The organism is uncultured Methylovirgula sp., from assembly GCF_947646745.1.
In the GTDB taxonomy this organism is placed as follows: domain Bacteria; phylum Pseudomonadota; class Alphaproteobacteria; order Rhizobiales; family Beijerinckiaceae; genus Methylovirgula.
Genome location: NZ_CANSHK010000014.1, coordinates 1 through 56,585, shown reverse-complemented (window position 1 = coordinate 56,585; position 56,585 = coordinate 1). Strand labels below are relative to the sequence as shown.

Sequence of the window (56,585 nt, the reverse complement as noted above, 5' to 3'; positions counted from 1 at the left end):
GCGGTCGGCGCGCGCTAGCGCGCAGCGCCGCCGCGCACGGCGTATCGGCCGCGCGCGGTTTTTCGACATCGAACTTTTTCTGCAAGGCGCCGGCGGGATTGGTCGCAATCTTGCCGGATTACCGGGGCCTAAAGGTCCCAGGGCGGATGCGAAAAGGACTCCCGCGTTTTCGCGCATCCGCTTCCAGTGATAGAAGCGATCACGTGCCGATGTTGGAGCGGTTCGGTCCAAGATCACCGTGATCTGGCGCATCGTCTGATCGTGCCGTTTCCGAGCGCCCGTGTGTGGCAGGAACGGACGGATCGGGGACCTGAATTCGATGATATTGATTCGACGCCCCTCCGCGCTGACGACGCTTTTGCTGGCGACACTTTTGCTGGCGACACTTGGCCTTGCTGCCTGCGAAAATGGCAGTTCGCTGGGGCCGACAGGGGCAGGCGTTGCCGAGGTCTCGCAGGAATCGCCGCAGGATTCGCAGACCAACATCGCCTCGCTGACCGATGTCATCCAGCGCAATCCGAGCAGCCCGGAAGCTTATAATACGCGCGGCGTCGCTTATGCGCGGACCGGCCAGTATGATGCGGCGATCGCCGATTTTACCCAGGCGATCAAGCTGAACCCCAATGATGCGGCGGCGCTGACCAATCGCGCACTCGCCTACCGGCAGACGCAGCACGACGATCTCGCCTTGGCCGATTTCAATCAGGCGATCATCGCCAATCCGAACCATGCGCCGGCCTATATCGGCCGCGCCAATCTGTTGCGCGTCCAGGGCAAGCTCGACCAGGCGCGCGCCGATCTCGACACCGCGATCCGGCTCAATCCCGAGAACGCGCAAGCCTATCACGCCCGCGGCCTGATCTTTCAGCGCCAGGGCAATTATCAGGCGGCGATCACCGATTTCGACAATGCGATCGATCGCGACCCGTTTGTCGGCGCCCCCTATGAGGCGCGCGGCGAGAGCCTGATTGCCATCGGCCAGCCGGCCAAGGCGGTCGAAGACTTCAATGCTGCGCTGAACGTCAACAACAAGGATGCCAATGCCTGGGCGGGCCTCGGCCTCGCCTATGAAAAGCTCGGCAATCGCGCCAAAGCGGCAGAATCCTACGACCACGCGCTCGCCTTCGATCCCAACAATAAGATCGCCCGCGACGGCCAGGCGCGGGTCGGACGCGCTTAAAATTATCCCGACAGATTATTGCGACATATGCCGTGCGCGCCACCGGCGCGGCGTTTCGCCCGTCCAGCGGCGAAAGGCGCGCGAAAAATGCGCCGGATCGGAATAACCCAATTCCAATGCAATCGCGGTGAAGGGCCGGCCCGCGCCGATTTTGTCGCGGGCCTGGGCAAGCCGCACCCCGTCCGCCAATTGCTCGAACGTAACGTCGCGCGCGGCGAGCCGGCGCTGAAACGTGCGCCGCGAGAGGCCAAGCCGGGCGGCGATCTGATCGATCCCTAGGCCGCCGTCCAACAGGCCGAGCCGGATCATATGCTCGGCGATGCCGACAAATTCGCCCTCGCCCGGGATTTCCGCATCGGGCGTCCGTGGCTGGACCCGGCGCGACGGATTGGGCGCATCGAGAAGATCGGCGGGGAAGACGACGGTCGCGCGCTCGCCGCGCGTCACATGACCGACGAAAATGTCTTCGATCGTCGCGCGCCCTTGCAAGAGACCCGGCACGAGGATGGCCTCCGGCGTCCAGCGCGGCCCCAGAAACTGGCGCAGCAGATTGAGCATATAGCCGAGGGCGAGGATTTCGTTGCGCTGCCGCCCGACGGCAATCGGCGCGGTGATGCGATAGCTCCAGCGCGCCCAGCCGTCGCGAACGACAAGATCCATCTGTGTCGCGGCCTGAAGCAGGCTGGCGAACTTCCGATATCCGGCCTCAATCGCGCCCCCGAGGGTATCGAACGACAAGATCAATTGGCCGTAGGGACCGAGACTGGCGATGCCGCCTGCAGTCGATAGCCGCGCGGCCAGCGCATCATCGCCGATTTCGCGCGCCGCATTTTCGACGAGTCGAAGCTGATCGCTCAAAAGGATGAGGCTGTCCGGCCGTGCGACAAGCTCGAACGGCAATTCGCTGATCCGGAAGACGCGCGATGCCGAGCCGCCGGCGGCCTCGATCACATCGGCCAGCGGGCCGATCGTACTCGCACGCGTGAGGGCAAGCGTCTCCATGAGAAGCTCCGCAGGCTGGCAAATTTACGCCAGCCAACCCGCGAGTCCAGCGGCTGGCACCAAATGGCAAGTCCAGCTTCCGCCGCCGCGCTAGACCGCCGGCATCAGCCCGCAGAGGCTGCAGCAGGGAGAGAGCCCATGACAAGCTATGCGTTCGACGATCGCAACATCACTTGGCGCAAGCTCGAAGGCTTCGACCAGATTTCCTATTACATCTACGAAGTCGATGAGAAAAACGGCAGCGTCGATGTGCTCGTCAAGTTCGTCCCCAACGAGAAGATCATGCTGCACCAGCATAAGGCCTCTTACCGCACCTTCGTCGTGCAAGGCGAATTGCGGATTTTCCGGCCGGACGGCACATTGAAAGAAGTGCGCCCCGTCGGCAGCTATGTCATCAGCGGCGCCAATGGCGAGCCGCATACCGAGAGCGCCGGCGACGAAGAGGCCATCGTCCTCTTCAGCAATCGCCATATCGACAGCGGCATCTACGAATTCCTCGACGAGGCGCGCAACCCCGTCACAAAGCTCGGCATCGCCGACATCCGGGCGCTGTTCGAGGCGCAGAAGGAAGACGCACGGAAAGAATGACGCGAGGGCTCTCTAAATGATGAGGAATCGATCACGCTTATGATTTCGGATCGATCCGATCCGAAATCATCGTGATCTAGCCGAGCGATTTTAAAATGCTTTCGACCATTTTCTTGGCGTCGCCGAACAGCATCATCGTATTCGGCTTGAAGAAGAGCTCGTTCTCGACGCCGGCATAGCCAGAGCCCATGCCGCGCTTGATGAAGAGCACAGTCTTCGCCTTTTCGACATCGAGGATCGGCATGCCGTAGATCGGCGATTTCGGGTCGGTCTTGGCCGCCGGGTTCGTCACGTCATTGGCGCCGATGACGAAGGCGACATCGGCCTGGGCGAATTCGGCGTTGATGTCCTCGAGTTCGAAAACTTCGTCGTAGGGCACATTGGCTTCGGCGAGCAGCACGTTCATATGGCCGGGCATGCGGCCGGCGACCGGGTGGATCGCATATTTGACGTCGACGCCTTCTTTTTTCAGCCGGTCGGCCATTTCGCGCAAGGCGTGCTGCGCCTGGGCAACCGCCATGCCATAGCCTGGTACGATGATTACCTTGCCGGCGTTTTCGAGGATGAAGGCCGCGTCCTCGGCCGAGCCCTGCTTGACCGGCCGCGTCTCGACCTGGCCACCAGCGGGCCCCGCCGTCTCGCCGCCGAAGCCGCCGAGGATGACCGAAATGAACGAGCGGTTCATGCCCTTGCACATGATGTAGGACAGGATCGCGCCTGAGGAGCCGACCAGCGCGCCGGTGATGATGAGCGCCAAGTTGCCGAGGGTGAAGCCGATGCCCGCCGCTGCCCAGCCAGAATAGGAGTTGAGCATCGAGACGACGACCGGCATGTCGGCGCCGCCGATCGGAACGATGATCAAGAGCCCGATCACGAACGAGACAATGGCGATCAGCCAGAACAGAAGCGGATTTTGGCTGATGACGAAGAACACGATCAGCGCAACGAGCAGAACCGCGAGGAGGATGTTGATCGCATGGCGCTGCGGCAAAAGGATCGGCGCGCCGGACATCCGCCCGTCGAGCTTCAGAAAGGCGATGACCGAACCGGTGAAGGTGATGGCGCCGATGGCGACGCCGATCGACATTTCGATCAGGCTTTGCGCATGGATGTCGCCCGGCGTACCGATGCCGAAGGCCTGCGGCGCATAGAGCGCGCCGGCCGCAACGAAAACGGCAGCAAGGCCGACCAACGCGTGAAACGAGGCGACGAGCTGCGGCATTGCGGTCATCGCGACGGTGCGCGCCCGCCAGGCGCCGATGCCGCCGCCGACCGCGACGCCGATGATGACGAAAATCCAGGCGGAAAAGCCGGCCGGCAGACGATAGAGCAGCGTCGTGACGATGGCGATGGCCATGCCGATGATGCCGAAGAGATTGCCGCGCCGCGAGGTCGACGGCGACGACAGGCCGCGCAAGGCCAGAATGAAGAGAACGCCGGAGGCGAGATAAAGCAGGGCTGCGAGATTGCCGGACATGGCCTCAGCCCTTCTTCTTGTACATGGACAGCATCCGCTCGGTAACGAGGAAGCCGCCGAATATGTTGACGCAGGCGAGAGTCAGCGCGATGAAGCCGAAGATTCGCGCCAAGATCGACCCGTCATCGCCGGGCGTCGAGACATCGACGCCGACCGAGAGCAGCGCGCCGACGACGATCACCGACGAGATGGCGTTGGTCACCGACATCAGCGGCGTGTGCAGCGCCGGCGTCACCGACCAGACGACATAATAGCCGACGAAGACGGCGATCACGAAGATCGCGAAGCGAAAGACGAAGGGATCGACCGCGCCGCCCGTCGCCGCGTGTGCGGTCGCGCCGGCGAGATGAGCCAATTGATCGGCATAGGCTTGCGCGCTGTCCGCGGCATGCTGCGCGGCGGCCGCCGCGGCTTGAGCCTTATCGGCGAGTTGCTGAGGCGTATCACTGGCCATGTCTTAACTCCCGAGCGGATCAGACGGGCTTCTGGAAATTCGGATGGACGAGCGCGCCGTCCTTGGTCAACAAGGTCGCTTTGACGATCTCATCGTCCCAATTGACGGCGAGCGTCTTGTTCGCCTTGTCGACGAAGCTCTCGACCAGCGCGAGCAGGTTGCGCGCATAAAGCGATGAAGCCGTCGCGGCGAGCCGGCCGGCGACATTGAGATAGCCGAGAATGGTGACGCCGTTGCCGGTCATGACCTTTTCGCCCGGCTTAGTGAGCGCCGTATTGCCGCCGCGCTCGGCCGCGAGGTCGACGATCACCGCGCCTGGCCGCATCGAGGCGATCATCTCCTCGGTAATCAGTTTGGGCGCCGGACGTCCGGGGATCAGCGCCGTCGTTATGACAATATCCTGCTTGGCAATATGCGAGGCCGTCAGCGCCTTCTGTTTTTCCTGATAGGCGGCCGACATTTCCTTGGCATAGCCGCCGGCGGTTTCGGCCTGTTTGAATTCCTCGTCCTCGACCGCGATGAATTTGGCGCCCAGCGATTCGACCTGTTCCTTGGTCGCCGGCCGCACGTCGGTCGCGGTGACGATGGCGCCGAGCCGGCGCGCCGTGGCGATCGCCTGCAATCCGGCGACGCCGACCCCCATGATGAAGGCCTTGGCTGCCGGCACGGTGCCGGCCGCGGTCATCATCATCGGCAAGGCGCGGCCATATTCGGCAGCGGCATCGATGACGGCGCGATAGCCCGCGAGATTGGCCTGGCTCGACAGCACGTCCATCACCTGGGCGCGGGTGATGCGCGGCATCAGCTCCATGGCGATAGCGCTGACACCGGCATCCGCCAGGTGCTGCAGCGCGTCGACATGGCCGTAAGGGTCGAGGATGGCGAGCAACAGCGCGCCCTTTTTGGCGCCGGCAAGCTCGGCGCCGCCGGGACGCCGCACCCTGAGAATAATATCGGCGTCGGCCATGGCGGCCGCGGCGTCGGGCGCGATCGTCGCCCCTGCGGCGGCATAATCGCTGTCGGGAATCGACGATTTGCGGCCGGCGCCGGTCTCGACTGCGACACTGGCGCCGAGGGCGATCAGCTTTTTGACCGTCTCGGGGGTTGCCGCCACTCTGGCTTCGGCGGCATCGGTTTCAGCAGGCACGGCTATGCGCATGGATAAGCTTCCCATCGAATAACCAAAGCATCCTGCCTTCGCAGGATGGCCCGGCACAATCCGGGCGAATCTGGAAGACCAAAGCCGTCCGCGACGTCAAAACGGCGGCGCCCAAGCCAAGCTGGCCTTGACCAAACTGCGCGGGCGCCGGTTCCGGCGCTGCTCTAGAGGGTGGTGATGGCGAGGAGGATGAGGATGGCGATGACGGCGACGGCGCCGTATTTCATCCCGTTGGTGAACAGGCGGTAGGTCTGCACGTGTTCGGCAAAATCGACTTCTGCAGTTTCCGCACCGGCAAGATGGCTGGCCATGAGACCTCCCTGTTATTGGCTTTTCATATCATTCATTCACTGCGATCGGGGGGCGCCGTCAAGTGGCTTCGCGGCCGGGACCGGTTCAAAATGGCCAAAATCCGTGCGCGGGGGCCGGGGTTTGACCTTTGTCAGAGGTCAAAGCACTTTGTTTGCCGTAGAATGACGGGCGTCCGCCGCATCATGTCCATTCCAGGAGATCAACCATGAGCCTTAACCCAACGCTTGACGGAGTTGAGCAGCGGGTCGTCACGGCGCTCAAGCGCCATACGACTTATTTCCTGATCGAAGGAATCGTTCTGATCATTCTGGGGGCTGCGGCGATCGCCGTGCCGCTGATCGCGACCCTCGCGTTCACCATATTCTTCGGCTGGCTGCTGCTCATCAGCGGCGGCGTCGGCCTCGTCTCGACCTTCTCGCTGCGCCCGGCGCCCGGTTTCTGGTGGTCGCTGCTCTCGGCCATTCTCGCCATCGCCGTCGGCTTTTTGCTGATCGCCAAGCCCGGCAACGGCGCGGTCTCCCTCACCCTGCTGCTGATCGTGTTCTTCATCATCGAGGGCTTTTCGTCGATCGTCTTCGCCAGCGAATATCGCCAGAACCTGCCCGGCCGCTGGGGCTGGATGGTGGCGAGCGGCGTCGTCGATTTGATCCTTGCCGTGCTGATCTTCCTGCAATTGCCGAGCTCGGCCTTCTGGGCGATCGGCCTGCTGCTCGGCATCAATATGGTTTTCGGCGGCGCGACCCTCGTCGTCCTCGCCCTCGACGCCAAGAAAGCCCTGCCGCCGACCTGAAGCATGGTCCGAAAAAGTTTCAGACTTTTCGATCGGACGCGCGGAAGCACTCGTTAAAGAACGAAGGCAGGCATGGAATTTTTGACGCGCGCCCGAACCTGGCTATTGGCGCGCCTGGCGGAGCGGCGGGCCCAATTGCGCCTATCTTTGCGCATGACGGTCGCCGCCGCTCTGACTTTTGGCATTTCGCAATGGCTGCATCTGCCCTGGGCGCTCTGGGCCGTGCTGACTGCGGTGATCCTGACGCAGATGAGTGTCGGCAAATCGCTGATTGCGACGATCGACTATATGGCCGGCACGCTCGGCGGCGCCGTCTATAGCGGCCTTGTCGGCTTGATCTTCCCGCACGACACCAACCTCGAGATCGCTGTCACTTTGGCTGTCGCCGTCGGGCCGCTGTCGTTGCTTGCGAGTTCCAATTCGCGCTTTGCCGCGGCGCCCTTCACCGCCGTGATGGTCTTGCTGCTGCCGACCGTCACCCATGCGAGCCCGCTGCAATCGGCAACTTACCGCGTTATCGAGGTCGCCGTCGGCTGCGCGACGGCACTCGCGGTTTCCTTCTTCGTTCTGCCGCAGCGCGCCCACGGGCTCGTCTACGAGGCCACCGCGAAAATATTGACCCGCATGGCCGATCTTTTGCCCGTCCTCGTCGCCGATCTGAAGATCAGCCGGCCGGATACGCCGGCGCAGAGACTGCAAGGCCGCGTCGGCGAGGCGTTCCGCAAACTCGCCGCGATCAATATCGAGGCGGCGCGGGAGCGTTCGGCCTATCTCAATTCGGACCCGGATCCGCAGCCCTTGATCGACGTGACGCTCAGACTGCGCCACGATATCGTCTTGATGGGGCGGGCGGCGATCGAGCCGCTGCCGCCTCCGGTGCTCGAGCGCCTCGAGGCGCCGATCGAACACTTCAGTCTCGCGGCGCGGGAATTTCTCATCTCTTGCGCCGCGGCCCTGACCGCGCGCAGCGAGCCGGCGCGGCTCGATGCGATCGATAAGGCGCTCGCGGATTTTGCCGCGGCCTTCACCGGCATCCGTCGCAATCATTTGCTGCAAAATGTAGCAACCGACACCGTGGAACGCGTCTTTGCTCTCGGCTTCTGCTTCGAGCAAATGCACGCTGATCTTGCCGTGCTGGCAACGACCGCCGACAAAATCAAGCGCGGACCTAGACCAACAGATACAAAAAAAGCCGACGCGCAATTGGGGGAAATCGCATAGAACTTTCCCGCCGGCCTCGCCCCCGCGAGTCCGCGCCCCAGATATGACGGCGGTCCGACATCGCGCGGGCGCCGTATCGTGCCGAAGAGGAGTATAGAATGTCCAGCAAATCGAGCTCGCAGGCGAAGAACCATGCGGAAGGCGTACCCCCGGCTTTGGCGACGCCGACCGGCTTCGGCGCCAATGCGGTGCGCGACATTGCCGCCGCGCTGAACCTCGCCCTCGCCGACGTCTTCGCGCTCTATCTCAAGACCAAGAATTTCCATTGGCACATGAGCGGTCCGCATTTCCGCGATTATCACCTGCTGCTCGACGAACAATCCGATCAGATCTTCGCCATGACCGATGTGCTCGCCGAACGCGTCCGCAAGATCGGCGGTGTCACCCTCCATTCGATCGGCGAGATCGCCCGCACCCAGCGCATCCTCGACAACGACGCGCCTTTCGTCGAGCCGCAGGACATGCTGGCCGAGTTGCGCGAAGACAATGGCGAGCTCGCCAAGCATTTGCGCGCCGCCCATGAAGTCGCCGAGGAGCACGGCGACGTGGCGACGACGAGTCAGCTCGAAGTCTATATCGATGAGACCGAGCGGCGGACGTGGTTCCTCGCCGAAGCAAGCCGCATCGCGCCGCATTCGGCCTGAGCGCTGCCGCTACAGAAAAATGAGCGTTTCCCGCACGCGGGAAACGCCCAAGGCTTGGGGGCATCCGGATCGCGACCCGGGCTTTCACAGCGGCGTCCGCCGGCCGCCATGAGAGTTCGCGCGGCTGACCTTAACCCGGCGCAGAGCGCAGAAAAGCTCCGTTTTTGCCGGCCGATCCGGGAAACTTTGCCAGAGATTCGCACCCGTTGCGGCTCGGCGCGCCAGGGAACCGAATCCTGTGCGCGGCATTGGGCAAGCGCGCAGCCGGCGTTGCGGCGGCCTCGGCCGTCCGCGCCATGACCTGCGGCAATTCGATCAATTTCAACATATCCGCCTCGAATCCCAGGGCAAAACCCGGTCCGGCCCGAAACCTGCTTCTTGATACGGCGTCTGGTTTCGCCCATGTTGTCTAGTCTGTGTCAGTTTTGCGACGCAGCACAGACGCGTGCAGCGGCGGCGCGAAAGCGGGTCCGCATGATCAATTGGCTGAACATCACACGCCATGGAGGCCGGGGCCATGTCAGCCCCGCTTATGCCAGCCCGGCACGGATGCGCGCCGGGGGGATGGCGAGTCTTGTCCTCTGTCTTTTGCTCGCAAGCCCGGCGGCGGCGCAGTCCTGGTCGCCCAGCAAATCGGCACAGGTCGACCAGATCGTCGCGCATTTCCGTGAACTCAATGGCGCCGACGACGCGACTTTACCGAGCCTTAGCCTGTCGATCGGCGTTGGCGGCCGGATGGTTGCGTCGAAAGGCTATGGCGCAAGCGACGGCAAGCCGGTCACCGGCCGCACGCTTTATGAGATCGGCTCGATCACCAAGCAATTCACCGCCGCCGCTGCCCTCGAATTGATCAAGAGCGGCGCAATCGCGGCGCATTCCCACGCCCGTTTGGCGCTGACCACCCCGCTATCGGCCGTCTTCGGCAATGATCCTTTCTGGAAAGCGCAACCCTGGCTCACGGTTGGGCGGTTGCTGACGATGCGGTCGAACCTGCCGAATTTCACCCGCCGGCCGCCGGACGGGGCCGACCCTTGGCAACCAATCAGCGCCGATGTCTTGTTCCGCGATATCGAAAAAGAGCCGCCTTCGGTCGCCTCGGACGATTTCGATTACAGCAATACCAACTACTTCCTGCTCGCCGAGCTGATGGAGCAGTCGGTCCTGCCCGGCAAGGCGCAGCCCGAGAGCTATCACGCGCTTCTGCGCAAGCGGATCTTCGAGCCTGCCGGCATGGATGAGACGCGCTTCATCGACGACAAGCCGGCCTCCTTCGACCCCGATGCTTCGGTCTGGCCGGCAAAACCCGTGTCCGCGGCGCTCAGCGACCAGACGGCAACTTGGGCCTTGCCCGATTATGGCCGCCGGCGGCGCCCCGCCTTCATCCATCCGGACTGGCTGAAAGGCAGCGCCGACGCGGTCAGCAGCGCGGTCGATCTTTTCGCCTGGGACAAGGCGCTGATGGATCCCAAAATCGTCCCGCCGGACATCCGCGACACCCTGCTCTCCGGCCAGGCTCGGGTCTCGCCGACGACCTATTACGGCATGGGCTGGTTCTACGAGCAGAAGGACGACGCGGCGGTCTACAGCCATTCCGGCGCCGTCCCCGGCTATACCTCCTACAACGAGATCGTCCGCCAGAAGGACGGCCGCTGGTTTTCCGTCTCGATCCTCAGCAACAGCGACCAGCTCGATGGGCTCAGCGACCTTGCCGACAGTATTGCCTATGTCATCACCGAGTAGCGCGCGGCCCTCTTTACCCCTCCGGCGAATAGGGGAAGACCGGCGGCCCGTTAACCTGCTATAAGGCGGCAGATAAATGTCGCCCCTGCCGGGTCATGTCCGGAAAGTGCGGGTCGCTCGTGAGGATTCGTCGTTGCCGTTGCGTCTTCTGCTCGTCCGCTCGATTGCGTTGATTTTTCTGGCGACGTTGGCGCTGAGTAGCCTGCTGGTCTTCTGGCGCACCTACGAGAAGGTGGAAACCGACATGACCGCGGCGCTCGCCGCCGGGCAGCGCGCCGTCGCCAATGCCACCGATGAATCTGACGGCATTACCCAGCCAAGCTGGCGGCTCGAGCATATCGTCGCCAATTTCAACGGCGACCGGAATGTCCGCGCGACCTTGCAGAGGGCCGACAACAGCCAGGTGCGTTCGCTGCTGCCGCCGCCGCGGCATCCGGTGCCGCCGTTCCTGTTCAAGCTTCTGGCCGGGCCGCCGCAGACCGCGACCGTCGATCTGCCGCCTGCCCTCAAGAGTGCCGGCACGCTGCGGCTCGAAACCGATGCGCGCAATGATCTCGCCGGGCTTTGGGACGATGCGAAGAACCTGCTGTTCCTGCTGGCGATCTTTGCCGGCACCTGCCTCCTCGTGCTTTATTTCATGCTCGGCCGCGCCCTGCGGCCGCTGGAAGAATTGACCCATGCCTTCGCCCGGATCGGCAACGGCGACTATCGCGCCCGCGTGCCGATCTTCGCGCCGCTCGAACTCGCCAAGCTCAGCGCCGGGTTCAACGAGATGGCGGTGCGGCTTTCCGAAATGGAGCATCGCAACCATCGCCTGCACGAACAGCTCGAGACGGTGCAGGAGGAAGAGCGCATCGAGCTCGCCCGCAACCTGCACGACGATGTCAGCCCATTGCTGTTTTCCGTCGATGTCGATGCCATGACGATCCGCGAACTCGCGCAGAGCAAGGATTATTCGGCGATCGTCGAGCGCTCGCATGCCATCCGCGGCGCCGTCGCCGAGATGAAGCGCAATGTCAAAGCGATTCTCGGCCAGTTGCGTCCCTCGGGCCTGCATGCGCTCGGCCTCGCCAGCGCCGTCGACAATCTGATCTCCTATTGGAAGACGCGGCGGCCGGAGATCACCTTCCGCATCCATATGCCGGACAAGAGCTGGGGACCGCGCATCGACGGCGCGCTTTACAGCATCATTCGCGAAAGCCTGAACAATGCCGTCAAGCATTCGCAGCCGTCGCTTATTGAGGTTTCGATCGAAGAGGCCTACGAAAGCGGCTTTATCGTCGCGCGGATCGCGGACGACGGCTGCGGCTTCGATGCCAATAATGCCTCGGGGGGATTTGGCTTGATCGGAATGAAGGAGCGCGCCGCCCTGCTCGGCGGCGCTTTGACCATTCAGAACCGCCGCGACAAATCCGGCGTCGCCGTCGCCGTCCGCTTGCCCTTGCCAAGCGAGGACGAGATCGAATTCGTTCCGGAGATCGCGGCGCAATGAAGATCCTGGTGATCGACGATCACGGCATCGTGCGCGAGGGCGTGCGCCGGCTGCTCGGCACCATTCCAGGCTCCGAAGTCGTCGAAGCCGGCACCGCCCAGCAGGGCCTCTCCAAACTGCGCAGCGAAGTGCCGGATGTGGTCGTGCTCGACATCAATCTCAACGGCAGCAGCGGGCTTGAGCTGCTGCAGCGATTGAAGAACGAGAACAAGACGACCCGCATCGTCATGTTCACCATGTATTCGGAGGCCGGCTATGTCTCGCGCGCCTTGCGCGGCGGCGCCTCCGGCTATGTCAGCAAAAGCGCCCCGGCCGACGAACTCATCACCGCGGTCAAACGCGTCGCGGCGGGGCAGCGCTACGTCGATCGCGAGGCGGCCAACGAACTCGTTTTCTCCGCTTCGAACGAAGAAGACCCGCTGCAGAAGTTGAGCAATCGCGAGATGGAAATCTTGCGTCTGCTCGGCGAGGGCAAGAGCTTGCTCGAAATCGCCAATACGTTCGGCATCGCCTATAAGACGGTGGCGAACTCCTGCTCGCGGCTCAAGGAAAAGCTCGGCCTCGAACGCACGACCGATCTGATCCGCTTTTCGCTGCAGAACCGTCAGGCGTGAATCAGCGCCAGCGGCGTTGGGCGACGGGCGCGGGCGCTTTGACGAGCGGCCGGCAGACGTCGAAGAAAAGCGCGCCGCTCAAATAGCCCGCCTGCAGACAGAGGGCGAAGAGAAGCGCGCTCAGAACCCCGTTCATGAGCGTCAAATGCGCCGTATGGGCATAAAGGGCGACGACGGCGAGACCCAAGAAGGTCGCAACGCTCAGGATCAGAAACTGATAGCGCCCCGCAAGCGCGACGCCAAAAGCAAAGGAGATCAGCCCAATTTGGATCATCAGAGCCTCCATCCCCAGGATGCTCTGCGCCGCGATAACAAAAAGTTAACGCCTGGTTTCACCTCGGGAAGACGCGTGCGGCGCGGCACTGGCGTTCCATCGCGGTCCCATCCTGGGCCGCGAGCCTGATGCAGGCCTGATCGGCGGGCGCGCTTGCCCGCACGCCTCGCGCCGGCTGCGGGCCGCAGCGCTTTTCGGCCAAGGCGCTTTTCCGCCAACGCGCTTTTCGGCCAAGTGTGCTTTTCGGCCAAGTGTGCTTTTCGGCAGAGTGTTGCAGTTCGGCAGCGCCGAACTAGGATATGGGAGAGCTTTGCGGCTGGAGTGTCCGACCTTGCGCTTATTCGCTCTTCTTCTGCCTGCGTTTTCCCTGCTTGCTGGCGCGGTGCTGGTGAGCGCCCCCGCCGCCGCTTCGCTCGACCGGGTTCCGGTTCTCGATGTCGAAAAATCCTGCCGCGCGGCGCAGAACTACGGGACGACGGACCCCAAGGAAACCTTCCGCAATTGCATGCTGGACGAAAAGGAAGCGCGCCAGCAGCTCAGCCAGAAATGGTCGAAGTTCAAAGCCTCGAGCCGGCGCAGCTGCGTCCCGCCGCATCCGATCCCGAGCTATGTCGAAATGCTGACCTGCCTGGAAATGGATCAGGACAGCCTGCTTCCCTACCAGGGCGGCGGCGGGGGCGCCGCACCGGCCGGCGGCCTGCCGAGCGGATATATGCACGATTCCGCCCCGCCACGCCCGGCCTTATCCCCAGGGCCGCGCCCCGCCGGCAGCTTCCGCTGAGTCGTTCTGCCGCAGCGAAATGATCGCTGCGGCCCGCCGGCGGCGAATGAAATTTATCCTTTTTTAAACTTGGGTTTTGGCGATTCGCAAAGCGTGCGTGCGCTGCGGGATATCGAGCTTTGCCATGGCGCATATCTGTCGCCCAATTGCCACATGGCTTGGCGAAATGCGCTCGAAGGTCGCAGAGCCTATCGACCGTTTCGGGAAAATCTCTAGGATCGAGCACCGGAATACTCGACTCATAAAAGTGATAACAGGGGGACATATTAATGGTGAAATCTCCATCCGAGTCTCGCCGCAGCGGCCGCCTTGCGCGGATGGTCGTTTTTGCGGCGGCGGCGGCGATGAGCATGACTGTGGTCAGCCAGGCTCGCGCGGACGTGACCGATCAGCTTCTTGATCAATTGCGCGCCAAGGGCGTTCTGACCCGTGGCGAATACTCCAAGCTGAAGTCCCGCCATGCGGCGGAAAAGGCGGACATGGCCCGCCCCTATGGCCGTCATTATTCGAAAGACGGCGTCGTCGTCGTTCCGGACGACCGTTACCTGACCCGCCTCGACAAGGGCATCGGCTTCCACATCCCCGGCCTCGTCACCAAGGAAGGTGAAGTCGGCGCGATCGATGTGAAAATCTCCGGCGACCTCGTGTTCGGCGCGGACGAAACTTTTGACCGTCATGGGTCGGCGACGGCTCCGATTGCGGGCGGCCTCGTTACCGCCAGCCCGAACCAGCCGTATAATTCGATCCAGGCCGGCCTGCTGCCGAGCGCGGTCGTGCTGAGCATCGCCACCAACCAGATGGGTTACGATCTCGGCTTCACCATCGGCGCCTATACGGGCGGCAACAACGTGTCCCCGGTCGGCGGCTCCAACGCCAATGGTCCTGGCGCACCGGCTGCGCTCGGCACCCCCGGCATCGACCTTCGTCAGGTCTTCGGCACGATCGGCACGCCGACCTTCGGCACGGTCAAGATCGGCCGCGATCTCGGCCTGTTCGGTTCGGACGCCATCTTGAACGACGCGACGCTGCTCGGCCTCGGCTCGCCGCTGACGACGCAGTCGCCCGCCAACACGTCGCTCGGCCGCATCGGCATCGGCTATGTGTATGCGGACTGGATCCCGCAGATCACCTATACGACGCCGGACTTCAACGGCTTCACCGCGTCGATCAGCGCCATGACGCCTTTGAACGCGGTTAACGTCGGGGGCTTGGTCGGCCCGTTGCAGCCTTATTCTGCGACCCTCACCGGCCAGGAACTGCCGATGGTTCAGGGCCAGATCAAGTGGAAGGGCAATATTGCGCCGGGCGCGGCTTTGACCGTGTCGGGTGATGCCCTCTGGCAGCAGCACAAGAACGATACGGCGACGGGGTCGCTGGCCGCTATGCCGCTGGAAGCGACGACCAATAGCTGGGGCGTCGACGGCTTCGGCAAGTTGGACATCGACGGCTTCAGCTTCGTGGCCTACGGCTACTATGGCCAGGGCCTCGGCACGACGGGCTTCTTCTTCAATGGCTTCGATCTGGCCGGCAATGCCCGCAAGTCCTACGGCGGTTATGCCCAGGCGTCCTACACCTGGGATAAGTTCACCTTCGGCGCGAGCTGGGGCGTGAGCGCCTTGCAGGCGACGGGCTTCGATTGGACCGTTGGCGCTGCGCCGACCTTGGTGCACGACAACGAAAGCATCATCGGCTTCCTGCGCTATCAGCTGACGCCTTGGATGGCGCTGCAGGCGGAATTCGGCCACACCTGGACGATCAACCAGCTTGGTCAGAACCTGCAGGAAGACGACCTCTGGCTCGGCACGGCTTGGTTCTTCTAAGCCTCTCTTGAAAGCCTGAATTCAGCGCCGGACGGGCAACCGTCCGGCGCTTTTCTTTTGCCCTGATCCCCTCTCCCCGCTTGCGGGGAGAGGGCTAGGGTGAGGGGCAGGGAGGAGCCAATGCGCGGTTTGCGAATCCCTGAGGTCAGACGAGCCCGTCAACTGCGCCGATCGCAAACATCGGCAGAAGCAAAACTTTGGGCGAAGCTCAGATCGCGCCGGCTAAGCGGCTTCAAATTTGTTCGCCAAGCGCCAATCGGACCTTATTTCGCCGATTTCCTTTGCCGGGAGGAAAACTTGGTCGTCGAGGTGGATGGCGCGACACACGGCACCCCGGAAGAGATTGCGGCGGACGCTCGGCGCTCTGCCCATCTGGCGAAGGCCGATTATCGCGTCCTAAGAGTCACAAACACCGACGTCTTCGAGAATACCGAAGCTGTCCTGGAGACGATTCTCGCCGTGCTCGAGCGGCGGAAGGCGTTATAGCCAATCCCCAGCCCCTCACCCTAGCCCTCTCCCCGCGGGCGGGGAGAGGGGACCACATCCCTGTCATCAAAGTGCCACCCGACTCGGCCAAGGACATGATGTCTCATCGGGAGTCGGAACCGTGGCGAAAAAGCATCTCGACAGCATCGCCGTCCGGACACTTTTCCTGTCCGATCTGCATTTGGGAACAAAGGGTTGCCAGGCAGGCCTCCTGCTCGACTTCCTCAAGCATTGCGACGTGGACCATATCTATCTTGTCGGTGACGTGATCGACGGCTGGCGGCTGAAATCTGGCTGGTATTGGCCGGAATCGCACAATAACGTCGTCCGCAAGCTGTTGAAACGCGTCCACAAAGGCGTCAAGATCACCTATATTCCTGGTAACCACGACGAATTCATGCGTGATTACGTCGGGCATAATTTCGGCGGTATCGACGTCATGGATACCGCGATCCACGAGGCGGCGGACGGCAAGCGCTTCCTCGTCATGCACGGCGACCAGTTCGATCTCGTCGTCCGGCATGCGCCGTGGCTTGCCGTGCTCGGCGATGGAGCCTACGAATTGGCGCTGTGGATCAACACCTATCTCAATATGGTCCGCCGCCGGCTCGGCCTCGATTATTGGTCGCTGTCGTCCTGGGCGAAATTGAAGGTGAAGAGCGCCGTCAACCATATCGGCCGGTTCGAATCGGCGCTTTCGGGCGAGGCCCGGCGGCGCGACGCCTATGGCGTCATTTGCGGCCATATTCACCACGCCATCATCCATGACGACTTCGGCGTGCGCTACATGAACACCGGCGATTGGGTCGAGAGCTGCACCGCGCTGGTTGAACATTTCGACGGCCGGTTCGAGATTATCCATTGGGCCGACAAAGTGCGCGAAGCCAAGGAAGCGCTCGCCGCGGCGGCCCAGCAGCCTGAGATCGAGGCGACGGCGGCGTGACCAAACTTCTGATTGCCACCGATGCCTGGGGGCCGCAGATCAATGGCGTGGTCCGCTCGCTCGAGAATATCGCCGCGCATGCGGCGAGCTTCGGTGTCAATGTCCGGTTTCTGACGCCGACGGATTTTTGGACGCTGCCCCTGCCCGGCTATCGCGAGATCCGGCTGGCGCTCGCCTATCCGCGCAAGGTTGCGGGCTTCATTGCCGACTTCAATCCGGATTTCATCCACATCGCGACGGAAGGGCCGATCGGCCTCGCGACGCGGCGCGCCTGCCTGCATGGCCGGCGCACCTTCACGACGAGCTATCACACGCGCTTCCCGGAATATGTCGCGGCGCGGCTGCCTATCCCGATGCGGGTGAGCTATGCGGCGCTGCGCCGCTTTCACAGCGCCGCCGCCGGCACGATGGTGAGTTCTCCCAGCCTCGAAAACATTCTTGCGGGGCACGGTTTCCGCAACCTGATGCGCTGGTCGCGCGGGGTTGACGGCACTTTGTTCCGGCCGCGGCCGGAGAACGCATTGGCCGGCCTGCCGGGGCCGATCTTTCTCTTCGTCGGCCGCTTGGCGGTCGAGAAGAATATCGAGGCGTTCCTGAAGCTCGATCTGCCCGGCTCGAAAGTCATCGTCGGCGACGGGCCCCTGCAGGCGCGCCTTGCCGCCGCCTATCCGGCGGCGCATTTCCTCGGCGCCCGCAGCGGCGAGGCCCTGGCGCAGGTCTATTCCGCGGCCGATGTCTTCGTCTTTCCGAGCCGCACCGACACGTTCGGCATCGTCCTGCTCGAAGCTTTGGCCTCGGGCGTTCCGGTCGCGGCCTTCCCGGTCACCGGGCCGCTCGATGTGATCGGCGATTCCGGCACCGGCGTCCTGAGCCACGACCTGCGCGAGGCAGCGCTGCGGGCGCTCGACATTTCGCGCGAACATTGCCGCAAATATGCGGCCAAGTTCACCTGGAAGGAAAGCGCCCGCCAGTTCTTCGACAATATCCGCGTGGCGCAGAACCAGGGCGCGTCGATCGAACTCGCCAATCTCGCCGAGCCGGCCTGAATCGCGCGGCCGCCGCCTAATTCCCCGACAGATCGAGCGCGCCGGTCAGATCGCCGAGTTTCGGCTCGCCCGCCTTCGCCATAGCCGCGTCGCGCGCCTTCAACCCAGCCAATTCCGGCAATCCGAAACGCCGCGTAATCAGCCGTAGGATCGAGGTCGTGTCGTAGAGCGTGTGATCGACGCGGCCGCGTCCAGCGAAGGGCGAGACGATCAGAGTCGGCACTCGCGTACCGGGGCCGAAGCGGTCGCCCTTCGGCGGCGCGACATGGTCCCAGAAGCCGCCATTCTCATCATAGGTGATGATCACCACCATATGCGGCCATTGCGGGCTTTTCTGCAGATGCCCCACGATGTCGAAGAGGTGCTTGTCGCCGGCGAGCACATCGGCATAGCCCGGATGTTCGTCGAGATTGGCGGGCGGCTTGTAGAACGTCACCGGCGGCAGCGCGCCCGCATCGATATCTTTGATGAAGAGTTCCCCGGCAAGCCCCGCGTCGCGCAGATGCGCGGCCCGCGCCGGCGTGCCCGGAGCGAGGAATTTGAAGTAATTGAACGGCTGATGATGAAAGACGAGCGCCTCCGAATCCTTCGTGTCCTTGCCTGAGAGCGCCGCGCCCCAGCCGCCGGCATACCAGGCCCAGGCGATGTTCTTATCATCGAGAAGATCGCCGATCGTGGTCTCGGTCTGCGGCGGCAAGGTCGTCGCGGCGTGCCGATCGGCGAGCGCCGGGTCGCCGCCCGGTTGCGGCGGATTGGCGCTCGGCTGATAGGGCGGCTGCATGGTATTGACCGCGTAGAAATCCGGCGTCAGCGCGCGGTCTTTGGCGAATTTCGGCGGTCCGTCGAGGGCCGAGGCGGGCGAATCGGCCGCGAGCTTAAGGCTGACGCCGTCCGGGTTGATGGCTGAAATCTGATCCTTCGCCGGGCTCTCGTTGGCATGCGGATAGATCGGCGCGCAGGCGCAGATCAGTTCGAAATGGTTGAGGAACGAGCCGCCGAACGCGCCCATGAAGAAATTGTCGGCCAGCACATAGTCCTTGGCGATCGGCCAAAGCGGCAGTTTCGACCCGTCGTAATGGCCCATGACGAGGCCGCCGGCATCGCTATAGGCGGCGAAGCGGTCGTTCTTGCCGCCGTCGATCTGCATCTGATTCTGATAGAAGCGGTGCACGAGGTCGCGCGTCTCGATGCTGAGCGGCAGGTTGAAGCCCTTCGGATCGTCGATGGCGAACGGCGCATTGGGCAGCCCTTTCGTCTTCTCCTGCGGAATCGGCGGCACCACGTGCTTGCCGGTCAGGCCGCGCCAAATCGGCGGCAGGGTCGGCAACAATTTGCCATCGCGGTCGCGCTGCTCAAACTGCGCCGGCGCAAGATCGGCGAGGCCGCGGGCGCCGGGAAAATCGCCGTAGAGCGCATCGAAGCTGCGGTTCTCGGCATAGAGGATGACAATCGTCTTGATCTGATCGAGACCGCCGGCGGCGGGCGCCGGGGCAGCCGTCAGCGCCAAAGCGCCAAACGCCGCGCCCAGCAAACCGATCGCACGGATTGCCCTCATCGCCTTCTCTCCCGGGCCGCAGCCGCATTTAACACCGGGACGCTGTGACGCGCGTTTGACGTTGTCGTCATTTGATCTTTCCGCCCGCTTCTGGTTCGAGAGAAGAAAACGACGATCGAGAGGAAGGACGCCGCCCGCCGCAAGGTAAAGCCCGTTCATGATTTCGACCCTTTCGGTCGTCCTGCCGATCTTTGCGGTGATTTTCGCCGGTTGGCTGGTACGGCGCCTCGACCTCCTGGGGCCATCCGCCACCGGCGAGATCAACCGCTACGTCGTCTATCTGGCCTTGCCGGCGCTGCTCTTCGACGTCATCGCGCATGCCAGCGGCGGCGAAATCTGGCAGCCGGGCTTCATCGCCGCCTTCGGGCTCGCCGCCTTTGTCTGTTTCGCGCTGACGGTCGCCGTCCGCCTGCGTCAGCAAAGCCCGCTCGCCGATGCCGCCGTCGACGGGCTGAACGGCGCCTATGCCAATACCGGCTATATGGGCTTTCCGCTGGCTCTCGCGGCCTTCGGCAAGGCAGCGCTGGCGCCGGTGCTCATCGCCACGATCCTCACCGTCTGTCTCATTTTCGCTGTGGCGATCGTCCTGATCGAAATCGGCCTGCAAAAGGAAAAAGACCGCCTGACGCTCGTATTGCGCGTCGCCGCCGCATTGGCGCGCAACCCGCTTCTTGTTGTCCCTGCCCTTGCCGCCATGCTGCGCCTCGCCGGCTTCAGCCTGCCGCTGCCGGTCGATTCGTTCGTGAAATTGCTCGGCCAATCGGCGCCGCCCTGTGCCCTCGTCGCCCTGGGGCTGTTTTTGGCCGAAAGCCGCACGCCGGGCGAGAGCCGCGTTACGATGACCGCCGTGCTCGTCGGCATCAAGCTCCTGCTCCAGCCTTTGCTGACGTGGATGCTGGCGGTTTTCGTCTTCCATTTGCCGGCGTTCCAGGCGCAGGTCGCGACCCTCATCGCGGCGCTGCCGACCGGCACGGGCTCGTTCATGCTGGCGGAATTTTACAAGCGCGAAGCCGCGACGACCTCGCGCGTCATCCTCGTCTCGACCCTGCTGTCGATTGCGACATTGTCGCTCTATTTGGCGCGGCACTGACGGTCGGCATCGAATCCCTTCGATCCGCTAGTTCTCGCCGAGCCATTCCTCGCCGGCGAGGTCGCGCCGCACGCGTTCGAGTTCTTCCGTATAGCGGCGCAGCACATGCGCTTCGGTCAGCAGGCCGATCGGCCTGCGGCTCGCATCGACCACGGCCAGCGCCTCGCTCTGCGTGCGGTCGAAAATGTCCGCCGCCTCCTTGATGTTCAAGTCGGGCCGCAGCACCGTCTCCGGCTCGCGCAGAAGGCCCGCAAGCTCGGGCGGGCGCGACTCGGCCGCGGCGAGATGCGCATCGATCACCGAGATCAGGCCAAGATAGCGCCCGCCGGCATCGACGGCGGCGACCCAATTCGTTGCGCCCAGCGGAAACTGGTTTTTGAAATCGCCGAGGCTCTGGTCCGCGGATGTGAGCTGGAGATCGCTGCGCATCATGCGCGCGACCGTCAGGGCGCGCATCCAGCCGACATCCTGGGCGCTGCGGATCGATTCGCCGCGCAAATGCAGCCGCCACGTGGCGAAGGAATAGCCAAACGCGCGGCGCACGATGACCGAGACCAATGTCGCGGCCATCAGGATCACCAGCGACAGCGGAAAATCGCCCGTCGTCTCGAGCGCGAGGAAAGACATGGTCAGCGGCGCGCCGACGATGGCGACGGCCAGCGCGGCCATGCCGACGACAGTATAGGCCGCAGCATCCGGAACCGCGCCCGGCACGACGAGCGGCAGCATGGCGCTGGCGATCTTGCCCATCAGGCCGCCGATATAGAGCGACGCGAAGAACAGGCCGCCGCGAAAGCCCGAGCCGATCGAAATCGCGGAGGCGAGCGATTTCAGCGTGACGATGACGAGCAGCAGCGTCAACCCGGGCCCGGCGTTTTGAAAGAGCGTGCGCAAGGCGCCGTGGCCGGAGGCGAGAACATGCGGCGTGACCAGCGCCAGAGAGCCGACGAAAAGGCCGCCGGTGATCGGCTGCAGGGCGGCTGGCAAATGGCTGCGCTTGAACAGGCTTTCGACGAAGGTCACGCCGCGCATCACGCCGATGCCGACCGCGGCGCAGGCTAAAGCAAGGAAGACGAAGGCAACGAAATCGACCGGCGAGATCTGTGCGGTCGGGACGAAATGGCCGACGAAATTGGCATCGATCCCCAGCGCCCGCGAGGCAAGGACGGCGCTGATCGACGCGGCGATGACCGGCGCCAGGCCGAACGACGTATAGGTGCCGATGATGAGTTCGAATCCATAGAAGGCGCCCGTCAACGGCGCCTGGAAAGCGGCGGCAATGGCGCCGGCGGCGCCGCAGCCGACGAGCGTGCGCATGTCGCTGCGGCGCATCCGGAACAGCGTTCCCAAGACCGAGCCGAAGCCCGCGCCGATCTGCGTATAGCCGGCCTCAAGCCCGACGGAAGCGCCGAAACCGGAGGAGACGACGGTCTGCAAGGCGATGAGGATGCTGTCGGTCAGCGACATGCGGCCGCCGTGCAGGGCATTGGCCTCGATCGGATCGACCGGCCGGCGCGGCCGCCAGCGCTTGATGAAAAGACCGGTGATGCCGAGGATCGCGCCGCCGAATGCCGGGACGAAGGCCAGATAGGGCGAACGCAAGGCCTCGCTGCCGCTGAGGCGCGCGTTGCCGGCCATGCCGAAACAAATCTGATGGATCAACTGGACCGCGCCGGAGGTCAGCGCGACGAGGCCCGCGGCAAGCGCGCCGACCGCGATGGCCAGAATGATGAGCGCCGGCTCGCTTCGCCTGACGAGGCCGCGCCAGCGCGCGACCGGACCGGCGGGGGCGGATTTTTCATCTGGTTTTTCAATTGGTGCCGAAGCGGCAAGGTTCATCGCCGGCCTCGCCGGAGCGGGATGCGAAGGGGTTTTTCAGCGCAGACAAGCTCGCGCGGACCGCGTCCTTATCTGCCGATCCCGCTCTAACGGTATTGGTCTCGATTGGCCATATGGCGCAGCCGCCGGGTCAAGACAACCGCGGCTTGATCAGGCCGCTTCGCTCGTCGCTGGCGGCAGGACGTGTTCGAGCGCGATCCAGCTGATCATTCGCCCGTCGATCGCCAGCACGCCGCGGGTGAACAATTTCGCCATCTCCGAGGCGACATCGGGCGTCGGCTGAATGTCCGTATCGGCGACGGTGAGGATGTCGAGCACGGCATCGACAAGGAGGCCGACGACCTGGCGATCGACCTGCACCACCATGATAACGTGGCGCACCGTCGGATCGGTGGCCGGAAAGCCGAGCCGCGCCGCGAGATCGACGATCGGCAGCACGGCCCCGCGCAGGTTGATGACGCCGCGGACGAAGCTTGGCGCCCGCGGCAGTGCCGTCGCCGGCGTAAACCCGCGGATTTCGCGGACCGACATGATGTCCACGCAGAATTCCTGCGCGCCGATGCGGAAAGCGATCAGTTCGCGCCTTTGGGTTTTGTCAGCCTGCGTCTCGTCCATGAAATCACCGTTCGGGAATCCGCCGCCGCTCCCCCGCGCGGCGTCTGCATCGCTTTGAAAACTATGCCGGAAAGAAGTGAACAAAATCGTAGCGCTTGGTGCCCGCCGCGAGGCCCGGCCGAGGTCCAGATTAGGCTGGCGCCGCAATGCCTTTTGGCGCAAAGTCGATGCCTTGTTTCAGTCTGTTTATTCTGGGCTTTCCGTGTCCGCAACGGTCGGCATTTTCGTCTGTGTGGTGGGTCCGAGCGGCGCCGGCAAGGACACTTTGCTGCGGCAGGCAAAAGCAAAACTCGCCGGCGAACCCGGCTTCAGCTTTCCCCGCCGCTATGTCACGCGACCGCCGTCGGCGCATGAGGATCACCGCGCCATCAGCGAAGCGGATTATGCGGCAGGCCTCAGCGCTGGCCTTTTCGCCTTGGCCTGGCGCGCGCACGGCCTTGGCTATGCCATCGGTCAGGAGGTTCGGCCGGCGCTGGCCGCCGGGCATATCGTCGCCTGCAACGTGTCGCGCGAAGCCATCGTTGCGGCGAAGGCCCATTTTCCGCGCACCGCCACGATTCTCGTCACTGCTCCCGCAGAGGTTCTCGCCGCGCGACTCAGCGCACGCGGGCGCGACACCTCAATCGACATCGACGAACGGCTCGCCCGCAACCAGGCGTTTGCGGACGCCTTCCCCGCCGATTTCGTCATCGATAATTCCGGCCCTGCTGCGGCCGCTGCAGAAAACCTTATCGGCCTGCTCGGCGCGCTTGCCGCAACGGCGCGGTCGATAATTTCCGAAGCTTAGCGGCCGATCATCGGACCGAAGGCCCCGCAGCAGCCGGCGCCCGCGGCCAATTCACGACCAAGTCTTGTATTTACATATAAATTCTATCGAAATAATGTATTATGATGACGGCAGGGGAGCTTGGGTTTCATCATGACTGACACGACAGCCTCGCAGGTTGAGCGCGCGGCGGTGCATCTCAACGAAGATTGGGTCGCCGCCATCCTTGGAATCATTGTTTTCGTTCTGGCTTTGCTCGGATTGGGCGGCGTCGATCTGCTCGGCTGGGCGGTGAAGTCCAGACTTTGGACCGATCCGGCGCAATCGCTGGCGCCTTTCGGCAAGAGCTATGCCTGGCTCGGCGGCCTGGCGTCGCTCGCCTTGACCTATCTGGCGCTGCTTGCGGTCCTCAGTGCAGCGGCATCCGCCATCAGGGCGAATGTCGGCCGTTTCGCGGTGACGTTCTCAGCCGTCTTCTGGCTCGCCTATCTCGCCTGGGACATTGGCGGCTACGCGCATTTCGCCGCCGAGACGCCGGCCGAGCTCGCCAAATATGGAGTGACCTGGTCGCTGCACCTGACGGCCGAAGGTGGCTATATCGTCGCGCTCATCGTCGGGCTGCTGATCGCCAACTTCTTTCCGGGCGTCGCGGCCTGGCTCGACGAGGCGATTCGGCCGGATCTTTATGTCAAGATCGCCATCGTCCTGCTCGGCGGCGCCATCGGCATCACCGTCGCGGGCAAGCTCAATCTTGCCTCCGCCGTCTTCGTGCGATCGCTTGCCGCCATCGTCGAAGCCTATCTCATCTATTGGCCGGTCGTTTATTTCATCGCCCGCAGATATTTCGGCTTTTCGCGCGAGGCGGCGGCGCCGCTCGCCTCGGGCATCTCGATTTGCGGGGTCGCTGCAGCGATCGCTACGGGGGGCGCCATCCGGGCGCGCTCGCAAGTCGCGGTCCTCGTCGCGTCGCTGGTCGTCGTCTTTGCGGTGATCGAGCTGTTCCTGTTGCCGTTCCTCGCCAGCACCTTCCTGGCGCACGAGCCGCTTGTCGCGGCGAGTTGGATCGGCTTGGCAGTGAAAACCGACGGTGCCGCCGTTGCCGCCGGCGGCATCACCGAGGCCTTGATCGACGCCAAGAATGTCGCCGCCGGCGTCCATTATCAGCCGGGTTGGATTCTGGGCACGACGACGACGATCAAGGTCTTCATCGACGTCTTCATCGGCGTTTGGGCCTTCGTCCTCGCCCATGTTTGGACAAGCTACATCAATCCCAACGCCCCGGGCGGCAAAGCCAAGGCCAGCGAAATCTGGGAGCGGTTTCCGAAGTTCATTCTGGGCTTCGTGCTGACCTTCGCGCTCGGCCTCGCCGCGGCCCTTATCTTGAAGGGCCAGGCGCCGGCGCTGAAAGCCGTCGCCGACGAGACGACGATCTTCCGCGTCGTCTTTTTCGTCCTGACCTTCTTCTCGATCGGCGTCCTGTCCAATTTCCGCCGCCTTTGGGCGGACGGCCTCGGCAAGCTCGCCGCCGTTTATGTCGTCAGCCTGTTCGGCTTCGTCATCTGGGTCGGCCTCTTCATCTCTTGGCTTTTCTTCCATGGCGTGAAGCCGCCGCTCGCCGGCTGATCCCGGCCGCAACGTTCAGGAGAGCAAAATGGCACAGATCGATCTCAAAGCCGAAGTGCAAGGCGCAGAAGCCGAGCCGCTTCTGCCGATCGAAAAGAAACTGATCGGAATAAGCCTCGGACTTGGTGTAGCCCTATTGGCAATTCTGATCGTCGTTAACGCGCTCGGCCTTTTATAGCCGGCGTCACAACAACGCAGCCTCGTGCGGCCGGAACGCGCCATCCGAACATTTCCGGCCGCACTGTCATCGCCACGACACGCAGGCATAAAAATCGTCGTTCCGCGGCCTTCGTCGCCGCGTCGTGCCGATTGCGAAAACCGGCGGTGCGACGGCGCAAAATCAAGCAAATTCACAAGCAAATTCATTTGCATTTTCCCGTCCACAGATCGGCACCCGCTGCAGGCCAGTGCCAAGAAGAAGTTCTTGCAGGCGGAGGCGAAGCGGGCCTAACATTGCTTTATGGCCGAGACGCTCATCACGATCCGCGATGCACGGGAAATGGATGCAGAGGCAATTGCCGAAGTGCATGATGCGGCGTGGCGGCACGCTTATCGGGGCATCATTCCCGGCCGGGAATTGGAGCGGATGATCGCCCGGCGTGGGCCAAGCTGGTGGCGCTCTGCCATTCAGCGGCGGTCGCGCCTTATGGTCCTCGACTTCGATGATGCGATCGGAGGCTATGCGAGCTATGGCCGCAATCGCGTCCCGGCGATGAATTTCGGCGGCGAGATTTTCGAGCTTTACATCGCGCCGGAGTTCCAGGGCCTCGGCTTCGGCAAGCGGCTGTTCAATGCGGCGCGGAAAGACCTCGCCGAACATGGCTATCTGTCTTTCCTCGTCTGGGCGCTCGCCGATAATGAGCCGGCGCTCAATTTCTATGGCCGCCTCGGCGGCAAGGTCGTGCGCCGCGCCTATGAGCGCTTCGGCAGCGAACAGCGCGAGCGGGTGGCCTTCGCTTTCCAATAACGGCGCGATCGGCTATTGAGCGGCGCTTCCTGGGCGGGACGCGAAAAAGCGAATCCGGTTTTTCGCCTAAATCCCTCTCGAAGTTTTTAGAATCGATCACGTTTCCGATTTTGGCTCGATTCGAGCCAAAATCATCGTGATTTCGTGCGGACGCTCATTTCCGAAGAATAGGATCGATCCATGAATCTCGATGCCGTCCCCGCCGGCAAGAACCCGCCTGACGATATCAATGTCGTCATCGAAGTGCCGATCGGCGGCGAGCCCATTAAATACGAGATGGACAAAGCCTCCGGTGCGCTTTTCGTCGACCGCTTTCTCTATACGGCGATGCGCTACCCCGGCAATTACGGCTTTGTCCCGCATACTTTATCGGAAGACGGCGACCCCTGCGATGTGGTGGTGGTCAATACGCGCGCCATCGCGCCCGGCGCGGTGATGAATTGCCGGATCGTCGGCGTATTGCTGATGCAGGACGAGCATGGCGGCGACGAGAAGATCATCGCCGTGCCGTCGCAGAAGCTGACGACGCGCTACGAGAAGATTCACAATTATACCGATCTGCCGCAAATCACGCTGGAACAGGTCGAGCATTTCTTCAGCCATTATAAGGATCTCGAGCCCGGCAAATGGGTGAAGATCCTGCGCTGGGGCGACGCAGCCGAGGGCCGCGCACTGATCCTCGAAGGGCTGAAACGCGCCAAGGCGGCCAAATAAACGGCCGGATGGCGGCGGCGTTTCATTGGCCGCGTCTTGCGGCCGTTTCGGGCATCGCGATCAGAAAGACCGCGAACGCGATGCCCGCCAGCGCGCCGAGGGTAAGAAATCCCCAACGATAGCCGAGATGATCGACGATTACGCCGGCGGCAAGCCCGCTGAGCGCCGCACCGATTCCCTGCATCGTCGCGATCGCGCCCTGCGCCAGATTGTAGCGGCCGGTTCCACGCATGATATCGGCGATCACCAACGGCGTGAGGGCACCGAAAATGCCGGCGCCGACTCCATCGAGCAATTGCACCCCGATCAGCCAGACGCTGTTGTCGGAAAGTGTATAGAGCACGGCACGCAGGGGCAGCACGGCAAAACCGGCAAGAAAAAGCGGCTTACGGCCCCAAGAATCGGCCTTGCGGCCGACGAGCAAGGCGATCGGCAGCATGACGCCTTGCGCGGCGATGATGCAGGTCGAGACCATGGCTGTCGCTTCGCGCGGATGTTGCAAAGCCAGTTCCTGGCCGACAAGCGGCAGCAGCGCCGCGTTGGCGAGATGAAACAGCAGCGCGCAAAATCCGAAAACGACAAGCGGGCGTGATTGAATGAGAATCGAATAACCGGCGACATGGGACGCCTCGCCTGCGCCAACCTCGGCGTCGCGCGCGCGCTCGAAATCGATCGCATCGGCCGGGATCGCCAGAACCGACGCGGCCGCCCATGCAGCAAAGACGGGGGCAAGAACAAAGACCGCCCGCTGTGAAAAATAATAGCAAATGACCGCCGCAACCAGAGCGAACGCGATGTTGCCGGCATGATCGAAAGCCGAATTGCGCCCCAGGCGCCGCGCCAGATCCTGGCGCCGATAAAGGCCCAAGGTCAGCGCCGCGACCGCGGGGAGAAAGACATCGCCGACGGTCATCACGAACGCATTGGCGATCATGACCGGGCGGAACTGCGGCCAGAGAAAAACCGCAAGCGAACCCAGCGCCATGAGAACAAGCGCGCCGACGATCAACGCGCGTTTTGCCCGCGTTGCATCGATCATCGCGCCGACCGGCGTCTGGACAAGAATCGAAAGCAGCCCCCCGATCGTCGTCACAAGCCCGACGTCCGACTGGCTCCAATGCCGTTCCGTAACGAGGAAAACGTTGAGATAGGGACCAAAGCCCGTGCGCACATCGGCGAGGAAGAAATTGAGCGCATCGAGCGACGCCGGGTTGAAGCGCCGCGATTGGGCCGGAGCGGATTTGTCCAAGACCGCCTCGCGCTAGACCTGCACAATCACCTCTAACGCGGCCGTTGCCGGTTGGTTTCAGGTGAAGCGCGTCCGTCAGTTCCGCCGCGACAATTCGAATACCGCCTGGTCGCCGATCAGGTTCAGGACCCACCAGGGCGCCCCGACGCGCAGCGGCCGGCCTTGATGGTCGAGCGCGATCGAGCGCTCGGTCTTGGCGCCGATCTCGTCGACGAGGCCGATGAAATCGCGGATGGTGCAAAAGTGGATGTTGGGCGTCTCGTACCATGAAGCCGACAGGCTTTTCGTAACCGGCATCCGGCCGGCGAGCGCGATCTGCGCGCGGATGCGCCAATGGCCGAAATTCGGGAACGAGACGATCGCGTGACGGCCGATGCGCAGCATATGTTCGAGCACCGCGCGCGGCCGGCGCGTCGCCTGCAAGGTCTGCGACAAGATCACATAATCGAAGGCATCGTCGGGATAATCGGCGAGGTCCGTATCGGCGTCGCCCTGAATGACGGAAAGCCCTTTGGCGACGCAATCGTTGACGCCGCTTTGCGACAGCTCGATGCCGCGCGCATCGACGCCGCGCTCTTCCGCGAGAAGCCGCAGCAAGGTGCCGTCGCCGCAGCCGACATCGAGCACGCGGCTCTTCGGCGCGACCATATCGGCAACGACGAGAAGGTCGATGCGGGCCGTCTGCGAGAGCATGACGGCGGTGCGTGCTCCGTTATCCGCCACGCGCTACCCCTTGGCCGCCGGTGCGATGCCGCGCGCACGCGCCGCAGCGTCGAGAAAGCCGCGCGTCGTGGCGAAGAATTCCGGAACGTTGAGGAGGAAGGCGTCGTGGCCGCGGTCGGTGTTGATCTCGACGAAAGACACCGACGCGGCAGCGGCGTTCAAGGCATGGACGATCGCCCGCGAGGCCGAGGTCGGATAAAGCCAGTCCGAATCGAAGGAGACGACGCAGAAGCGCGTCTTCGTCCCCTTGAAGGCCGCCGCGAGCGAGCCGCCGTAGTCTTCGGCGAGATCGAAATAATCGCAGGCACGCGTGACATAGAGATAGGAGTTGGCGTCGAAACGATCGACGAAGCTCGTGCCCTGATAGCGCAGATAATTTTCGATCTGGAAATCCGCGTCGAAGGAAAAGGTCGGCGCGGCGCGATCCTGAAACTTGCGGCCGAATTTTCGCTGCAGCGCTTCCTGCGACAAATAGGTGATATGCGCGGCCATGCGCGCGACGGCGAGGCCCTTGGTCGGGCTGACACCGGCGTCGAGATAGCGGCCCTGGCGCCATTCGGGATCGGCCATCACCGCTTGGCGGCCGACTTCGTGGAAGGCGATGTTTTGCGACGAATGTTTCGCCGCGGTCGCGATCGGCATGGCGGCGAAGACGCGCGCCGGATAGCTCGCCGCCCATTGCAGCACCTGCATGCCGCCCATCGAGCCGCCGATGACCGCGAACAGGCTCTCGATGCCGAGATGATCGATCAGCATGGCCTGGGCGCGAACCATGTCGCGGATCGTGACGAGCGGCAGATCGAGGCCGAAGGCGCGGCCGGTCGCGGGATTGGTCGAAGCCGGGCCCGTCGTGCCCATGCAGCCGCCGACGACATTCGAGGCGATGACGAAATAGCGGTCCGTATCGATCGGTTTGCCCGGCCCGATCATGACTTCCCACCAGCCGGGCTTGCCGGTGATCGGGTGCGTGCTCGCGACATGTTGATCGCCGGTCAGCGCATGGCAAATCAGGATGGCGTTCGATTTTGCCGGGTTGAGCGTCCCGTAGGTCTGGTAGGCGATCTGCAGCGGGCCGAGATCGACGCCGGCGTCCATCTTCAGCGGCCGATCGGCGCCGAAGCGTACGACGAGGCTATGCGGCGCATCCGCTTCGAGCTGGCTCAGGGCCTTCTGGGTGGGGACGATTGTCACAATGAACCTTTGTTCGCTTTGACGAACACTACGTCCGATTTATAGAAGTGCCGCAAAGCCGGTGTCAAGCGGCGCCGGCGCGGCGGGCAAGCGCCTCACGCGTTGGATTTAGGTATGTCGATGCACAGTCGCCAGCTTGGAGCGGTGGGCCTTGCCGCGCGCCGGACGCAACCGGAAAAGCGTTTCGCCCCGGCGCGATTCTCTTTAAGAGAAGTCCGCAAAGATGCGATGCCATGATGCTTGAAAGACGCCCTACCCCCGAAACCTTGGCCGATCTGCGCAACGAGATCGACCGGATCGACGCCTGCCTGCATGAAATGCTCATGCAGCGCGGCGAGATCATCGACCGACTGATTGCGGTGAAGGCCCGGACCGGTGGCGGCAGCGCCTTCCGGCCCGGCCGCGAAGCCGAAATGATGCGCCGGCTCGTCGAACGCCATAAAGGCATTCTACCGCTCGACACGGTGGAAAGCATCTGGCGGATCATCATTTCGACCTTCACCTTCGTGCAGGCGAATTACAGCGTCCATGCCGACATTTCCGGCGGCGACGCGCAGATGCGCGACGGCTGCCGCTTCCACTTCGGCTTCACCGTTCCCTATATCGCGCATCAAGGCGTTGCCGCGGTCGTCGGAGCCGTTGCCGAGGCGTCGGGCGACCTTGGCCTCGTCCCGGTTGAAGCGGGTCCGGCGGCGGGCGCTTGGTGGCAGCACCTGACAGCGCCGACGGCGCCGAAGATCATTGCCCGGCTGCCCTTCGTCGAGCGCCATGACCATCCCGCCGGCACGCCGCTCTTCGTCATCGCCAAGCCGGTCGAGGACGGCGCCGCCCGCGATGTCGTGCTTTATGCCGCGACGCTCGGCGATTGGCGCGGCCATTGGTATGACATCGACCCGTCTTTGCACGGGACTGGTGTGGAAATCATCGCCAGAGCGCCGCAGCAAAGCGCCCTGCTCCTCGCCGCGCCGGGCACGCTTTCAGCCGCGGCGCTGCGTGAAACTTTGGCCGGGCGTGGCATGACGCCATCGGATTTGACGGAAATCGGCAGCCATGCCGCGCGTTTTGATTTTGTCAGAGCCAGCTAGCGCAACGTTTCGTCTCCGCGCCGCCGGTGCGCGAGCATGAACGCGATCATTTGGAGCGCGACCATTTGGAGCCCGCAAAGATGACGTCTTCCGATATCGCCGCAGCGCCGCAGCCCCGCGCGAGCGTGCTGGCGATCGAGCCTTATGTTCCGGGCAAGGCCGCCGCCGCGACCACGGCCAAGATCTTCAAGCTGTCGTCGAACGAATCGGCGCTGGGGCCGAGCCCGCGTGCAATCGATGCCGCGAAATCGGCCGCCGACGCGCTCGCCATCTACCCGGACGGCTCGGTGCATGCGCTGCGCGAGGCCATCGCCGCACGGCACGGCGTCGATGCGGCGCAGATCACCTGCGGGGCCGGCTCGGACGAACTGATCTTCCTTTTGACCTATGCCTTTTTGAGCCCCGGCGACGAGGGCATCTATACGAAGCACGGCTTTTCGATCTACCGCATCGCCATTCTCGCGGCGGGCGGCACGCCGGTCGTCGCCCACGAGGTCGGTCTCACCGCCGATGTCGATGCGATCCTCGCCAAGGTGACGCCGAAGACCAAGATCGTCTTCCTCGCCAATCCCAACAATCCGACCGGCACCTATCTGCCAGCCCGCGAGATCACGCGCCTCGCCGAGTCCTTGCCGCCGCATGTGCTGTTGATTCTCGACGCGGCCTATGCGGAATTCGTGACCCGCGCGGATTATGAGCCGGGCCTCGAACTCGCCCGCACGCGCAATAATGTCGTGATGACGCGGACCTTTTCGAAGATCTACGGCCTCGCGGCGCTGCGGCTCGGCTGGTGCTATGCGCCGCCGGCAATCACCGATGCGATCAACCGGCTGCGCGGCCCGTTCAACATCAACACGCCGGCGATGCGCGCCGGCATCGCCGCTCTCGCTGACGAGCCGCATATCGCGCGATCGATCGCGCACAACACGCAATGGCTCGCCTGGCTGCGCGACCAAATCACTGCGCTCGGCATTCCGGTGACGCCAAGCGTCGCCAATTTTCTGCTGCTGCATTTCAACGATGCGGACGAAGCCCGCGCCGCGGACGCCTTCTTGTCGAAGCGCGGGCTGATCTTGCGGGCGGTCGAGACCTATTCTCTGCCGCAATGCCTGCGACTGACCGTCGGCACGGAGGAAGCCAATCGCCTTGTCGTCGCCGCGCTCGCCGGTTTCGTGCAGGCAAAAACCGCAAAGGATTCCCAGCGTGGTTGACGGCTTGGGCGCCCCGCTCGCGGCGCCGCTCTTCGACCGCGTCGCCTTGATCGGCATCGGCCTCATTGGCTCGTCGCTGGCGCGCGTCATCAGGCGGAAGAAACTCGCGCGCGTGCTCGTCGCAGGCGATGCCTCGGCCACGGTCCGCGCCAAGGTCACCGAGCTTGGCCTCGCCGATACGGTCGCCGAAACAGCGGCGCAGGCGGTAGCCGATGCCGACCTTGTCATCCTCTGCGTGCCCGTCGGCGCCATGGCCGCGGTCGCGCAGGAGATTGCGCCGCATCTCAAGCCCGGCGCCATCGTCTCCGATGTCGGCTCGGTCAAAAGCGCCGTGCTTGCAGCTCTGACGAAGCACCTGCCGCCGCATGTTGCGATCATCCCGGCGCATCCCGTCGCCGGGACGGAAGAATCGGGCCCCGCCGCCGGCTTTGCGACCCTGTTCGTCAATCGTTGGTGCATTCTGACGCCGCCTGACGGCGCCGACGCGAAGGCGGTGAAGCGGCTTGCCGAATTCTGGGCCGCGGCCGGAGCGAATATCGAGATCATGACGCCGCAGCACCATGATCTGGTGCTCTCGATCACCAGTCATCTGCCGCATTTGATCGCCTATAACATCGTCGGCACGGCCGCCGATCTTGAGGCCATCACCCAATCCGAGGTGATCAAGTTCTCCGCCGGCGGATTCCGCGACTTCACCCGCATCGCCGCGTCTGACCCGACCATGTGGCGCGATGTCTTCCTCAACAACAAGGAGGCGGTGCTCGAAACGCTCGGCCGCTTCACCGAGGATTTGACGGCGCTGCAACGAATGATCCGCAACGGCGACGGCGAAGGGTTGTTCAACCTCTTCACCCGCACCCGCGCGATCCGCCGCGGCATTATCGAGGAAGGCCAGGAGATCGCCGCGCCCGACTTTGGCCGCCACCGCGACGACGAGGCCTGAGCTAATAAGCCGGCGGCAGCTTGAGGCTGGTGCGGATCGGCCCGACGGCAATGCGGCCATCGTCGATATCGACCGGCAGATGCAGCACCGTCGGCTGCTGCGGCTCGTTCGAATGGCCGCTGAGCAAATTGCCGAGCAGCGCGCCGAAACTCAGCAAGCCCGGATCGATGCCATAGTGCTGCATGACCGGTTCGAGGCCGCTGCTCTTGGTATCGAAATGGCCGTCGACCCGATGCGCGGCATTGAGGGCGAAGCTGCCGCGCGCCACGAATTTCGTATCGCCGCGCGTCAAGCTGACCGAGGCGAGAGTGACGCGCCCACCGGCGGCTTGCCAGCGGTCGAGATTTTGCCCTGGCGTCAGACCCGTCTCGAAATCGGCCTTGGTGACGCTGCCTTGCGCGGCGACGTCGGCCGGCGTGCCCGGCCCAAGAATCTGATCGATCGCCGGCAATGTCGCGCCGTTCAAGATGACGTTGAAATCGAGGGTCTGGCCATCTTGGCCTGCGCGTTGCGCGGCGGTGATTACGGCATCGTTCACTTTGCCGCCGAAGGCGAGCGCACCGGCGCCGCCATGAAGCACAAAATCCCGGCCATCGACAGCCGCCTGCCAGAGGTCCTGCGGCAGGCCGTTGAGGCGCACGTTCAGATGGCTCCAGGCGAGCTGGAAATTGACCTTGTCGTCCTTGGAAACGGCGGCGAAAGGCGAGTCCGCCGAAACGCTGATGTCGCGCGGCTGCATGAGCGGCGCCGTCACGTAAAAACCTTGCAACGTGCCGCTATAGGTGTGGCCGAAGATCAGCCCGTCGAAGCGCGGCGACGGGCAGGTGATCGCTATGGCTGTCGGATAGCCGCCGATCTTCGGATTGGGGCAAGACCAGATACGGCCGAAAGTTTTTTCGCGCGCCACCCAGGCTTCGAGCGCCTGACCCGTCTGGCTGGCGGCAAAAGCCCAGAAACCCGACCAGCCGAGCCCGGCGACGATCAAAAGGCCCAAAAGCCAGAGCAACGGCGACACCCGCTTGCGGGCCGGCACGGCGGCGATGGTCGGACGGCTCTCCAATGCGGCTTCTCCTGGTTCTGGCCAAACGCGAGATCTAGCGGAAAAGCACAAATCCGGAGGAATTTTGTTGGTCTGGCGTCGCGCCACCGTTACAGCGCCAAATATCTCGCCTAAATTTCAATGATATGGATGATCTATGGGTCTTCGGCTACGGCTCCTTGATGTGGCGGCCGGGCTTCCCTTACCTGGCACGCAAAATGGCGCGCGTCCGCGGCTATCACCGCGCGCTCTGCGTCTACTCGCATGTCCACCGCGGCACACCGGAGCGTCCGGGCCTCGTGCTGGGGCTTGACCGCGGCGGCTCCTGCCGCGGCATCGCTTTCCGCGTCGCCGCGGACCATCGCGACGAAACGATCGCCTATCTGCGGGCGCGCGAGCAGGTCACGTCCGTCTATCGCGAAGTGAATTTGGATGCCGAACTCGATGACGGCGGCAGCGTCACGGTTTTGACCTATGCGGTCGACCGCAATCATCTTCAATACGCCGGCCGGCTCGAGCGCGACGCTATCATCCGCCTTGTTGCGCAAGGCCAGGGCGTCTCCGGTGCGAATCCGGACTACGTCCGCGCCACCCAGGCCCATCTCGCCGAACTCGGCATTGCCGACGCCGTGCTCGACTGGCTCGCGAAGGAATTTGCTGCCACGGCGGCAGATTAAGCGTCAGTCACGTCCGAAGCAGCCGCGCGGCGCTCAAGCCGGCACGAGGCCGCGGGTCGGCTGACAGAGCGCCTCGATATCTTCAATCGCGGCGCGGCGCTTCTGCGGATCGGCGGTCAGAAGATGGACATGCCATTGCTGCGCGCCCGCGGCGATGGCGGCGCTCACGAACGCATGGCGGGCGACGGGGCCGGCGCCATGTTCGCATTGGCAGAAGCCGACGACCCGGCGCTGCCCCGCTGCATCGGCCTTGACCGCGATGACGATCGCCTCGGCGAAATCGGGCAGGCCACCCTCGCTGTCGCGCCGATCGACCGGAAAGACCGAGCAGATATAGCGCCGGCCGGAACGGCCAAGCCAAGCATGAAACCGCTCCGCCAAGTCGCCGCCGACAAGGCTTGCGAGCGCCGTATTGCTCGACGGCGCATCCTCAGGCTTGGCGCGCGGCGCCGCAGCCAGGCCGGCATTCTTGGCGCGCCAGCGCCGCAACAGGAACAAGAGCGACATGGCTCGGGCAGAGTCGCCGCAGGAGCTCTCGGTCCTTGGACAGAGGCTCGCCTGCGGTCCTTTGATGATCGTCATGATCGATTCCATGCACTCAATACCGAGTGATTCGCAAGAACAAAATTGGAACAAATCCCAGAAACCGGGTCAAGCCGAACGGCAACGGTCCCGTCAGCTCCGCGAAAGCCCCGCCGCCGCGGACGGACGGGCGAGGCTTGCATCTTTGGCCAAAGCCTCGGCGATCAGCCGGTCGCTGGCGGTCTCGATCCGGCTTTCAAGACTTTGCATGAACGTGTCTTTGTCGAGCGTGGCCGGAATCGGCGGCAGGAATTCCACGACCATGGTCCCGGGCTGGCGCATGAACTGGCGGCGCGGCCAGAACAGCCCGGAATTGAGCGCGACCGGAACGCAGCTGACCCCGGTCGCTTCAGCGAGCCGCGCGACGCCGGCCTTATAGAGCGGCGGGGCGCCGACGGGGCGGCGCGTGCCTTCGGGAAAGATGACGAGGCGGCGGTTCTTTGCGAATGTCGCCTTCGCCGCAGCGACGATCTGGCCGAGCACGCCGGCACGCTTGCTGCGGTCGATCGACACCTGTCCGCAGGCGCGCAGATACGAGCCAAACAGCGGAATGAAATCAAGCTCGCGCTTATAAATGAAGGTGAAATGCTTCACCGCCAGGATCAGCGCCAGCACATCGAGCGTCGATTGGTGCTTGGCGGCAATGATGGCCGCGCCGGCGGGCAAATTTTCTATTCCGCGAAATTCGACTTTGACGCCGCAGATTAACTCGAGCAGCGCGATCGACCAGCGCGCCCAGCGCCGCGCGTGGCTCTCGATCGCCTCGCCGCCCCGCGCCAAAGCCGGCAGCGCCGCGAGCATCAGCACGATGATGAGCAGATAGAAGCAGAGATTGAAAAGCGCCGATCGCAACAATCGCATGGTCGGTCTCGGCGCTCCTCAAGGGGCGACAGGGGCAGCCTGTTCGGCGAGGATGCGCACCGCGCAGGCCTCGGCGGCGGCGACGAAAGCGTCCATATCGCGCATCTGTGTCCGGTGATTGACGATCGCCGCGCGGATCACCGGCCGGCCACCGAGCTTGGTCGTCGACGGGGCCGCAACGCCGGCCTCGTGCAGGTCCATGACAATCGCGCGATTGATCCGCCCGGTCGCATCGCCCTTGACGCCGAAGCAGACGATGTTGAGCGTCACATCGGCGCTGAGTTCGAAAATCGACGATCGCCGGATCAGACTTTCGAGATGTCTCGCCACCCGGCAGGTCTGCGCAAGCGTGGCGCCGAGCCGCTCGGCGCCGAAAGCCTGGAAGGTGAACCAGGTCTTCAGCGCGCGGAAGCCACGCGACAGATCCGGGCCGAGATCGCAAGGCCAGATGTCGGCGGCGGCAAGGCCGCGCGGCGCGCGGGCCAAATAGGCGGCCGTGCTCATGAAGGTCTGGCGGTGCAGATCCGGATGCCGGCAGATGAAGAAGCCGGCATCATAAGGCACCTGCAGCCATTTGTGGAAATCGAGTGCGACCGAATCGGCGCGTTCGAGCCCCTTCACCAGCGGCTTCAGTTCCGGCGACAGAGCGCTGAGCGCGCCGAAGGCGCCGTCGATATGGAACCAGATGTTCTCCGCCGCGCAGAGATCGGCGAGCGCGGCGAGATCATCGATGGCACCGGTATTCACCGTCCCGGCCGAGCCGACGACGATGAAGGGCTGAAAGCCGGCCGCGCGATCCTGCGCGATCGCCGCATGCAGGGCTTTCACGTCCAATTGTCTTTTGCCGTCGACCGGGATGCGGCGCAGATAAGCCGAGCCGACGCCGGCCATTTCGAAAGCGCGCTCGATACAGGCATGCGCTTCGCTCGAGGCGTAGCCGACAAGCTGGGCGCTGGCGCGTAGGCCATGGGTGCGCACGTCTTCGCCCAAGACATCGGTGCGGGCGACGAGCGCGGCGATCATATTCGCCATCGACGAGCCGGTGACGAAGAGGCCGGAGGATTCGCGCGGAAAATCGAAGGCCTCGGCCAGCCACAGCGTGATCTCGCGCTCGACCTCGATGGCGATGTGATCGCGGCCGCCGCAATTCGAATTCATGCCCGCCGCCAGCATTTCGGCGACCATGCCGACCGGCGTGCCGCCGCCATGCACCCAGCCCATGAAGAGCGGATGGATATTGCCCGTCGCATAAGGCAGCATGGATGTTTGGAACGTATCGAGCAATTCGCCGAGCGGCTTGCCCTCGCGCGGCAGCGGCGACTTGAACGCCGCCCGCACGGCCGAGGGCGCCGGCTGCCAGACCTTGCGCTGGCGGACGTCGCGCAGATAATTGACCATCATATCGAGGCCGCGATGCGCCTCGGCGCGGAAGGCCTCCCAATCCGTCGGATCGAGGCTTTCGTCACGCTCCGTCGCAGAGGCGTCGCCGGCACCGTCGAAATCAGCAGGGCGGGTCAAATCTCTCCCTCTTGCGGCCTACAACCAGTCTTGACCGCCAAGGCCCTAGCCCAATTGCCGCCTCAAGCGCAAATAAGCAGCGGGAACGGGTGGCGCAATGCGGACAAAAGTCAATGGGCCGCAACAAAATAGCATAGGAGAGCACGGTGGACGTAGGGTTTATCGGACTGGGCGGCATGGGCGCGGCCATGGCGTCGCGGCTTATCGCGGCCGGGCATCGGGTGCGGGTCTGGAACCGGTCGCAGGCCGCAGTCGAGACATTGCGCGGCGAAGGGGCGGAGGCCGTCGGCGACCCGGCGGAAACGTTCCAAGCCGATGTCGTGCTTACGATGCTCGCCTCTGACGAGGTGATCGAAGAGGTGATCATCGCGCCCGGTCTGCTGGCGCATGCACGCCCCGGCCTCGTCCATCTCGTCACCGCAACGATCTCGGTCGATTTCGCCAAACGGCTCGAAACGCTGCATGCCGCAGCCGGTGTCGCCTATATCGGCGCGCCGGTACTGGGCCGCCCCGATGTCGCGGCCAAAGGTGAACTCAATGTGCTGGCCGCCGGCAAGGCCGCCGACATCGCCCGCGTCAAGTCGGTGCTCGACACGATCGGTAAGGCGACTTGGGTCGTCGGCGAGGCGCCGCATCTTGCCAATGTCGCCAAGCTCGCGGCCAATTTCGTCCTCGTCTCGGCGATCGAGGCGATGTCGGAAGCCTTCGCCTTCGGCGAGCGCCAGAATGTCCCGCCGCGGACGATCGCCGAAATCCTCACCGGAACCTTGTTCGCCGCCCCGGCTTACAAGACCTATAGCGCAGCCATCCTAGAACGAAAATTCGAGGCGGGATTCAAACTGGCGCTCGGACTGAAGGATGTCCGGCTAATGCTGGCGGCGGGCGAAAAGGCGGGCGCGCCGCTGCCTTTCGCCAGCGTCGTGCGAGATAATTTCGTCGACGCCATCGCGCATGGCGAAGGTGATAAGGATTGGGCGGCCGTATCGCGCGTGGCCTTCCGCCGCGCCGCGCTCGCCGACGAGTAACACAAGCCCACAGGGAGATGCGGCATGAGCGAATCGAGCAGTGAGACGAAAGGCCTCGATCTCACCCGCGGCGTGCCGTTGAGCGTGATCGGCGAAGGCGACCTTTTGCTCGGCCATGTCGGCGACGAGGCGGTGATCGTCGCCCGCAGCGGCGGCACGCTTTTCGCGATCGGGGCGACCTGCACGCACTACAACGGCCCCCTCGCCGAAGGGCTGATCGTCGGGGACACGGTGCGTTGTCCGCTGCACCATGCCTGTTTCAGCCTTCGCACCGGCGAAGCGCTCCGCGCCCCGGCGCTCGACCCGGTTTCAGCCTGGCGTGTCGACGAGCGCGACGGCGCCCTTTATGTGACCGAGAAGATCGCGCCGGCGCCGAAACCCGCCCTCGCCGGCGCGGCATTGCCGCAAAACATCGTCGTCGTCGGGGGCGGCGCCGCCGCCAATGCCGCAGCGGAAATGCTGCGGCGGGAGGGATTCGCCGGCCAAATCACGCTGCTCAGTGCCGACGACGCCGGTCCCGTCGACCGACCCAACCTGTCCAAGGATTATCTCGCTGGACAGGCGCAGGAGTCCTGGATTCCGCTGCGCTCAGCCAATTTCTACAAGAAGCACGGCATCGATCTCGTGCTGAAGGCGCGCGTCACCGGCCTCGATGCAGCGGCGAGAGAGGTGCGGCTTGCCGACGGCACGCGTCATGCCTACGACCGCTTGCTGCTCGCAACCGGCGCCGACCCCGTACATCTCGATATTCCAGGCGCCGATCGCGTGCGTTACCTGCGCAGTCTCGATGACAGCCGCGCCATCATTGCGGCAGCGGAAAAGGCCAAGCGTGCCGTCGTCATCGGCGCGAGCTTCATCGGTCTCGAAACGGCGGCCTCCTTGCGCGAGCGCGGCTTGGATGTCCACGTCGTCGGCCCCGAAGTGCGCCCGCTCGAAAAGGTGCTTGGACCCGAACTCGGCGATGTCATCCGCGCGCTGCATGAATCGCGCGGCGTGATGTTCCACCTTGGCACCAGTGCCACTGCAATTGACGATCGCGGCGTCACGCTCGGCAATGGCGCGACCCTGCCGGCAGATCTCATCGTCGCCGGCATCGGCGTGCGGCCGTCCCTCGCGCTCGCCGAGCAGGCCGGCCTCACGACCGACCGCGGCATCAGCGTCGACCAATATCTGGAAACGAGCGTGCCCGGCATTTTCGCCGCCGGCGATCTGGCGCGCTGGCCGGACCCGCTGTCGGGCCAAGCGATCCGGGTCGAACATTGGGTCGTCGCCGAACGGCAGGGTCAGGTCGCGGCGCTCAACATGCTCGGCCGCCGGCAACGCTATGACGACGTGCCGTTCTTCTGGAGCCAGCACTATGATGTCTTCATCCGCTACGTCGGCCATGCGGAAAAATGGGACCAGACGGCCATTGACGGCGACCTCGCCGGCGGGGACGGCCAGGTGGCCTATTTAAGCCAGGGCCGAAAGCTGGCGGTGGCGACCATTGGCCGCGACCGCGAATCCCTGATCGCCGAGGCCGGATTCGAGGCCCTGATCGCCGAATCCTGAAGCGGACTTCCTGCCGCTCTCGCCATGCGACATTGCCGCAGGACGCCGAGGCTTGCGCCACGCCCAAGATTCTTGCGAAGACCGGCGCTTGACATGGACGGCGCGGCCGGCCGCGCGAAAGGAACGCTATGCGACGGGCTTCGATCTTGGCGGCAAACGGACTGGCTCTTCTCATTGCCTCGGCGTGCACGGCCGGCGCCACGCCGGCCATCGCGGTCGCCCCGCAATATGATACGACGCATGTCTATGTCGCCTCGGATGACTTCGAGCGCTTCGTCAAAAGTTTCCTCGCGACCTTCGGCGGCACGGCAAGCAAAGAGATCATCGCCAACGTCACGCCGACGCCGAGCACGACGAAATCGCAGATCATCCACGCGCCGGTCGGTACGCTGTCGGTTTTCGGCTATGTCACGCCGATCCCGGCGCCCTTCGGCGCGGAACGCAACGGTTTTCTCGTCGCCGATTTCGATGCGGCGATTGCCGCAGCGCGCGCCGACGGCGCCGGCCTGATCGTCGCGCCCTTCGAGGACGCGATCGGCCGCAACGCCATCGTCCAATGGCCGGGCGGCGTCACCATGCAGCTCTATTGGCACAACGTCCCGCCGCATTATCCCGCCCTCGCGACAATCCCGGAAAACCGCGTCTATGTCGCGCCCGAACAGGCGGACGCCTTCATCCGCGCCTATCTCGCGTTCTCGCAAGGCACGGTCGTCGAGGATGATCGCAAGGCGCCGGGGATCGAGGTCGGCGAGCCGTTCCACACGTTTCGCCGGGTGCTGATCGACTCGCGCTTCGGCAAGACCCTGGTTCTCGCGACCGATGGGCAATTGCCCTATCCCTGGGGGCGCGAGACGACGGGCTTCGAAGTCGCCGATCTCGACGCGACGATCCTGAAGGCGGAAGCGGCCGGCGTGTTCGTCGTCGTCGAGCCGTTTTCGGCGGCGGGGCGGCGCACGGCTTTCTTCGAATTTCCCGGCGGCTATATTGCCGAAGTTCATACCGCAGCGAAATCTTGAGCGTTCAGGCGGCGTTCACCGCCCGCATTGGAGCTTCGGCCGCGCCCAGACCCGCACAGCCCTGCTTGGAATTGCCAAAATTCCGCTATTGGGTGGGGCGAGCGCGACAGGGAGCCGGCGCAAAAGATGAGAATTCTGCTCAACGATTATTCAGGCCATGCCTTCACCGTCGAACTGGCGCGCGAACTGGCCAAGCGTGGCCATAACGTCCTGCATCTTTCGCTCGGCGATTTTCAAAGCCCGAAAGGCGATCTCGCCCGCCAGCCCGGCGATCCCGCGACGTTCGAAGTCGAAGCCATCAGCCTTGGCAAGCCGTTCAAGAAATATGATTTCGTCGCCCGCCGCCGGCAGGAGATCGAATACGGCCGCCGCGTGACCGTGCGAATCGCGAGCTGGCAGCCCGATGTCGTCATCGGCTGCAACAATCCGCTTGATCCGCAGCAGGTGATTCAAACTTATTGCCGCGCACGTAATATTTGTTTCGTATTCTGGCTTCAGGACATTTATTCGAACGCGATCAAAGCCGTCCTGCGGAAGAAAATTCCTGTGGCTGGACATGCCATCGGTCTTTGGTACGAAGAATTGGAAAAACGCCTGTTGCGGCGGGCGGATCAGGTCATTGCCATCACTGAAGATTTCATCGCCCCGCTGATTGCTTGGCATGTGCCGCGTGAACGCATTTCGGTCATCGAGAACTGGGCGCCGAAAGACAAGATTTTGCTTCTGCCGCGCGACAATGAATGGAGCCGCGCGCACGGCCTGAACGGGAAATTTGTGCTGATGTATTCTGGAACGCTCGGCCTCAAACATAACCCGGCGCTGCTCGTTGCAGCCGCCGAGGCGTTCAAGGCCGAGCCCGCGGTTGCCGTCGTCGTGATCTCCGAAGGCAAATATGCCGACGAGGTGCGCGCGGCGGGAGAAGCGCGCGGACTTGCCAATCTGAGCGTCCTGCCTTTCCAGAGTTTCCAGGATTACAGCGCCGTTCTCGCAACCGGCGACGTGATGCTGGCGATGATCGAGCCGGACGCCGCCATTTACTCCGTGCCGTCGAAAGTTCTCTCCTATCTCAGCGGCGGCAAGGCCATCGTGCTCTCGGCCAATGCAGCCAATCTCGCGGCACGAATCTTGATGCGCTCCGGCGCCGGCGCGGTTGTCGCGCCGGACGACGAGGCAGGCTTTGTCGCGGCGATCCGGCGCTTCCTGAAAGATCCGGAGGCGCGGCAGAAAGCCGGCGCGGCGGCCCGCGCCTATGCGGACGAGAATTTCGATATCGGTGCAATCGCCGCACGCTTTGAAAGTATCCTGGCCGCATGCGCCAAACCCCCGGCATCCGGTGAGCGCCGGATAAACTGAGACGACCCGTGACCTGCATCATGTTCTTCTGGGAAAATTTCGGGCCGACCCATGTCGACCGCTGCGATGCCGTGGCCCGCGCCATGCCGCGCAAGGCGATCCTCGGCATCGAACTCAACCCGGCGAGCACGACCTATGGCTGGACACCGGAAACGGGGCAGCATTTCACCAAGCGGACGCTGCGCAGCGACCAATCGCGATGGGGGGCGCTGCGCACCGCCTTCGAGCTCGTCCGCGTCAGCGTCAGCTCGGGCGCAAGGCACGTCTTTCTCTGCCATTACAATGAGCCGAGCGTCCAAATCGCCGCCATGCTGATGCGGCTGCTACGCAAGCGGGTTTATCTTCTGCTCGATTCCAAATTCGACGACCGGCCGCGCTCGATCTGGCGCGAGGCACTGAAGGCGGTTTGGATCTGGCCCTATGTCGGCGCCATCGTCGGCTCGCGCCGCAGCCGCCAATATTTGAGCTTCCTCGGGCTGAGCAATGCCCGGATCGAAAATTATTACGACACGATCTCGGTCGAACGCATCCGCGGCGCCGCCGGCGTACCGCCCGCTCCCGCCGGGGTCGATTTCCACGACCGGCATTTCACGATCGTTTCGCGCCTTGTCGCCAAGAAGAATTTGTTTGTGGCGGTCGATGCCTTTGCCCTGTATGTATCGCGCACCAACCACCCGCGCCGGTTGCGGATTTTTGGAGACGGCGGCCTCGATCAGGAATTGCGCGATCACGTGCGCGAGTTGAACCTGACCGAATTCGTCACCTTCGAGGGCTTCCAGCAGACCGATGTGGTGAGCCAAGCGCTTGGATCGACGCTCGTGCTGATACAATCAAGCTCGGAAGAACAATTCGGTTTCGCTATTGTCGAGGCCTTGGCCATGGGCGTCCCGGTCATCGTCTCGGACAATTGCGGCGCGCGCGACGAATTCGTCCGCTCCGGCGTCAACGGTTTCGTCGTCCAGCCTGACAATGTCGAGGGCATTGCTTTTTTCCTCGGCCGGCTGGCGTCCGATCAATTGTTGTGGGAGCGGCTGTCGGCCGGCACCGCTGCCTTCGCCGCAGAAGCTGATGCCGTAAGCTTCGCCCAATCCGTCGGCCGGCTGACGGCGAGCGCCTGACACGTGCCGACGCGGCTCAGGAAGGTTGTCTTTCTCTGGGAAAATTTCGGCCCGATGCATGTCGACCGGCTGAGCGCCCTGGCGCGCGCCGTCGCCGACCAATGGGAGGTCATCGGCATCCAATGGACCGGCAAGAGCACGACCTATGATTGGGTCGCGCCGGATGCGAAAAACTTCAGCCTCGTCACGCTCTTTCCCGATCGAGCGCCGGTCTCGATCGGCTTCTGGCAGAAGCTGTGGCGCACGCTGTCGTTCTGCCTCAAATCCAAGGCCGATGCCTTTTTCTTCAGCCATTATAATGATCCGGTCATCATCATCACCTCGGCGATCCTGGCGCTGACCAACAAGCGCGTCTTCGGCATGCTGCTGTCGAAGTTCGACGATTACGACCGCACGATCCGCTGGGAAGTTTTCAAATCGCTCATCCTTCTCCCCTATGCCGGCTTCCTCACCAATCGCGGCCGGTCGGAGGAATACATCCACTTCCTGCGCGGCAGCAAAGTGCCGATCGCCTATGGCCACAACACGTTGTCGGTCGGCGAAATCCGCAGCTTGGCGGGCGCCGCGCCGGCACCCGGCGGCGCGCCGCACGCCGCGCGCCATTTCACCGCCATCACCCGCCTCGTGCCGAAAAAGAACCTCACCGTCTTGATCGACGCCTACGCGCTCTATCGCCAGGCGGTCGCCACGCCGCGCCCGTTGCACATCTGCGGCTCGGGCGAACTTGAAGCCGAATTGCGCGCGAAAATCGCCGCGCTCGATCTCGGCGGTCTTGTCCTTTTGCGCGGTTTCCTGCAGCGGCCGGAGATTGCGCACGAACTTGCCCAATCGCTTGCGCTCATCCTGCCAAGCATCGAAGAGCAGTTCGGCAATGTCATCATCGAGGCGCAGGCGATGGGCGTACCAACCATCATCTCGCACAATTGCGGCGCGCTTGAAACGCTCGTGCGCAGCGGCGTCAATGGTTTCGTCGTCGAGCCGGACAATCCCGCCGGCCTTGCGTTTTTCATGCAATGGCTGCACGAAGACGAAGATCTCTGGGAGCGCATGGCGCTCGGCTGCGCCCAGTTCCTGCCGCGCGCGGATACTCCCGCCTTCGTCGAGGGCGTCATGAAATTGCTATGATTTCCCAGAACTTTAGCGTTGCTGCCTGCAGATTTCCGGCAGCGAGGATTTAACCAGGAATGCTTGCCCGCCTTCTTCGCGGCATCGGCGCCAATGCCTTAAGCCAAATCGTCACCATCGGCCTGCAATTGGGGCTCGTTCCGGTGCTCGCCACGCATTGGGGCCTCAAGCTCTACGGCACCTGGTTGATGCTGTTCACGATCCCGTCCTACCTGGCGCTGGGCGACTTCGGCTTTGCCACGGCCGCCGGCGTGGACATGACGATGAAAGTCGCGCGCGGCGACAAGGACGGCACGCTCGTCACCTATCACAGCGCGCTGACCGCGATCACTCTCGTCTCCTCAACGGTGTTCCTGATTGCGGTGATCATCTGCGCGCTGCTACCGGCGCGCTGGATCACCTTCGACATTCCGGTCAGTCCCGGCGCAATCCGCGTGCTGCTGATCTTGATCGTCGCCTATGGGCTCATCTGTCTTGCGAGCAGCCTGTTGATGGCGGGATTCCGCTGTTCCGGCCTTTATGCGGTCGGCGTCGTCGGTCAATCCGTCACGCAATTGACGGAGGGTTGCGCCTGCATCGTCACGGTCCTTTGCGGCGGCTCGCTGCTTGCCGCGGCCTCGGCCTACCTGATTGCGCGCAGCATCTGCGTCATCGGCCAGGCGCTGCTGCTGACCTTTCAGGTGCCTTGGCTCCGGCTCGGATTTTCCGGCGCGAATTTTAACGAGATCAAGAGGCTCGCCAAACCGGCTTTTGCCGCCATGGCCTTGCCGTTCGCCCAGGCTGCCTTCCTGCAAGGCACACCGGTCATGCTCGGCGCCGCGACGAATGCCGCGACCGTGCCCGTCTTTACCACGGCGCGCACGCTGATCCGCGCCGGCGTGCAATTCACGACCCTGCTGAATCATGCCCTGATGCCCGAATTCTCGACCGCCGTCGCGCGCGGCGATACGCGCCTGCAGCGGCATTTCCTCTTTGCGACCTTCGCGACCGATGCGGCGATTCTCGTGCCCGGAGCATTGGTCCTGCTTCTCTTCGGGCAAAAGATCATCGCGCTCTGGACGCATCACACGGTGCATCCGAGCTTCGACCTTATCGCGGTTATGACCGCGGTGATGTTCGTCAATGGCATGTGGCTGCCGGTATCGAACCTGATCCTCGCCGCCAATCGCCACGCCACCTATTCCTATATCTTTCTCGCCGCCGCGATCGCGAGCGTCGCGCTCTGCTATCCTTTATCGCTGTGGCGGCAAGCGACCGGCGCCGGGCTTGCGCTGCTGGCGCTCGATTGCTTCATGTTCGTTGTTGTGATGCGCCTTGCCCATGCGCAAATTCTTAGGCCGAGCGGCGCGGGCAGTCCGCAAGACCAGATTTCGGAAGTCATATGACTCGCAACGTGGGGGTTTTTCACCCCGGGACACAGCATTCCTGGCAGACGGCGCGCGCGCTGCAGAACGCCGGCAAACTCGGCTGGTATGCGACCTCGATCTTCTACCGCGCGAACCGCTGGCCTTATCGCGCGCTCCCCTACCTGCCGGCAAAGCTGCGCGAAAGGCTGACGGCCGAATTCGGCCGCTTCTATCATCCGGCCGTCGCCCCGGACACGGTGCGGACCTTCGGCCTGCATGAATGGATCGAGCGCGGCTTGACCCGCGCCGGGCTTCGCCGCGCTGCCGCGCGCGTCAACATGGCCGGCAATAGTGTGTTCGCCAAATCGGTTTGCCGCCTGATCGAGCGCGAGCCGGTCGCCGCCGTCTGGGGCTACGATACGTCCTCAGCCGATGTGTTCGCCTTCGCCAAGCAACGCGGCATCGTCCGCATCCTCGACAAGACCATCGGCGATCCGCGCGTCTATAACGCGCTGATGAAGGAAATCTACGCGGAACATAAGCCCTTCTTCTCGAGTCCGAACTTCGCCGTTCCGCAAGCCGTCATCGATATTCAGGACAAGGAATATGACCTCGCCGACGGTATCGTCGTCGGCAGCGATTTCTGCCGCGACACGATTCTCGATCCGCTCGCCCGCCCCGACCTCGCCGGCAAGATCGATGTCCTGCCCTATTGCTTCGACGACGTCTTCTTCAAGCCGGGGCCCCCGCCGCTGCGGCCGAAAGACCGCCCGGTGCGTTTCCTCTTTCTGGGCCAGGCGGGGCCGCGCAAGGGGATCCACCTTCTGCTCAAGGCTTTCGCGCGGCTACCGCGCAATGCGGCGACGCTGACGATCGTCGGCCAAATGCAGGTGCCGGGCGCGACCTTCCGCCAATATGCCGACCTCGTCACCTTGATCCCGACCGTGCCGCGCGCCGCTGTCGCCGATTATCTCCGCGAGGCCGATTGTCTCGTCTTCCCGACCTATTTCGAAGGCTCGCCGATCACGATCTACGAAGCGCTCGCCTGCGGTTGCGCCATCATTCAGTCGAAGAATTCCAATCTCGACGCCATTCCGAAGTCCGGGCTCGCGCTCGAGCGGCTCGACGAGGAAAGCGTTCATGCGGCGCTCATGTACGTGATCGATAATCGCGACATCCTGCAAGCGTGGCAGCAGGCCGCGCCGCCCATTGCCGAAGGTTTTACTGTCGCCGCCTATCAGAAGGCGGTATTGGACTATCTCGGTAAAATCTTGGGAACGAAGGGATAAACACCCTAAAGCTGGTTCCGGAGGACAGTTTGCTCGCGCCGCCGTCAGAAGTCAGAATCGAGGACAAACCCCGGCAGGACGATTTTTATACTTCGCCCACCGCCGTTGTTTACATCTTCGGCGTCATCGATTCGCTCGTCCCTTTTTCGTATATTCTCAACGTCTATCCAAACTATTGGCATGCAGCGACGCTGGCGATCAAGCTGGCATTGTGCCTTGTATATTATAAATATATTTCCGTCAGCCGCATTGCGGTGATGTCGGCTCTTGTCTTGACTTCGATTATTCTGATTTCATCGGTCCCAGGCGGCTCGCAATTCTCAGACTACGTCAAGATCTTTGGCTTCATGACCCATGTCTTCATCACCTTGGCGATCGTCCGGCGCGACAATTTGCAGAAATATGTCCTGACCTGCGTCGGTGTGCTTTTCGCGAGCACGTTGATCTATCTGCTCGCGGCGAAAATGGGCCAGATCGACACCACCTTCGGCCGCTATTCCTATTTCCATCACTCGCATCCCAATCTCGGCTCTGAGATCATCGCCATGTCGGTGGTACTTGCCGCGTGCGTGCTCTCTTGGCCGCTGTTCCTCGTCGTAACGCTGCCGTCGCTTTATGCGATCCATTTGATGGAAGGGCGTGCCGCCTTTGTCGTTGCGGTCATTACCGTCGGCGCCAAGCTCGTCTATGAGGAATGGAACAACAAGAAACGCCTTGCTTTGATCCTCGGCGGGCTCGCCGCCGCCGGCGCGGCGCTTCTGCTTATCTCCAACAAGGCCTCCGCCCTGCTCGATTCAATTCTGCTGCTGCACGACAAATATCGCGGCCTAGGCTCGGGCTTTGTCGGGCGCGATCAGCTCTGGAGCGTGGCCTGGCATTGGTTTCTGGCGAGCCCGCTCATTGGCAATGGCGCCGGCTTCTTCGACCGCTACGGCGTCGAAGTCCATAATTTCTTTTTGTTCGGGCTCTCCGAGTTCGGCATCCTGTCACTCGTGATCTACGGGATGATCTTTTTTCTGCTTTACGATCTCTACCGTACCAACAGGAAATGGTTCTTCTGCTTCCTCGGCATCCCGGTCTTCTGGATGTTCAACGACCGTTTTTTCAATATCAATCCATATCCGTTCCTGTTCTATATCGTGCTCTTTGCGCAGGCGAACACGGCGGCCGCGGGGTGGCAGCCCGCGCTACAAAAGGCGAAATCGCCGGTCAATCCCGCGAGCTGAAACTCGAATGCGAGCCTAGAGCGGGATGCGAAAAAGTGGCGGCGGTTTTTCGCATCCCGCTCTAAATTTTGAGAACCGATCACGTTTATGATTTCGGATCGATACGATCGGAATCATCGTGATCTAGTGCACCACAACGCCGGTGCGTGACTGCACGTCTTGGAACGTGACTTCCTGGTTCTTCACGGTCACGCAGCGTTGCGCCGCGATCTGGTGGTTGGCGCTGCGACACGCCGCATAAAGCGTATCGCGGTCGACATCGCCGATCGGGTTGTGGTCATCGAACCCGTAAAGCTGCAGCGACGGCAGCCGATTGCAGGCGGCGATGCAGGCCGACAAAGTATTCGCCGGGCCGGTGATCACGAAACCCGAGCCTTTGGCTTTCGGATCGTGATTGTTGTCGAGCGCCGTGCAACTCGAGAATGTCGTCAGCTTGCAATCGATGATGAAGCCGTCGCCGAAATTGCGGTCGCCGCGACAGCCGGTCAGGCGATGATAGAGCCCTTGAACGACGAAGCCGACATCTGAAATCTCGCCGACGCAATTGGTGATGAAATGATTGGCGTCGCGAATGAGGAAGGCGGCGATCGTGCGGTCCGAGCCGTTGCCGCTCAGCGCGTGCAGCGACGTGTTGGCCTCGATGCGGTTGAGATAATGATCCGTGCCGCCGATGGTGATGGCGCCGGCGAGCTTTGGCCGGCCGCGATTGAGCAGGACATTCGTTGTCAACACGTCTTCGATCACACAGGCCATGCCGCTCGTGATGACGATCGCCTCGTCGGCGAAATTGTCGAATTGCGCGACCTTGATCGCGCACCAGCTCGCCTTTTGCAGGCGGATGCCGCCGGCGGCGAGGTTCGGCCCGCCGCCGCGGAAATTGATGCCCGTCACGGCCGCCGCGGTGACGCCTTTTTCCGGCGTGTCGAGGCAGAAGCCCGGATGCGTGCAGCGCAAAGCCGTGCCGAGAATCTTGCTCGGGGCGTAGCCATAGGCTGCCGCGGTCGACGACAGCGTGACCCCGTTCTTCAAGATCACGTTGTTACAAATGTAGGACCCAGGCGGCACGCGCACGACGCCGCCGCCGCGCGCCGCAGACCAGTCGATCGCCGCCTGGAAAGCAATGCTGTCGTCAATGTCGTCGTCGCCCCGCGCGCCGAACCAGCAGACATTCACATCGCCCGAAAAGACGCGCACGAAACGCCCAGGCTGGCCCTCGGCGACGCTATCCGGCCGGACATAGATCGCATTGTCGTCCGGCTCCTGCGAATTGGCGACCCAGCGGAAGGTGCCGCCGCCGCGGTCGTTGTCGGCGTGGTGGTTGAGAACGATGACATCGATGTCGGCGAGATCATGCGGGTCGTCGACGCTGCGCAGATCGGACAGCGTCGCAAACCGGTTCTGCGTTGCGAGCGGCTGCGGATCGGGATCGGGATCGGCCGCTGCGGCTCGGCGCTCGCCGAGCGCATAGGCGCCGGAGCCGACAAAGCCGCCGAAGATGAGCTTAAGAAGATTGCGGCGCCTCAGGAGATCTTTATTCAATATGCGCATAGGGTCTCGATTGTCCTCATGTGCCGCCGCCCGAGGCTCAATAAGCCAAGCGACGACTATAGTCACGCCGGACGCCGCAACCGCCGCCGCGCGGCGCGCAAAAAATGCCCGATGAACTTGCGCGCGCTCTTTCGGCCGACGCCCATCAGCCGCGCAAGCCAGGCGTTGAGACGGACGGGATCGGTGGGAATAGATTGGCCCGCCGCCAGCCGGGCAAAGAGATCGGCAAAACCGTAGGTCTTTTCCGACGGCAGGTGCCAGACCGGGCGCTTGAGATCGGCCGCTTCGGTATTGTTGAGTTTCCAGGTCGTCCAGATTCGTCGGGCGATCGCATTGGCGTTCGGCGCCCGCAGCCCGAGCCGCCACATGAGATAGCTGAAGAAATGCGCCTCGTCGGAGAAATAGGCTTGGCCTGCGGCCGCCAAGGCATCGTTCTCGATCCGCACCTCTTTGGCGAGCGGCAGAAGCCGCGCAAGCAGCGCACCGCTCAGGCCATAGAACTCGCCGCCGAAATAGTCGGGCGGCGAAGCAGGTCGCGTGCCGCCGACTTCGGCATAGACGTCCATCGCCTGCCGGCGCGACAGGCCGTTGGCGTCTTCATCCGCGCCGACATCGACAGTGATGAGCAGAGCGCCGTCGCGCCGTGCCAGCGCAAAAGCCGGGTCGAGATCGCCGACGATCAGACAATCGTTGTCCATGACCAGCAGCGTATCGTCGGCATCGAGCCGCCCCGCCGCATAGTCGAGAATGTCGAACAGGAAATATTGATTGAACCACGGGCGTCGCGTGCCGGCCGGCGCCCAGGTGTAGCGCAAAGTCACAAGCTCGACGCCGAAATCGGCGAGCGCCCGGTTGAGATCGATGCCGCCGACAACGGGAAGCGTCGCAACATTGGTGAAGAGCAGAAGCCTGACGCCCTCCTTCTTGAGAAAGGCTTTGGCGCTCCAAAAGAACGTATAGACGCAGCGCCAGTAGATGTTCTGCGTCGCCTGGCTCGTCGTCAGGCCGCCGACCTGCGGGTAAAGCCCGCCTTCCTGCGGCGACTCGACATACATCCACGTTGACACGTAATCGGTGGCGCTCATCTTCCGTTCAACCAATTTGGTGTGGTTTCAGCCGTTCGGCGTGATTGGATACATCAGGTGACGGGTTCGATAAAATGACAGGCGGCGAAAAAAACGGGCGGCCGCTCAGGGTCGGGCTTTTGACCGCGCGCGTCTCGCGCCGCGGCGGCGGCGTGTTCGAGGCGGTGCTGGCCGAGGCCCAGGCGCTCGAAGCGCAGGGCGGCCTGGTGCCCATCGTCTTCGGTGCCGCCGATCCGTTCACGGCCGAGGACCGCAAGCGCTTCGGCACGATCGGGACGATCACCGTGCCGCGCCGCGGGCCGGCGGCCTTCGACTATGCGCCCGGGCTTCTGGCAGAGCTTCTCGCCGCCGATCTCGATGTCCTGCATCTGCATGGAATTTGGCAATATGCCTCGCTTTGCGGCGCGCTGTGGGCGGAACGGACGGGGCGGCCCTATGTGATTTCCCCGCACGGGATGCTCGACCCGTGGATTACGGCACGCGGCCGCTGGAAAAAGACGCTGGCGCGGCTTGGCTATGAACGGCGCAGCTGGCGCGCCGCCCGCCTGTTTCACGCCTTGACCGCCGCCGAGGCCGAAGACATCGCGCGCGAGACCGGCGCCGAGGACGCGCGCATCGCCATCGTGCCGAACTATGTAGCGGCAGAGGCCGACCGTGCGCCAAGCCCACGTTCGGACCTCGTCTTTTTTATCGGCCGCATTCACCCGAAGAAGAACCTCGATCCGCTGATCGAGGCTTGGGCTGCGGCCGGCGGCGGCGCGGCCGGGTGGCGGCTCGCCATCGCTGGCTGGGGCGAGGCCGCGCACGTAGCGGCGCTGCGCAGCAAACTCGCCGCAGCCGCCGACCCGTCGATCGATTTCCTCGGCCCGATCTATGGCGCGGCGAAAGCGAACCTGCTGGGCGAGGCCCGTTTCGTCGTCCTCCCCTCCCTGAGCGAAGGCCTGCCGATGGCAATTCTCGAAGCCTGGGCTGCCGCGACCCCCACCTTGATGTCGGCAGCCTGCAATCTGCCGGACGGTTTCGCGCAAGGCGCGGCGCTCGACTGCGGAACCGACGCGGATGCCATCGCCGCAGCGCTGCGGCGCGCCTTCGCTTTGCCCGCGGGCGAATGGGAAAAAATGTCGGCGGCCGCCCGCGACCTTGCGATAACCCGTTTCTCGCCGCAGGCGGTCGCGGCGCAATGGAGCACGATCTATCGCCGGCTCCGGGCCGGGCTATAATGATCGCATGAGCATTCTCGACGCGCGGAAAACCAAGCCGCTCGAAGGCGGCGCGAGCTTCAGCCTCGCCAATCGTGCCTATCGCGCATTGTGGCAGATCGCCTGGGCGGCCCTTGCCGCCTGGACTCCACCGCCGTTTTTCGGCTGGCGGACCGCGCTGCTGCGCCTCTTCGGCGCGCAGATCGCTTCGACCGCCCGCGTCTATGGCAAGACGCGCATCTGGTATCCGGCGAATCTGACGATGGACGAACATGCGCTGCTCGGTCCCGGCGTCAATTGCTATAATCAGGCGCCGATCGCGATCGGCGCGAAAGCCGTCGTCTCGCAAGGCGCGCATCTCTGCGCCGGCTCGCACGATATCAACGATCCCGATTTCCAATTGATTGCCAAGCCGATCAGCATCGGACCGCAGGCCTGGGTGGCGGCGGAAGCCTTTGTCGGTCCCGGAGTCACGATCGGCGAAGGCGCGGTGCTGGGCGCTCGCGGCGTCGCGTTTCGCGATATCGAGCCCTGGGCGGTCTATGCCGGCAATCCGGCGCGCAAATTGAAGGAGCGACCGCGCTTTTGACTGCGCGGCCGGACGGGCCGCGCCTCAATAGGCTTGCTGGCGGGTGACTTCGAGGCAGGTGCGCAGGATAATCTTGAGGTCGAGCGTCAGCGACCAATTGTTGATGTACCAAAGGTCAAGCTCGACACGCTTGCGCATATCCTCGACCTTGGCCGTCTCGCCGCGCTGGCCGTTGACCTGCGCCCACCCGCTCATGCCCGGCTTGACGTGATGGCGGAACGCGTAGGTGGCGATGATCTGGCGATAATGGTCGTCATGCGCCAGAGCGTGCGGCCGCGGGCCGATGAGCGACATGTCGCCCTTGATGACATTGAAGAGCTGCGGCAGCTCGTCGATGCTGGTTCGGCGCAGCCACGCACCGACGCGCGTGACGCGGCGGTCGCCGCGTGCCGCCTGGACGACGACCGGGCCGTCTTCCATCACGTTCATGGTGCGGAACTTGTAGATGTGAAACTTCTGTCCGTCGAAGCCGGTCCGCTGCTGACGGAACAGCACCGGGCCTTTGCTGTCGAGCTTCACGGCCACGCCGACCAGCAGCATCAGCGGCATGAGGGCAAGCGTCGCGACCGTGGCCAGCAGCGTGTCAAAGGCGCGCTTGACGAAGCGCTCGAAATGGGTGAGCGGCGCGCGCTGCAATTCGACCGAAAGCATCGTCTCCGGCGCGAAGTCCGCCCGCCGATCGATCGTCGCGCGCACGGTCCGGTCGGGGAGCAGGCGCACCGCCAGCGGCGAGGCGCGGAAGCGCTCTTTGATCTTTTCGATGACCTCGGTGCGGCGCCAATCGACGGCGATGACGAGTTCGTCGGCGTGATGGCGGCGGGCGACATCGATGGCGAGATCGAGCGCGGCGACATCGAGCCCTTCGACGGTCTTTTCGCCGGCGCCGGCGATCGTCACCCGCGCCAGTTCCTTGAGGCCGAAATGGACCAGCAGGTTCTTGGCGCTGAGATGGCCGAGTTCGGCCGGTTCGCCGACGATCACCGCACGGCGTCCGACGATGCCGCCCTGGGCGATGACCGAACGCATCAGCCGCGCCGAGACCAGCCGGGCGCCGAGCAGGACCGCCAATTCGGTGAAGGCGAAAATGATGATCGTGCCGCGCGAGAAGATGGTCCCGACGCGCAACAGGAAGAGAACCGCGGTCAGCGACAGGAGCACCGTACCCCAGACGAAGACGATCTTGGAGACGTTCTTCTGCGGATTGAGCGTCGCCTGCATGCTGTAGAGGCCGAGCGCCTTGGCAAGCAGGATGTAGCCGAGGCCGCCGCAGAAGCCGATCCCGAGCGCGATATCGGTCTGTACGATGTCGTGGCGGATGAGAACATTATAGAACCAGTCGGCGAACAAACTCGACAGGACGATCAGACCGCCGTCGACGGCGCCGACAAAAGCGGCAACCGTGTAATAGGAAATAGTCAGTCGACGGGAGACCCAGGAGGTATTTGCCGGGCTGGCAATGCGGACAATCTGATTCATGAACTCTCACACCACGCAGAGATCGCAGAATGAAATCCGGAGAGGATGGAGGGACGTTCCTCTCTAAAAAAGACCTCTAATTGTTTCTGTATGAACGGCGCCTGTACGCGGCCGTTTCTGAAAGATTTGTAATCTGCGAAGCAACGATCGGGCCAAAAGCGGGCGCAATGGTACGCCCGCCGGCAAAGCGATGAGAGCCATCTGGAATGAATTGAACTCTTCGAGGGCAAGTTGCCCGTATCCGGGCAGATGGATGACTGCGGCACGTCCCCGCAGTCATCCGCCCGACCGTCAGCGGCCGGATTCCGCCTTGCCGGCGCGATCGAGCACCGCGAATTCCTCGTCGGACAGCGTGATCTCGACAGCAGCCACGTTCTCTTCGAGATGCGAGACTTTCGAGGTGCCGGGAATGGGAAGCATGACGGGGCTGCGCTTCAACAGCCAGGCGAGCGCCACTTGGCTCGGCGCATGGTTATGCGCCAGGGCGATCTTGTCGAGCACCGAGCCCTTCTCGGTGAGCTTGCCCGCCGCCAACGGATACCAAGGGATGAAACCGATGCCATGGGCCTCGCAATAGGCGAGCACGTCCTCGCTGCCGCGGTCGACGAGATTGTAGCGGTTCTGAACGGTCGCGACCTTGAACACTTTTTGCGCCGCCTGGATCTCTTCGACGGAGACCTCGCTGAGCCCCGCATGGGCGATGACGCCTTCCTCGAGGAGCGATTTGACTGCCGCGAACTGCTCGTCACGGGGAACCTGCGGGTCGATCCGGTGCAATTGCCAGAGGTCGATGCGTTCCACGCCAAGCTTCTTGAGGCTTCTGTGCGCCTCGGCGCGCAGATAATCCGGCTTGCCGTTCGGCGTCCAGCGATCCGGGCCAGGCCGTTCAAGGCCGCCCTTGGTGGCGATAAAAAGCCCTTTATAAGGATGAAGCGCCTCGCGGATCAGTTCCTCGGAGACGTCCGGCCCATAGGAATTGGCGGTATCGATAAAATTGATGCCGAGCTCCGGCAGCCGCCGCAAGGTCCGCAACGCCTCGGCGCGATCTTCCGGCGGTCCCCAGATGCCGGGGCCGGTTACACGCATGGCGCCGAAGCCGAGCCGGTGGATTTTGACCGTGCCGTCGACGGCGAACGTGCCGGACCTGGTCGCGTCGAGATGTACCATTTGGTGCTCCATGGGGTGCTTTGCTGCCTTCCATAGCTAGCGACGCGCGCGGCATTTGCCAGGCCTGCGGCGCACGCGCCGCAGGCCAAATCATCGGCCTCCAGCCAATGTGATCAGCGCTTGTCTTCCTTGTGGCCGCCCGGATGTGGCGGATGGGCATGCATGGCCGGCTCGCTGCGGGGCGCCGCGTGCATGGCCGGC

The 56,585-nt window shown here is 63.5% G+C and carries 55 protein-coding genes (1 of these 55 running past the window's edge); 35 read left to right on the top strand and 20 right to left on the bottom strand.

The genetic code is table 11. The features are described from left to right. Positions 1-18 carry the end of a 30S ribosomal protein S21 gene (rpsU, locus tag Q0025_RS06020; RefSeq protein WP_297297017.1) on the top strand. Its footprint begins 222 nt before the window's first position, so 18 of the gene's 240 nt are visible here — the last part of the coding sequence; its start codon lies beyond the left edge, outside the window; its stop codon occupies positions 16-18. A gap of 301 nt (positions 19-319) precedes the next feature. After that, complete coding sequence (locus tag Q0025_RS06015) at positions 320-1,180, top strand: tetratricopeptide repeat protein (RefSeq protein WP_297297015.1); 861 nt, start codon at positions 320-322, stop codon at positions 1,178-1,180. Between the two features lie 15 nt (positions 1,181-1,195). Here Q0025_RS06015 and Q0025_RS06010 read toward each other — a convergent pair whose 3' ends face one another. Further along, on the bottom strand, positions 1,196-2,182 hold the full coding sequence (locus Q0025_RS06010) for an AraC family transcriptional regulator (RefSeq protein WP_297297013.1): 987 nt from the start codon (positions 2,180-2,182) through the stop codon (positions 1,196-1,198). A 138-nt stretch (positions 2,183-2,320) separates the two neighbouring features. Between Q0025_RS06010 and Q0025_RS06005 the strand changes: the two genes are divergently transcribed. Then, complete coding sequence (locus Q0025_RS06005; RefSeq protein WP_297297011.1) at positions 2,321-2,770, top strand: regulator; 450 nt, start codon at positions 2,321-2,323, stop codon at positions 2,768-2,770. A gap of 76 nt (positions 2,771-2,846) precedes the next feature. Here Q0025_RS06005 and Q0025_RS06000 read toward each other — a convergent pair whose 3' ends face one another. From Q0025_RS06000 to Q0025_RS05985, 4 genes are all read right to left on the bottom strand, one after another. Beyond that, the gene (locus Q0025_RS06000; RefSeq protein ID WP_297297009.1) at positions 2,847-4,247 is read right to left on the bottom strand and encodes an NAD(P)(+) transhydrogenase (Re/Si-specific) subunit beta; all 1,401 of its coding nucleotides are present in this window, start codon (positions 4,245-4,247) and stop codon (positions 2,847-2,849) included. Between the two features lie 4 nt (positions 4,248-4,251). Next, positions 4,252-4,701: a proton-translocating transhydrogenase family protein gene (locus Q0025_RS05995; RefSeq protein WP_297297008.1), complete on the bottom strand. Its 450-nt coding sequence runs from the start codon at positions 4,699-4,701 to the stop codon at positions 4,252-4,254. Positions 4,702-4,720: 19 nt separating this feature from the next. Beyond that, positions 4,721-5,860 (bottom strand): Re/Si-specific NAD(P)(+) transhydrogenase subunit alpha, encoded by a 1,140-nt coding sequence (locus Q0025_RS05990; protein WP_297297006.1) that lies wholly within the window; start codon positions 5,858-5,860, stop codon positions 4,721-4,723. Between the two features lie 164 nt (positions 5,861-6,024). Next, the gene (locus Q0025_RS05985) at positions 6,025-6,171 is read right to left on the bottom strand and encodes an aa3-type cytochrome c oxidase subunit IV (protein ID WP_297297004.1); all 147 of its coding nucleotides are present in this window, start codon (positions 6,169-6,171) and stop codon (positions 6,025-6,027) included. Between the two features lie 206 nt (positions 6,172-6,377). Here Q0025_RS05985 and Q0025_RS05980 point away from each other — a divergent pair, with 206 nt between their 5' ends. From Q0025_RS05980 to Q0025_RS05955, 6 genes are all read left to right on the top strand, one after another. Next, complete coding sequence (locus tag Q0025_RS05980; RefSeq protein ID WP_297297002.1) at positions 6,378-6,962, top strand: HdeD family acid-resistance protein; 585 nt, start codon at positions 6,378-6,380, stop codon at positions 6,960-6,962. A 72-nt stretch (positions 6,963-7,034) separates the two neighbouring features. Next, positions 7,035-8,183, top strand: a complete 1,149-nt coding sequence (locus tag Q0025_RS05975) for an FUSC family protein (RefSeq protein ID WP_297297000.1) — start codon at positions 7,035-7,037, stop codon at positions 8,181-8,183. Positions 8,184-8,281: 98 nt separating this feature from the next. After that, entirely contained in the window at positions 8,282-8,827 is a 546-nt protein-coding gene (locus tag Q0025_RS05970; RefSeq protein ID WP_297296998.1) for a DNA starvation/stationary phase protection protein, read from the top strand. Between the two features lie 474 nt (positions 8,828-9,301). After that, the gene (locus tag Q0025_RS05965) at positions 9,302-10,567 is read left to right on the top strand and encodes a serine hydrolase (RefSeq protein WP_297296996.1); all 1,266 of its coding nucleotides are present in this window, start codon (positions 9,302-9,304) and stop codon (positions 10,565-10,567) included. Between the two features lie 133 nt (positions 10,568-10,700). Then, positions 10,701-12,059, top strand: a complete 1,359-nt coding sequence (locus Q0025_RS05960; protein ID WP_297296994.1) for a HAMP domain-containing protein — start codon at positions 10,701-10,703, stop codon at positions 12,057-12,059. After that, positions 12,056-12,673 carry a response regulator transcription factor gene (locus Q0025_RS05955; RefSeq protein ID WP_297296992.1) on the top strand — a complete coding sequence of 206 codons (618 nt, stop codon included), beginning with the start codon at positions 12,056-12,058 and terminating at the stop codon, positions 12,671-12,673. The genes Q0025_RS05960 and Q0025_RS05955 overlap by 4 nt, the downstream gene beginning before the upstream one ends. Position 12,674: 1 nt before the next feature. Here the strand turns inward: Q0025_RS05955 and Q0025_RS05950 are convergent, their stop codons facing one another. Then, entirely contained in the window at positions 12,675-12,947 is a 273-nt protein-coding gene (locus Q0025_RS05950) for a hypothetical protein (protein WP_297296990.1), read from the bottom strand. Between the two features lie 331 nt (positions 12,948-13,278). On the opposite strand from Q0025_RS05950, the gene Q0025_RS05945 reads away from it, so the two are divergent. From Q0025_RS05945 to Q0025_RS05925, 5 genes are all read left to right on the top strand, one after another. Continuing rightward, positions 13,279-13,728 carry a hypothetical protein gene (locus Q0025_RS05945; protein WP_297296988.1) on the top strand — a complete coding sequence of 150 codons (450 nt, stop codon included), beginning with the start codon at positions 13,279-13,281 and terminating at the stop codon, positions 13,726-13,728. Between the two features lie 344 nt (positions 13,729-14,072). Then, positions 14,073-15,548 carry a porin gene (locus Q0025_RS05940; protein ID WP_297296986.1) on the top strand — a complete coding sequence of 492 codons (1,476 nt, stop codon included), beginning with the start codon at positions 14,073-14,075 and terminating at the stop codon, positions 15,546-15,548. A 120-nt stretch (positions 15,549-15,668) separates the two neighbouring features. Beyond that, positions 15,669-16,034, top strand: coding sequence for a DUF559 domain-containing protein (locus Q0025_RS05935; RefSeq protein ID WP_297296984.1), 366 nt, complete (start codon positions 15,669-15,671; stop codon positions 16,032-16,034). A gap of 121 nt (positions 16,035-16,155) precedes the next feature. After that, positions 16,156-16,977, top strand: a complete 822-nt coding sequence (locus Q0025_RS05930; protein WP_297296982.1) for a UDP-2,3-diacylglucosamine diphosphatase — start codon at positions 16,156-16,158, stop codon at positions 16,975-16,977. Beyond that, complete coding sequence (locus tag Q0025_RS05925) at positions 16,974-18,023, top strand: glycosyltransferase family 1 protein (protein WP_297296980.1); 1,050 nt, start codon at positions 16,974-16,976, stop codon at positions 18,021-18,023. The genes Q0025_RS05930 and Q0025_RS05925 overlap by 4 nt, the downstream gene beginning before the upstream one ends. A gap of 16 nt (positions 18,024-18,039) precedes the next feature. On the opposite strand, the gene acpA is transcribed toward Q0025_RS05925, so the two are convergent. Further along, positions 18,040-19,578 (bottom strand): acid phosphatase, encoded by a 1,539-nt coding sequence (acpA, locus tag Q0025_RS05920; protein ID WP_297296979.1) that lies wholly within the window; start codon positions 19,576-19,578, stop codon positions 18,040-18,042. Positions 19,579-19,735: 157 nt separating this feature from the next. Here acpA and Q0025_RS05915 point away from each other — a divergent pair, with 157 nt between their 5' ends. After that, positions 19,736-20,668, top strand: a complete 933-nt coding sequence (locus Q0025_RS05915; RefSeq protein WP_297296977.1) for an AEC family transporter — start codon at positions 19,736-19,738, stop codon at positions 20,666-20,668. 27 nt (positions 20,669-20,695) lie between these two features. Here Q0025_RS05915 and Q0025_RS05910 read toward each other — a convergent pair whose 3' ends face one another. Together Q0025_RS05910 and Q0025_RS05905 are read right to left on the bottom strand one after the other, a co-directional pair. Then, on the bottom strand, positions 20,696-22,507 hold the full coding sequence (locus Q0025_RS05910) for a chloride channel protein (protein WP_297296975.1): 1,812 nt from the start codon (positions 22,505-22,507) through the stop codon (positions 20,696-20,698). A gap of 150 nt (positions 22,508-22,657) precedes the next feature. Continuing rightward, on the bottom strand, positions 22,658-23,122 hold the full coding sequence (locus Q0025_RS05905; protein WP_297296973.1) for a chemotaxis protein CheW: 465 nt from the start codon (positions 23,120-23,122) through the stop codon (positions 22,658-22,660). Positions 23,123-23,324: 202 nt separating this feature from the next. On the opposite strand from Q0025_RS05905, the gene phnN reads away from it, so the two are divergent. From phnN to ppa, 5 genes are all read left to right on the top strand, one after another. Then, positions 23,325-23,909, top strand: a complete 585-nt coding sequence (phnN, locus tag Q0025_RS05900) for a phosphonate metabolism protein/1,5-bisphosphokinase (PRPP-forming) PhnN (protein WP_297296971.1) — start codon at positions 23,325-23,327, stop codon at positions 23,907-23,909. 132 nt (positions 23,910-24,041) lie between these two features. After that, complete coding sequence (locus Q0025_RS05895) at positions 24,042-25,511, top strand: putative sulfate exporter family transporter (protein ID WP_297296969.1); 1,470 nt, start codon at positions 24,042-24,044, stop codon at positions 25,509-25,511. 28 nt (positions 25,512-25,539) lie between these two features. Then, complete coding sequence (locus tag Q0025_RS05890; RefSeq protein WP_297296967.1) at positions 25,540-25,689, top strand: hypothetical protein; 150 nt, start codon at positions 25,540-25,542, stop codon at positions 25,687-25,689. 282 nt (positions 25,690-25,971) lie between these two features. Beyond that, positions 25,972-26,478: a GNAT family N-acetyltransferase gene (locus tag Q0025_RS05885; protein ID WP_297296965.1), complete on the top strand. Its 507-nt coding sequence runs from the start codon at positions 25,972-25,974 to the stop codon at positions 26,476-26,478. A gap of 180 nt (positions 26,479-26,658) precedes the next feature. Then, entirely contained in the window at positions 26,659-27,192 is a 534-nt protein-coding gene (gene ppa, locus Q0025_RS05880; RefSeq protein ID WP_297296963.1) for an inorganic diphosphatase, read from the top strand. Between the two features lie 22 nt (positions 27,193-27,214). Here ppa and Q0025_RS05875 read toward each other — a convergent pair whose 3' ends face one another. From Q0025_RS05875 to Q0025_RS05865, 3 genes are all read right to left on the bottom strand, one after another. Next, positions 27,215-28,441 (bottom strand): MFS transporter, encoded by a 1,227-nt coding sequence (locus Q0025_RS05875; protein ID WP_297296961.1) that lies wholly within the window; start codon positions 28,439-28,441, stop codon positions 27,215-27,217. A 75-nt stretch (positions 28,442-28,516) separates the two neighbouring features. Continuing rightward, positions 28,517-29,134, bottom strand: coding sequence for a methionine biosynthesis protein MetW (gene metW / locus Q0025_RS05870; protein ID WP_297297037.1), 618 nt, complete (start codon positions 29,132-29,134; stop codon positions 28,517-28,519). A 33-nt stretch (positions 29,135-29,167) separates the two neighbouring features. Beyond that, the gene (locus Q0025_RS05865) at positions 29,168-30,349 is read right to left on the bottom strand and encodes a homoserine O-acetyltransferase (protein WP_297297035.1); all 1,182 of its coding nucleotides are present in this window, start codon (positions 30,347-30,349) and stop codon (positions 29,168-29,170) included. A gap of 242 nt (positions 30,350-30,591) precedes the next feature. On the opposite strand from Q0025_RS05865, the gene Q0025_RS05860 reads away from it, so the two are divergent. The 3 genes from Q0025_RS05860 to Q0025_RS05850 all read left to right on the top strand — a co-directional run bounded on the left by Q0025_RS05860 (position 30,592) and on the right by Q0025_RS05850 (position 33,594). Continuing rightward, positions 30,592-31,440 (top strand): chorismate mutase, encoded by an 849-nt coding sequence (locus tag Q0025_RS05860; RefSeq protein WP_297297033.1) that lies wholly within the window; start codon positions 30,592-30,594, stop codon positions 31,438-31,440. 80 nt (positions 31,441-31,520) lie between these two features. Then, on the top strand, positions 31,521-32,651 hold the full coding sequence (gene hisC, locus Q0025_RS05855) for a histidinol-phosphate transaminase (RefSeq protein ID WP_297296959.1): 1,131 nt from the start codon (positions 31,521-31,523) through the stop codon (positions 32,649-32,651). Next, positions 32,644-33,594 (top strand): prephenate/arogenate dehydrogenase family protein, encoded by a 951-nt coding sequence (locus Q0025_RS05850; RefSeq protein WP_297296957.1) that lies wholly within the window; start codon positions 32,644-32,646, stop codon positions 33,592-33,594. The genes hisC and Q0025_RS05850 overlap by 8 nt, the downstream gene beginning before the upstream one ends. Before the next feature lies 1 nt (position 33,595). Here Q0025_RS05850 and Q0025_RS05845 read toward each other — a convergent pair whose 3' ends face one another. After that, on the bottom strand, positions 33,596-34,654 hold the full coding sequence (locus Q0025_RS05845) for a DUF2125 domain-containing protein (RefSeq protein ID WP_297296955.1): 1,059 nt from the start codon (positions 34,652-34,654) through the stop codon (positions 33,596-33,598). 125 nt (positions 34,655-34,779) lie between these two features. Between Q0025_RS05845 and Q0025_RS05840 the strand changes: the two genes are divergently transcribed. Next, on the top strand, positions 34,780-35,310 hold the full coding sequence (locus tag Q0025_RS05840; RefSeq protein WP_297296953.1) for a gamma-glutamylcyclotransferase: 531 nt from the start codon (positions 34,780-34,782) through the stop codon (positions 35,308-35,310). Between the two features lie 33 nt (positions 35,311-35,343). On the opposite strand, the gene Q0025_RS05835 is transcribed toward Q0025_RS05840, so the two are convergent. The 3 genes from Q0025_RS05835 to Q0025_RS05825 form a co-directional block, all read right to left on the bottom strand. Further along, entirely contained in the window at positions 35,344-35,892 is a 549-nt protein-coding gene (locus tag Q0025_RS05835) for a hypothetical protein (RefSeq protein WP_297296951.1), read from the bottom strand. A gap of 93 nt (positions 35,893-35,985) precedes the next feature. Next, positions 35,986-36,753 (bottom strand): 1-acyl-sn-glycerol-3-phosphate acyltransferase, encoded by a 768-nt coding sequence (locus Q0025_RS05830; RefSeq protein ID WP_297296950.1) that lies wholly within the window; start codon positions 36,751-36,753, stop codon positions 35,986-35,988. Positions 36,754-36,771: 18 nt separating this feature from the next. Further along, a complete protein-coding gene (locus tag Q0025_RS05825; RefSeq protein ID WP_297296949.1) occupies positions 36,772-38,271 on the bottom strand; it encodes a pyridoxal-dependent decarboxylase in 1,500 nt (499 codons plus the stop codon). A gap of 146 nt (positions 38,272-38,417) precedes the next feature. Between Q0025_RS05825 and Q0025_RS05820 the strand changes: the two genes are divergently transcribed. From Q0025_RS05820 to Q0025_RS05780, 9 genes are all read left to right on the top strand, one after another. Further along, a complete protein-coding gene (locus tag Q0025_RS05820; protein WP_297296948.1) occupies positions 38,418-39,296 on the top strand; it encodes an NAD(P)-dependent oxidoreductase in 879 nt (292 codons plus the stop codon). A 24-nt stretch (positions 39,297-39,320) separates the two neighbouring features. Continuing rightward, positions 39,321-40,847 (top strand): FAD-dependent oxidoreductase, encoded by a 1,527-nt coding sequence (locus Q0025_RS05815; RefSeq protein ID WP_297296946.1) that lies wholly within the window; start codon positions 39,321-39,323, stop codon positions 40,845-40,847. Positions 40,848-40,993: 146 nt separating this feature from the next. Then, positions 40,994-41,863 carry a glyoxalase gene (locus tag Q0025_RS05810; protein WP_297296944.1) on the top strand — a complete coding sequence of 290 codons (870 nt, stop codon included), beginning with the start codon at positions 40,994-40,996 and terminating at the stop codon, positions 41,861-41,863. 126 nt (positions 41,864-41,989) lie between these two features. Then, on the top strand, positions 41,990-43,216 hold the full coding sequence (locus tag Q0025_RS05805; RefSeq protein WP_297296942.1) for a glycosyltransferase family 4 protein: 1,227 nt from the start codon (positions 41,990-41,992) through the stop codon (positions 43,214-43,216). 8 nt (positions 43,217-43,224) lie between these two features. Beyond that, positions 43,225-44,334, top strand: a complete 1,110-nt coding sequence (locus Q0025_RS05800; RefSeq protein ID WP_297296940.1) for a glycosyltransferase — start codon at positions 43,225-43,227, stop codon at positions 44,332-44,334. A 3-nt stretch (positions 44,335-44,337) separates the two neighbouring features. Then, a complete protein-coding gene (locus Q0025_RS05795) occupies positions 44,338-45,459 on the top strand; it encodes a glycosyltransferase (protein ID WP_297296938.1) in 1,122 nt (373 codons plus the stop codon). Positions 45,460-45,518: 59 nt separating this feature from the next. Beyond that, positions 45,519-46,844, top strand: coding sequence for a hypothetical protein (locus Q0025_RS05790; RefSeq protein ID WP_297296936.1), 1,326 nt, complete (start codon positions 45,519-45,521; stop codon positions 46,842-46,844). Continuing rightward, the gene (locus tag Q0025_RS05785; RefSeq protein WP_297296934.1) at positions 46,841-48,094 is read left to right on the top strand and encodes a glycosyltransferase; all 1,254 of its coding nucleotides are present in this window, start codon (positions 46,841-46,843) and stop codon (positions 48,092-48,094) included. Before Q0025_RS05790 ends, Q0025_RS05785 begins: the two co-directional genes overlap by 4 nt. Positions 48,095-48,123: 29 nt before the next feature. Further along, positions 48,124-49,320, top strand: a complete 1,197-nt coding sequence (locus Q0025_RS05780; protein ID WP_297296932.1) for a hypothetical protein — start codon at positions 48,124-48,126, stop codon at positions 49,318-49,320. Positions 49,321-49,443: 123 nt separating this feature from the next. Here the strand turns inward: Q0025_RS05780 and Q0025_RS05775 are convergent, their stop codons facing one another. Next, on the bottom strand, positions 49,444-50,868 hold the full coding sequence (locus Q0025_RS05775) for a glycosyl hydrolase family 28-related protein (protein ID WP_297296930.1): 1,425 nt from the start codon (positions 50,866-50,868) through the stop codon (positions 49,444-49,446). Between the two features lie 62 nt (positions 50,869-50,930). Next, the gene (locus Q0025_RS05770) at positions 50,931-51,953 is read right to left on the bottom strand and encodes a hypothetical protein (protein ID WP_297296928.1); all 1,023 of its coding nucleotides are present in this window, start codon (positions 51,951-51,953) and stop codon (positions 50,931-50,933) included. Between the two features lie 74 nt (positions 51,954-52,027). Between Q0025_RS05770 and Q0025_RS05765 the strand changes: the two genes are divergently transcribed. Both Q0025_RS05765 and Q0025_RS05760 read left to right on the top strand, forming a co-directional pair. Continuing rightward, positions 52,028-53,173, top strand: coding sequence for a glycosyltransferase (locus tag Q0025_RS05765; RefSeq protein WP_297296926.1), 1,146 nt, complete (start codon positions 52,028-52,030; stop codon positions 53,171-53,173). A gap of 7 nt (positions 53,174-53,180) precedes the next feature. Beyond that, positions 53,181-53,741 carry a putative colanic acid biosynthesis acetyltransferase gene (locus tag Q0025_RS05760; protein ID WP_297296924.1) on the top strand — a complete coding sequence of 187 codons (561 nt, stop codon included), beginning with the start codon at positions 53,181-53,183 and terminating at the stop codon, positions 53,739-53,741. 24 nt (positions 53,742-53,765) lie between these two features. Here Q0025_RS05760 and Q0025_RS05755 read toward each other — a convergent pair whose 3' ends face one another. Together Q0025_RS05755 and Q0025_RS05750 are read right to left on the bottom strand one after the other, a co-directional pair. Then, positions 53,766-55,217: an undecaprenyl-phosphate glucose phosphotransferase gene (locus Q0025_RS05755; protein WP_297296922.1), complete on the bottom strand. Its 1,452-nt coding sequence runs from the start codon at positions 55,215-55,217 to the stop codon at positions 53,766-53,768. Positions 55,218-55,508: 291 nt separating this feature from the next. After that, on the bottom strand, positions 55,509-56,384 hold the full coding sequence (locus tag Q0025_RS05750) for an aldo/keto reductase (protein ID WP_297296920.1): 876 nt from the start codon (positions 56,382-56,384) through the stop codon (positions 55,509-55,511). Between the last annotated feature and the right edge of the window lie 201 nt (positions 56,385-56,585).

What these genes read in the sequence shown, in the direction of transcription:
- Q0025_RS05910 (WP_297296975.1), bottom strand. Translation starts at nt 22,507, where the DNA reads ATGAACCTTGCCGCTTCGGCACCAATTGAAAAACCAGATGAAAAATCC.
- Q0025_RS05950 (WP_297296990.1), bottom strand. Translation starts at nt 12,947, where the DNA reads ATGATCCAAATTGGGCTGATCTCCTTTGCTTTTGGCGTCGCGCTTGCG.
- Q0025_RS05890 (WP_297296967.1), top strand. Translation starts at nt 25,540, where the DNA reads ATGGCACAGATCGATCTCAAAGCCGAAGTGCAAGGCGCAGAAGCCGAG.
- Q0025_RS05765 (WP_297296926.1), top strand. Translation starts at nt 52,028, where the DNA reads ATGACAGGCGGCGAAAAAAACGGGCGGCCGCTCAGGGTCGGGCTTTTG.
- Q0025_RS05830 (WP_297296950.1), bottom strand. Translation starts at nt 36,753, where the DNA reads ATGCGATTGTTGCGATCGGCGCTTTTCAATCTCTGCTTCTATCTGCTC.
- Q0025_RS05935 (WP_297296984.1), top strand. Translation starts at nt 15,669, where the DNA reads ATGCGCGGTTTGCGAATCCCTGAGGTCAGACGAGCCCGTCAACTGCGC.
- Q0025_RS05770 (WP_297296928.1), bottom strand. Translation starts at nt 51,953, where the DNA reads ATGAGCGCCACCGATTACGTGTCAACGTGGATGTATGTCGAGTCGCCG.
- Q0025_RS05860 (WP_297297033.1), top strand. Translation starts at nt 30,592, where the DNA reads ATGCTTGAAAGACGCCCTACCCCCGAAACCTTGGCCGATCTGCGCAAC.
- Q0025_RS05985 (WP_297297004.1), bottom strand. Translation starts at nt 6,171, where the DNA reads ATGGCCAGCCATCTTGCCGGTGCGGAAACTGCAGAAGTCGATTTTGCC.
- Q0025_RS05955 (WP_297296992.1), top strand. Translation starts at nt 12,056, where the DNA reads ATGAAGATCCTGGTGATCGACGATCACGGCATCGTGCGCGAGGGCGTG.
- Q0025_RS05785 (WP_297296934.1), top strand. Translation starts at nt 46,841, where the DNA reads ATGACTCGCAACGTGGGGGTTTTTCACCCCGGGACACAGCATTCCTGG.
- Q0025_RS05965 (WP_297296996.1), top strand. Translation starts at nt 9,302, where the DNA reads ATGATCAATTGGCTGAACATCACACGCCATGGAGGCCGGGGCCATGTC.
- Q0025_RS05895 (WP_297296969.1), top strand. Translation starts at nt 24,042, where the DNA reads ATGACTGACACGACAGCCTCGCAGGTTGAGCGCGCGGCGGTGCATCTC.
- Q0025_RS06000 (WP_297297009.1), bottom strand. Translation starts at nt 4,247, where the DNA reads ATGTCCGGCAATCTCGCAGCCCTGCTTTATCTCGCCTCCGGCGTTCTC.
- Q0025_RS05885 (WP_297296965.1), top strand. Translation starts at nt 25,972, where the DNA reads ATGGCCGAGACGCTCATCACGATCCGCGATGCACGGGAAATGGATGCA.
- acpA (WP_297296979.1), bottom strand. Translation starts at nt 19,578, where the DNA reads ATGAGGGCAATCCGTGCGATCGGTTTGCTGGGCGCGGCGTTTGGCGCT.
- Q0025_RS05975 (WP_297297000.1), top strand. Translation starts at nt 7,035, where the DNA reads ATGGAATTTTTGACGCGCGCCCGAACCTGGCTATTGGCGCGCCTGGCG.
- Q0025_RS05840 (WP_297296953.1), top strand. Translation starts at nt 34,780, where the DNA reads ATGGATGATCTATGGGTCTTCGGCTACGGCTCCTTGATGTGGCGGCCG.
- Q0025_RS05755 (WP_297296922.1), bottom strand. Translation starts at nt 55,217, where the DNA reads ATGAATCAGATTGTCCGCATTGCCAGCCCGGCAAATACCTCCTGGGTC.
- Q0025_RS05775 (WP_297296930.1), bottom strand. Translation starts at nt 50,868, where the DNA reads ATGCGCATATTGAATAAAGATCTCCTGAGGCGCCGCAATCTTCTTAAG.
- metW (WP_297297037.1), bottom strand. Translation starts at nt 29,134, where the DNA reads ATGCTCTCGCAGACGGCCCGCATCGACCTTCTCGTCGTTGCCGATATG.
- Q0025_RS05980 (WP_297297002.1), top strand. Translation starts at nt 6,378, where the DNA reads ATGAGCCTTAACCCAACGCTTGACGGAGTTGAGCAGCGGGTCGTCACG.
- ppa (WP_297296963.1), top strand. Translation starts at nt 26,659, where the DNA reads ATGAATCTCGATGCCGTCCCCGCCGGCAAGAACCCGCCTGACGATATC.
- Q0025_RS06015 (WP_297297015.1), top strand. Translation starts at nt 320, where the DNA reads ATGATATTGATTCGACGCCCCTCCGCGCTGACGACGCTTTTGCTGGCG.
- Q0025_RS05835 (WP_297296951.1), bottom strand. Translation starts at nt 35,892, where the DNA reads ATGACGATCATCAAAGGACCGCAGGCGAGCCTCTGTCCAAGGACCGAG.
- Q0025_RS06010 (WP_297297013.1), bottom strand. Translation starts at nt 2,182, where the DNA reads ATGGAGACGCTTGCCCTCACGCGTGCGAGTACGATCGGCCCGCTGGCC.
- hisC (WP_297296959.1), top strand. Translation starts at nt 31,521, where the DNA reads ATGACGTCTTCCGATATCGCCGCAGCGCCGCAGCCCCGCGCGAGCGTG.
- Q0025_RS05905 (WP_297296973.1), bottom strand. Translation starts at nt 23,122, where the DNA reads ATGGACGAGACGCAGGCTGACAAAACCCAAAGGCGCGAACTGATCGCT.
- Q0025_RS05760 (WP_297296924.1), top strand. Translation starts at nt 53,181, where the DNA reads ATGAGCATTCTCGACGCGCGGAAAACCAAGCCGCTCGAAGGCGGCGCG.
- Q0025_RS05790 (WP_297296936.1), top strand. Translation starts at nt 45,519, where the DNA reads ATGCTTGCCCGCCTTCTTCGCGGCATCGGCGCCAATGCCTTAAGCCAA.
- Q0025_RS05990 (WP_297297006.1), bottom strand. Translation starts at nt 5,860, where the DNA reads ATGCGCATAGCCGTGCCTGCTGAAACCGATGCCGCCGAAGCCAGAGTG.
- Q0025_RS05995 (WP_297297008.1), bottom strand. Translation starts at nt 4,701, where the DNA reads ATGGCCAGTGATACGCCTCAGCAACTCGCCGATAAGGCTCAAGCCGCG.
- Q0025_RS05805 (WP_297296942.1), top strand. Translation starts at nt 41,990, where the DNA reads ATGAGAATTCTGCTCAACGATTATTCAGGCCATGCCTTCACCGTCGAA.
- Q0025_RS05750 (WP_297296920.1), bottom strand. Translation starts at nt 56,384, where the DNA reads ATGGTACATCTCGACGCGACCAGGTCCGGCACGTTCGCCGTCGACGGC.
- Q0025_RS05915 (WP_297296977.1), top strand. Translation starts at nt 19,736, where the DNA reads ATGATTTCGACCCTTTCGGTCGTCCTGCCGATCTTTGCGGTGATTTTC.
- Q0025_RS05815 (WP_297296946.1), top strand. Translation starts at nt 39,321, where the DNA reads ATGAGCGAATCGAGCAGTGAGACGAAAGGCCTCGATCTCACCCGCGGC.
- Q0025_RS05970 (WP_297296998.1), top strand. Translation starts at nt 8,282, where the DNA reads ATGTCCAGCAAATCGAGCTCGCAGGCGAAGAACCATGCGGAAGGCGTA.
- Q0025_RS06005 (WP_297297011.1), top strand. Translation starts at nt 2,321, where the DNA reads ATGACAAGCTATGCGTTCGACGATCGCAACATCACTTGGCGCAAGCTC.
- Q0025_RS05940 (WP_297296986.1), top strand. Translation starts at nt 14,073, where the DNA reads ATGAGCATGACTGTGGTCAGCCAGGCTCGCGCGGACGTGACCGATCAG.